The 57,671-nt window shown below is 69.8% G+C and carries 49 protein-coding genes (1 of these 49 running past the window's edge); 29 read left to right on the forward strand and 20 right to left on the reverse strand.

The annotated features are described in order from the left end of the window. Positions 1 to 910 (reverse strand): glycosyltransferase family 39 protein (locus IT306_04845; GenBank protein ID MCC7367724.1); only part of this gene is annotated, 910 nt, incomplete at its 3' end. A 64-nt stretch (positions 911 to 974) separates the two neighbouring features. Beyond that, a complete protein-coding gene (locus IT306_04850) occupies positions 975 to 1,439 on the reverse strand; it encodes a DinB family protein (protein ID MCC7367725.1) in 465 nt (154 codons plus the stop codon). A 148-nt stretch (positions 1,440 to 1,587) separates the two neighbouring features. On the opposite strand from IT306_04850, the gene IT306_04855 reads away from it, so the two are divergent. The 7 genes from IT306_04855 (at position 1,588) to IT306_04885 (ending at position 7,872) form a co-directional block, all read left to right on the forward strand. Next, positions 1,588 to 2,358 (forward strand): dienelactone hydrolase family protein, encoded by a 771-nt coding sequence (locus IT306_04855; GenBank protein MCC7367726.1) that lies wholly within the window; start codon positions 1,588 to 1,590, stop codon positions 2,356 to 2,358. Between the two features lie 197 nt (positions 2,359 to 2,555). Continuing rightward, positions 2,556 to 2,783 carry a hypothetical protein gene (locus tag IT306_04860; protein ID MCC7367727.1) on the forward strand — a complete coding sequence of 76 codons (228 nt, stop codon included), beginning with the start codon at positions 2,556 to 2,558 and terminating at the stop codon, positions 2,781 to 2,783. Positions 2,784 to 3,173: 390 nt separating this feature from the next. Continuing rightward, positions 3,174 to 4,331 carry a glucose-6-phosphate dehydrogenase assembly protein OpcA gene (locus IT306_04865; GenBank protein ID MCC7367728.1) on the forward strand — a complete coding sequence of 386 codons (1,158 nt, stop codon included), beginning with the start codon at positions 3,174 to 3,176 and terminating at the stop codon, positions 4,329 to 4,331. A gap of 3 nt (positions 4,332 to 4,334) precedes the next feature. Next, entirely contained in the window at positions 4,335 to 5,036 is a 702-nt protein-coding gene (gene rpiA, locus IT306_04870; GenBank protein ID MCC7367729.1) for a ribose-5-phosphate isomerase RpiA, read from the forward strand. An 11-nt stretch (positions 5,037 to 5,047) separates the two neighbouring features. Continuing rightward, positions 5,048 to 6,025, forward strand: a complete 978-nt coding sequence (locus tag IT306_04875) for an ROK family protein (protein MCC7367730.1) — start codon at positions 5,048 to 5,050, stop codon at positions 6,023 to 6,025. A gap of 80 nt (positions 6,026 to 6,105) precedes the next feature. Next, on the forward strand, positions 6,106 to 7,359 hold the full coding sequence (locus IT306_04880; protein ID MCC7367731.1) for a hypothetical protein: 1,254 nt from the start codon (positions 6,106 to 6,108) through the stop codon (positions 7,357 to 7,359). A gap of 12 nt (positions 7,360 to 7,371) precedes the next feature. Beyond that, positions 7,372 to 7,872 (forward strand): TIGR03618 family F420-dependent PPOX class oxidoreductase, encoded by a 501-nt coding sequence (locus IT306_04885; protein ID MCC7367732.1) that lies wholly within the window; start codon positions 7,372 to 7,374, stop codon positions 7,870 to 7,872. An 89-nt stretch (positions 7,873 to 7,961) separates the two neighbouring features. Here IT306_04885 and IT306_04890 read toward each other — a convergent pair whose 3' ends face one another. Together IT306_04890 and IT306_04895 are read right to left on the reverse strand one after the other, a co-directional pair. After that, complete coding sequence (locus IT306_04890; protein MCC7367733.1) at positions 7,962 to 8,702, reverse strand: Stp1/IreP family PP2C-type Ser/Thr phosphatase; 741 nt, start codon at positions 8,700 to 8,702, stop codon at positions 7,962 to 7,964. Between the two features lie 84 nt (positions 8,703 to 8,786). Beyond that, the gene (locus IT306_04895; protein ID MCC7367734.1) at positions 8,787 to 9,512 is read right to left on the reverse strand and encodes a YceI family protein; all 726 of its coding nucleotides are present in this window, start codon (positions 9,510 to 9,512) and stop codon (positions 8,787 to 8,789) included. 244 nt (positions 9,513 to 9,756) lie between these two features. On the opposite strand from IT306_04895, the gene IT306_04900 reads away from it, so the two are divergent. Further along, on the forward strand, positions 9,757 to 10,833 hold the full coding sequence (locus IT306_04900; GenBank protein MCC7367735.1) for a type I 3-dehydroquinate dehydratase: 1,077 nt from the start codon (positions 9,757 to 9,759) through the stop codon (positions 10,831 to 10,833). 5 nt (positions 10,834 to 10,838) lie between these two features. After that, positions 10,839 to 12,386: an ADP-ribosylglycohydrolase family protein gene (locus IT306_04905; protein ID MCC7367736.1), complete on the forward strand. Its 1,548-nt coding sequence runs from the start codon at positions 10,839 to 10,841 to the stop codon at positions 12,384 to 12,386. Positions 12,387 to 12,467: 81 nt separating this feature from the next. Here the strand turns inward: IT306_04905 and IT306_04910 are convergent, their stop codons facing one another. Together IT306_04910 and IT306_04915 are read right to left on the reverse strand one after the other, a co-directional pair. Next, positions 12,468 to 13,757 carry a Rieske 2Fe-2S domain-containing protein gene (locus IT306_04910; GenBank protein ID MCC7367737.1) on the reverse strand — a complete coding sequence of 430 codons (1,290 nt, stop codon included), beginning with the start codon at positions 13,755 to 13,757 and terminating at the stop codon, positions 12,468 to 12,470. After that, positions 13,751 to 14,005, reverse strand: coding sequence for a hypothetical protein (locus IT306_04915; GenBank protein MCC7367738.1), 255 nt, complete (start codon positions 14,003 to 14,005; stop codon positions 13,751 to 13,753). Before IT306_04915 ends, IT306_04910 begins: the two co-directional genes overlap by 7 nt. A 686-nt stretch (positions 14,006 to 14,691) precedes the next feature. Here IT306_04915 and IT306_04920 point away from each other — a divergent pair. Beyond that, on the forward strand, positions 14,692 to 16,182 hold the full coding sequence (locus IT306_04920) for a PD40 domain-containing protein (GenBank protein ID MCC7367739.1): 1,491 nt from the start codon (positions 14,692 to 14,694) through the stop codon (positions 16,180 to 16,182). Between the two features lie 165 nt (positions 16,183 to 16,347). On the opposite strand, the gene IT306_04925 is transcribed toward IT306_04920, so the two are convergent. Then, a complete protein-coding gene (locus IT306_04925; GenBank protein ID MCC7367740.1) occupies positions 16,348 to 17,145 on the reverse strand; it encodes a GreA/GreB family elongation factor in 798 nt (265 codons plus the stop codon). A gap of 225 nt (positions 17,146 to 17,370) precedes the next feature. On the opposite strand from IT306_04925, the gene rsmG reads away from it, so the two are divergent. From rsmG to IT306_04940, 3 genes are read left to right on the forward strand one after another with little or no spacing between them, the layout of a single operon-like run. After that, on the forward strand, positions 17,371 to 18,105 hold the full coding sequence (gene rsmG / locus IT306_04930) for a 16S rRNA (guanine(527)-N(7))-methyltransferase RsmG (GenBank protein MCC7367741.1): 735 nt from the start codon (positions 17,371 to 17,373) through the stop codon (positions 18,103 to 18,105). A 34-nt stretch (positions 18,106 to 18,139) separates the two neighbouring features. Next, positions 18,140 to 19,366, forward strand: coding sequence for an MFS transporter (locus IT306_04935; protein MCC7367742.1), 1,227 nt, complete (start codon positions 18,140 to 18,142; stop codon positions 19,364 to 19,366). A 60-nt stretch (positions 19,367 to 19,426) separates the two neighbouring features. After that, positions 19,427 to 20,164, forward strand: coding sequence for a methyltransferase domain-containing protein (locus IT306_04940; GenBank protein MCC7367743.1), 738 nt, complete (start codon positions 19,427 to 19,429; stop codon positions 20,162 to 20,164). 32 nt (positions 20,165 to 20,196) lie between these two features. Here IT306_04940 and IT306_04945 read toward each other — a convergent pair whose 3' ends face one another. The 4 genes from IT306_04945 to IT306_04960 all read right to left on the reverse strand — a co-directional run bounded on the left by IT306_04945 (position 20,197) and on the right by IT306_04960 (position 25,786). After that, positions 20,197 to 21,921: an iron ABC transporter permease gene (locus IT306_04945; protein ID MCC7367744.1), complete on the reverse strand. Its 1,725-nt coding sequence runs from the start codon at positions 21,919 to 21,921 to the stop codon at positions 20,197 to 20,199. Continuing rightward, a complete protein-coding gene (locus tag IT306_04950) occupies positions 21,912 to 22,985 on the reverse strand; it encodes a Fe(3+) ABC transporter substrate-binding protein (GenBank protein ID MCC7367745.1) in 1,074 nt (357 codons plus the stop codon). Before IT306_04950 ends, IT306_04945 begins: the two co-directional genes overlap by 10 nt. 252 nt (positions 22,986 to 23,237) lie before the next feature. Next, positions 23,238 to 24,419: an LLM class flavin-dependent oxidoreductase gene (locus IT306_04955; GenBank protein MCC7367746.1), complete on the reverse strand. Its 1,182-nt coding sequence runs from the start codon at positions 24,417 to 24,419 to the stop codon at positions 23,238 to 23,240. A gap of 494 nt (positions 24,420 to 24,913) precedes the next feature. Continuing rightward, entirely contained in the window at positions 24,914 to 25,786 is an 873-nt protein-coding gene (locus IT306_04960; protein MCC7367747.1) for an SDR family oxidoreductase, read from the reverse strand. 245 nt (positions 25,787 to 26,031) lie between these two features. Here IT306_04960 and IT306_04965 point away from each other — a divergent pair, with 245 nt between their 5' ends. The 4 genes from IT306_04965 to IT306_04980 all read left to right on the forward strand — a co-directional run bounded on the left by IT306_04965 (position 26,032) and on the right by IT306_04980 (position 29,662). Beyond that, positions 26,032 to 26,541, forward strand: coding sequence for a hypothetical protein (locus tag IT306_04965; GenBank protein MCC7367748.1), 510 nt, complete (start codon positions 26,032 to 26,034; stop codon positions 26,539 to 26,541). Positions 26,542 to 26,976: 435 nt separating this feature from the next. Further along, the gene (locus tag IT306_04970; protein MCC7367749.1) at positions 26,977 to 27,864 is read left to right on the forward strand and encodes a diguanylate cyclase; all 888 of its coding nucleotides are present in this window, start codon (positions 26,977 to 26,979) and stop codon (positions 27,862 to 27,864) included. 203 nt (positions 27,865 to 28,067) lie between these two features. Next, positions 28,068 to 28,856, forward strand: coding sequence for an SDR family oxidoreductase (locus IT306_04975; protein ID MCC7367750.1), 789 nt, complete (start codon positions 28,068 to 28,070; stop codon positions 28,854 to 28,856). A gap of 11 nt (positions 28,857 to 28,867) precedes the next feature. After that, positions 28,868 to 29,662, forward strand: coding sequence for an SDR family oxidoreductase (locus tag IT306_04980; GenBank protein ID MCC7367751.1), 795 nt, complete (start codon positions 28,868 to 28,870; stop codon positions 29,660 to 29,662). Positions 29,663 to 29,736: 74 nt separating this feature from the next. On the opposite strand, the gene IT306_04985 is transcribed toward IT306_04980, so the two are convergent. The 4 genes from IT306_04985 to IT306_05000 form a co-directional block, all read right to left on the reverse strand. Further along, positions 29,737 to 30,903 (reverse strand): pyridoxal phosphate-dependent aminotransferase, encoded by a 1,167-nt coding sequence (locus IT306_04985; protein MCC7367752.1) that lies wholly within the window; start codon positions 30,901 to 30,903, stop codon positions 29,737 to 29,739. 190 nt (positions 30,904 to 31,093) lie between these two features. Beyond that, positions 31,094 to 33,040 carry a response regulator gene (locus IT306_04990; protein MCC7367753.1) on the reverse strand — a complete coding sequence of 649 codons (1,947 nt, stop codon included), beginning with the start codon at positions 33,038 to 33,040 and terminating at the stop codon, positions 31,094 to 31,096. Positions 33,041 to 33,295: 255 nt separating this feature from the next. After that, a complete protein-coding gene (locus IT306_04995) occupies positions 33,296 to 37,396 on the reverse strand; it encodes a polysaccharide biosynthesis protein (GenBank protein MCC7367754.1) in 4,101 nt (1,366 codons plus the stop codon). A 531-nt stretch (positions 37,397 to 37,927) separates the two neighbouring features. Next, the gene (locus IT306_05000; protein MCC7367755.1) at positions 37,928 to 39,193 is read right to left on the reverse strand and encodes an amidohydrolase family protein; all 1,266 of its coding nucleotides are present in this window, start codon (positions 39,191 to 39,193) and stop codon (positions 37,928 to 37,930) included. A gap of 412 nt (positions 39,194 to 39,605) precedes the next feature. On the opposite strand from IT306_05000, the gene IT306_05005 reads away from it, so the two are divergent. Beyond that, positions 39,606 to 39,785, forward strand: coding sequence for a hypothetical protein (locus IT306_05005; GenBank protein MCC7367756.1), 180 nt, complete (start codon positions 39,606 to 39,608; stop codon positions 39,783 to 39,785). Further along, complete coding sequence (locus tag IT306_05010; GenBank protein MCC7367757.1) at positions 39,763 to 41,124, forward strand: MFS transporter; 1,362 nt, start codon at positions 39,763 to 39,765, stop codon at positions 41,122 to 41,124. The genes IT306_05005 and IT306_05010 overlap by 23 nt, the downstream gene beginning before the upstream one ends. A 138-nt stretch (positions 41,125 to 41,262) precedes the next feature. Here the strand turns inward: IT306_05010 and IT306_05015 are convergent, their stop codons facing one another. Continuing rightward, on the reverse strand, positions 41,263 to 42,090 hold the full coding sequence (locus tag IT306_05015; protein ID MCC7367758.1) for a PAC2 family protein: 828 nt from the start codon (positions 42,088 to 42,090) through the stop codon (positions 41,263 to 41,265). Between the two features lie 443 nt (positions 42,091 to 42,533). Between IT306_05015 and IT306_05020 the strand changes: the two genes are divergently transcribed. From IT306_05020 to IT306_05045, 6 genes are all read left to right on the forward strand, one after another. Next, the gene (locus IT306_05020) at positions 42,534 to 43,382 is read left to right on the forward strand and encodes a YceI family protein (protein ID MCC7367759.1); all 849 of its coding nucleotides are present in this window, start codon (positions 42,534 to 42,536) and stop codon (positions 43,380 to 43,382) included. A gap of 172 nt (positions 43,383 to 43,554) precedes the next feature. Beyond that, the gene (locus IT306_05025; GenBank protein MCC7367760.1) at positions 43,555 to 44,649 is read left to right on the forward strand and encodes a hypothetical protein; all 1,095 of its coding nucleotides are present in this window, start codon (positions 43,555 to 43,557) and stop codon (positions 44,647 to 44,649) included. Next, positions 44,646 to 46,085: a hypothetical protein gene (locus IT306_05030; GenBank protein ID MCC7367761.1), complete on the forward strand. Its 1,440-nt coding sequence runs from the start codon at positions 44,646 to 44,648 to the stop codon at positions 46,083 to 46,085. The genes IT306_05025 and IT306_05030 overlap by 4 nt, the downstream gene beginning before the upstream one ends. Before the next feature lie 408 nt (positions 46,086 to 46,493). Next, on the forward strand, positions 46,494 to 47,429 hold the full coding sequence (locus IT306_05035) for a sugar ABC transporter permease (protein ID MCC7367762.1): 936 nt from the start codon (positions 46,494 to 46,496) through the stop codon (positions 47,427 to 47,429). 94 nt (positions 47,430 to 47,523) lie between these two features. Continuing rightward, positions 47,524 to 48,405, forward strand: coding sequence for a carbohydrate ABC transporter permease (locus IT306_05040; GenBank protein ID MCC7367763.1), 882 nt, complete (start codon positions 47,524 to 47,526; stop codon positions 48,403 to 48,405). 118 nt (positions 48,406 to 48,523) lie between these two features. Then, positions 48,524 to 50,011 carry an ABC transporter substrate-binding protein gene (locus IT306_05045; protein ID MCC7367764.1) on the forward strand — a complete coding sequence of 496 codons (1,488 nt, stop codon included), beginning with the start codon at positions 48,524 to 48,526 and terminating at the stop codon, positions 50,009 to 50,011. Between the two features lie 83 nt (positions 50,012 to 50,094). Here IT306_05045 and IT306_05050 read toward each other — a convergent pair whose 3' ends face one another. From IT306_05050 to ggt, 4 genes are all read right to left on the reverse strand, one after another. Next, a complete protein-coding gene (locus tag IT306_05050) occupies positions 50,095 to 50,349 on the reverse strand; it encodes a hypothetical protein (protein MCC7367765.1) in 255 nt (84 codons plus the stop codon). Positions 50,350 to 50,751: 402 nt separating this feature from the next. Then, a complete protein-coding gene (locus IT306_05055) occupies positions 50,752 to 51,681 on the reverse strand; it encodes a 2-dehydropantoate 2-reductase (GenBank protein ID MCC7367766.1) in 930 nt (309 codons plus the stop codon). Between the two features lie 127 nt (positions 51,682 to 51,808). After that, positions 51,809 to 52,627: an HD-GYP domain-containing protein gene (locus IT306_05060; protein ID MCC7367767.1), complete on the reverse strand. Its 819-nt coding sequence runs from the start codon at positions 52,625 to 52,627 to the stop codon at positions 51,809 to 51,811. Positions 52,628 to 52,922: 295 nt separating this feature from the next. Then, on the reverse strand, positions 52,923 to 54,593 hold the full coding sequence (gene ggt / locus IT306_05065) for a gamma-glutamyltransferase (GenBank protein ID MCC7367768.1): 1,671 nt from the start codon (positions 54,591 to 54,593) through the stop codon (positions 52,923 to 52,925). A 323-nt stretch (positions 54,594 to 54,916) separates the two neighbouring features. Between ggt and IT306_05070 the strand changes: the two genes are divergently transcribed. The 4 genes from IT306_05070 to IT306_05085 form a co-directional block, all read left to right on the forward strand. Next, a complete protein-coding gene (locus IT306_05070; protein MCC7367769.1) occupies positions 54,917 to 55,708 on the forward strand; it encodes an ABC-2 family transporter protein in 792 nt (263 codons plus the stop codon). Positions 55,709 to 55,711: 3 nt separating this feature from the next. Continuing rightward, a complete protein-coding gene (locus tag IT306_05075; GenBank protein ID MCC7367770.1) occupies positions 55,712 to 56,515 on the forward strand; it encodes an ABC-2 family transporter protein in 804 nt (267 codons plus the stop codon). 76 nt (positions 56,516 to 56,591) lie between these two features. Further along, positions 56,592 to 57,569, forward strand: a complete 978-nt coding sequence (locus IT306_05080; protein MCC7367771.1) for an ATP-binding cassette domain-containing protein — start codon at positions 56,592 to 56,594, stop codon at positions 57,567 to 57,569. Positions 57,570 to 57,623: 54 nt separating this feature from the next. Next, on the forward strand, positions 57,624 to 57,671 hold the beginning of the coding sequence (locus IT306_05085) for a class I SAM-dependent methyltransferase (GenBank protein MCC7367772.1). 756 nt of this gene lie beyond the right edge of the window; only the first 48 of its 804 coding nucleotides appear in the window; it begins with the start codon at positions 57,624 to 57,626; its stop codon lies off the right edge, out of view.

Here is a 57,671-nt window from a genome sequence, read left to right on the forward strand (position 1 = left end):
GAATCGCGAACAGCGACAGCAGCAGCGTCGGCCAGGCGTCGGCGAACAGCGGCTGCACGTCGCGCAGCGCGAAGTCGAAGCCGTTCTTGGGCGTGTTCAGGTGAGCGTAGACGGTGTTCAGCAGGTATGCGCCGCCGCTCGCCACCTCCAGCACGCCCACGACCACGCCGACGAGCACGGCCCAGATCGCCCCGAACCGCAGCGCCGACCGCCAGCGGCCGGTCAACGCCAGCCAGATAACGGCGGCGGCCGGCAGCGCGACGGCGGTCTGCTTGGTGAAGAACGCCAGCGCGGCCACGCCCGCCGCCACGCCGACGAGCCTCGGGCTGGTCAGGAGCAGCAGCAGCGCGCCCAGTGACAGGCCGACGGCCGGCAGATCAGGCCGGGCCGAGAAGCCCCATTCGTCGAGGAACGGAAGGCCGAGGAAGAGCCCCGCGCCGGCCAGCCCGGCCAGCTTGCTGGCCCCTGCACGGCGCGCCGCGAGCCAGATCAGCCCGACACAGGCCAGGCTCGTCGCCAGCGTCAGGGACCGCGCGACGGCCGTCGTCTCCAGGACCGAGAGGCCGAGCGCCCGCCCGATGGTCCCCGCCACCAGCGGCTGGACCGGCGGATACGGCGTGATGACGTGCGGGAAGACCTGGAAGTTCTGGTAGAGCGGCAGGCCATCCCGCACCCGCACGATGGCGGCGATGGTCGCGCCCTCTGGGTGCGTCACCGGCCACGCCACCCCGACCGTCTCCGCACCGGCCTGCACGAACAACGCCGACAGCACCAGCCCGGTCAGCACCACGCACCACGCCGCCAGCCGTCCGAGCAGCCAGACCGCCCGGCTGCGGCTCGCCGCTCCTGGGCCGGACCGGTTGGCAGGCTGGCGCTCCACGGTGGCGGCGCGGTCAGTCGCGGGTGTCATGCAGGCGTTCCAGGGCATCGTCCGTCGAGCATGCCACCCTGCGTTGACGCGGACCGGCCCACACTCAGGCGAGCAGGGTCTCGAGCTGGAGGCAGTGTTCGGCCTCGTGCTCGACGAGGTGGCGCAGCGTATCCAGCAGCGTGATCAGGCCACGGGTCTCGTGGATGCCGACACGCCGCCAGTCGCGCGGGGTGAGCCGGCGGAGCGCGCGCACGACCTCGGCGCGGCGGCCCGTGTACGCTGCCAGCAACGTGGCGAAGTCAGCATCCTCGTAGGCCATGACCGCGCCCCAGCGCCGCTCGTCAAAGGCCGAGAGGCTCGGCTCCTCCCGAACCACCATGGCGATCAGGCGCGTCGACAAGATGTCGTCGGAAGCGCGGATGTGCGCCAGCACGCCGAGCGCCGACCAGTCGTCGCCGTCAGGGGGTGCGGTCAGCTCTGCCTCGGTGCGGCCAGCGACCGCGGCGGCGATCCGAGCCGGCGCATCCGCGAGCCGGGCCAGCAATCCGTCGATCTCGTCGTGTGCCACGTGCATCCCTCCCCTGCGTCCCTCCCCGATGACGGCACAAGTGTGACGTACCGAGCCGCCTGCCCGCCGCTCAGGATATGGCCCCACCGTGACCGGACCGTCTACAAGAAGCAGTGTGGAGACCGGAGCACAGTCAGAGTGGAGCAGGATGACATACGAAGGACTGCTGGCGGAGACGATTCGGCTCGAAGGGCACGGCGGCGACATCATCGACGGGTATCTGGCGCGACCACTGGGCGGCGGCCCCTATCCGAGCGTCATCGTGAACCATCATATGCCCGGCTGGGACGAAGCGACCAAGGAGATCGTCCGAAAGCTGGCGCACCACGGGTACGTGGCGATCATGCCGAACCTGCACCATCGGGTCGGCCCGGGCACGCCATCCGAGCAGTCGGCGCGCGTCCGCGAGGCCGGCGGTAACCCTGACGCCCAGTTCCTGGGCGATGCCCAGGGCGCGATCGCCTACCTGGACCGGCTGCCATACACCTCGGGCAAGATCGGCATGATCGGGTTCTGCTCGGGCGGACGGCAGGCGTTCCTGGCGGCGGCCAGGCTGCCGCGTCTGAGCGCGTCGGTTGACTGCTGGGGCGGCCGGGTCATCGCCCGGCCAGAGGAGCTGACGGAGCGCCAGCCGGTCGCTCCCATCGACTACACTCCTGAGATGACGGCGCCGCTGCTGGGCATCTTCGGCAACGACGACCAGAGCCCAACGCCCGAGCAAGTCAACCGGACGGAGGAGATCCTCAAGCAGCACGGCAAAGTCTACGAGTTCCATCGCTACGATGGGGCCGGCCACGGCTTCTTCGCGACGGACCGCCCGAACTACCGCTCCGTGCAGGCGACGGACGCCTGGACGAAGGTGTTTGCGTGGTTCAATCGGTATCTGCACGACGGTTCGGGGGGAACCACGGCGGGCTGAGCGGGAACGGTTGCCCGCACGGTGGCTGGATGATCGGGCGGCCTGCGATCGTGCGCTCCCGGCATCCTGGCCCGATCCCTGCATGGACCGCCGCAACCGGGCGGGCCTCCGGCTGTCCGGCTGAGGACCGGCACACGAGTGAGCGTGTCACCTGTCGGGCACGTGCACTCGCTGCCGCCAGGGATCGAGGTCGACGCATGCAACGTCAGCAGCCGCAACCAGAGGCCCAGAACCGAATCGTCAGCCCGCGATTCAGCCAGCAGGTCATACAGCGCATCGATGCCTGGGCCATCCTCCTGACGCTGCTGATGATTGTGCTGCTGGCCGTTCCGGGGCCGGTGCTGGCGGAGGCTCGGTGGGCGGGCGCTGGTAGCCTGGGTTCGCCCACAGACCATCCCAGGGCGCCACATGATGCGATTCTATGACAGGGCAATTGCATGTTCGCTGGTGTTCCCGAAGCATCGTGGAACGGGCGGTCGGGGACTGAAGTCCCCGCCTACAGTCATTCAGTCGCTGCGCGACGGCCGTCAGGAACGGCAGGCACTGGTGCGACTGGAGCGTCGCGCAGCGACTGCAGGATCGTAGGCGGGGCTTTCAAGCCCCGTCGAGGCGGCACGACGACATCAACATGCAATCACCCTGCCCCTCACGCGGCGCTGCGTGAGCGGAGGCGGCCGAATCGGGTATCGTGACCGGAGCGGCCTGCTCCGAGCAGTGCGCCCCGAGCATCGCGACCAGTCGCATCCCCGACCTGTTCGACCAGACGTGGCCGCGCATCATTGCGCTGGCCTGGTGGCCTCCCTGGGAGTTCGGCAATGAGTGTTGGCGCAGAGGCAGGCGGGCTCAGTCTCGCGAGCGTGCAGACCGCCGCCCACGGGCGGGCCATCGAGTCCGGCCTGCACGAGCTGTGGCGGCAAGCCGACGCCGGCGAGATCGGCGGGGCACTCGTGCGGGCGGCCAGCCTGACCCTGATGGTGCCGGTCCTGCCGGGGCAGTCCGCTGACGATCTCGTCCCCGTGGTGGACCGCGTGACGCTCGTCCACCCGTGCCGGGTCATCCTGGTGACGTTCAACGACAGCGTGGCCGAGCCGACCGCCGTCCTCAGCAGTCACTACCGCCGCCCCGGCGCCGAGGAGGCGGCCCGCTACTGGGAAGAGATCCGGATCGTGTCGCCGACGCGCGCCGTCCACCAGGCGATGAGCGCCGCATCCACCGTCGTGCTGCCGGGCCTGCCGGTCCAGACGTGGTGGCCGAGCGCCGTCACCTTCGACACCGATCTCTACAACCATGTGGCCGAGGTCAGCGACCGCGTCCTGCTCGACTCACGCCGCTTCCGCGATCCGCGAACGTCGCTGACGGCGCTCGCGAGCACCATCGACGTGGCCCACGAGTCCATCGCGTTTGGCGATCTGAGCTGGTCACGCATCAACCCGTGGCGGGTGCTGACCGCCGAGCTGTTCGACGCCCCGGCCGACCAGGGCATGCTCGACTCCATCGAGCGGGTGGTGGTCGAGTACAGCCGCGCCCCGGACGCCAACGAGAGCGTGCAAGCGTTGCTGTTCGTCGGGTGGCTGGCCAGCAGGCTCGGGTGGGAGCCGCGCGCCGCGCTCGAGGAAGTGCCGGGCGCCTGGCGCTTCTGGCTGGTGGACGGCGTGCGGCCGGTCGAGGTCCGCATCGCCCGCAACGACAAGCCGCCCGCGCCGAACGGACCGGCCGTACCAGGCTTGCGCTCGGTGACCATCGAGGCGGCCGAGGGCGACCGCCGGGCGACCTACCTCGTCGAGCGGGCCGGCGCCGGCGACGAGGCCCGGACGGTCAAGAACGACGGCACGATCCTGGAAGGCCGCGCGCACCTGCCGACCGACGACGAGGTTGACTTGTTGCAGGAAGAGCTGGGCGGCTTCACCACCGACCGGATCTTTGTCGATTCGCTGCACGTGGTGGTAGGACTCTTCGCAGAGGGGCGGCGCTAGACGATGGTGCAGGATGCAGAGGCGCTGAAGCGCGTCGCGGCCAACGAGGCCGTGCAGCTCGTGCGGGACGGTATGGTGGTGGGCCTGGGCAGCGGCTCGACGGCTGAGCTGTTCCTGGCGGCCCTGGCCGAGCGGGTGAAGGCCGGCCTCAACGTGACCGGCGTGCCGACCTCGGTGCGGGTGGCGTCGCTGGCGGAGGCGGCCGGCATCCCGATCCGGCCGCTGGAGGAGATCGGCCGGATCGACCTGACGGTGGACGGCGCAGACGAGATCCTTCTGCCCGATCTGGCCCTGATCAAGGGGCGTGGCGCGGCCCTCCTGCGCGAGAAGCTGGTGGCCGCGTCCACCGAGCGACTGTGCATCGTGGCGGACGACTCGAAGCTGGTCGGCAAGCTGGGCGAGCTGCAGCCGGTGCCGGTCGCCGTGATCCCGTTCGGCTGGTCGCAGACCGCCGAGCGCATCCGGGCGCTCGGCTGCGAGCCGGTCCCGCGGATCGCGAACGGCCGGCCGGTCGTCTCGGATGACGGGCTGTTCCTGCTCGACTGTCGCTTTCCGCCGATGGAGCGCCCGGCCGACGTGGCGGCGGCGCTCAAGGGCGTGACCGGCGTGGCGGAGCACGGCATCTTCCTGGGACTGACGGCGCAGGCCATCGTGGCGGGCGCGGACGGCATCACGGTGCTGACGCCATCGTCGGCCACGGCGTGAGCGGAGTGGCCATGACGGCGAACACGTCGGACCACCGCCCGGTCATCGGGATCGATCTCGGCGGCACCAAGATCCGCTCGGTGGTGACGCGCCACGACGGCGAGATCCTGGGCGAGGACGTCCGCATGACGGACGCCGAGGCTGGGCAGGAGGTCGTGGTCGGGCGGCTGGTGGCTTCGGCACGGGCGGCAGCGGCGGCCAGCGGCCTCCGGCCCACGGACATCGTGGCGGCCGGCGTGACGGCCCCGGGCACGGTGGACTTCGACGCCGGCGTGCTGCACCAGCCGCCGAACCTGCCGGGCTGGGACGCCGTGCCGCTGGCGCAGTTGCTGACCGGGCCGCTCGGGTGTCCCGTGTTCCTGGAGAACGACGCCAACGCGGCAGCCTACGGCGAGTGGCGGCATGGGGCCGGCACGGGCCTGCGCCACATGATCTACCTGACCGTCAGCACCGGCATCGGCGCGGGGCTGATCCTGAACGGCGGCCTGTACCGGGGCGCGGACGGCGCGGCCGGCGAGCTTGGGCACATCACCGTGGACGTAACCGGCCCGGAGCACAACTGTGGGATGGTCGGGTGCGTCGAGGTGATGGCCTCGGGCACGGCCATTGCACGGATGGCCCACGAGGCGTACACGGCCGGGCGCTCGCCGGAGCTTGCGCGGCTGGCCGCCGAGCGCGGCGAGCTGACGGCAGCCGAGGTTGACGAGGCGGCCGAGCTTGGCGATCCGGTGGCCGACGAGATCCTGGGCCGAGCGGCGACCTACCTGGGGATCGGGCTGGCGAGCTACATCAACATCTTCAATCCAGAGGCCATCGTCATCGGCGGAGGCGTCTCGAAGATCGGGGCGCGCCTGCTGGAGCCGGCCTTTGCGCTGGCGAAGCGGCGGGCGTTCCGGCTGCCGTCGCAGCGGGTCTCGCTGCGGCTGGCCGCGCTCGAAGGGCGGGCCGAAGTGCTCGGTGTGGCAGCCCTGGCGCGCGACAGCGTGTAGCGGCGGACGCCAGCAGAGCCTCAGGAAGCGCGATACCCGACCGAACGACTGGCGACTCCCCGGGAAAGCGAGGGCGCACCATGGCACGACCGGGAAAGCACCGGCCAAAGCACGCACCAGTCAAGCGGGTGGCCGCACGCCGGCCGCCGCTCGCGCCGATCTCACCCGACGATGTGGCGGCGGCCATCAACGAGCTGGAGGTCGCGACGCCAGGGGGCGGCGAGGGCCTTGCCGACGAGATCCTGGCTGTCTTCGACGACCTCACCGAGGGAGATCAGGGACGCGCGCTGGCCCTGATCGATGCGATGGGGAACATCCGTGAGGAGTCCGCCGGGTTGGTGCTCGCCGCGCTGGCGGAGATCCTCCCCGACAAGGAACAGCGCAAGGCCGCCCGGCGGGCGCTCCACAAACTGAAGAGCGCTGGCATCGAGGTGGCCCTGCCGATGCCCATCGCCGAGCCGCGTCCGGCCGTCGAGAGCGAGCCGCACCACATGGTCGAGGCGCGCGTGTCGGCCATCGACGGCGTAGGATCGCGGGTGCTCTGGCTGCTGCTGGAGCGGCCTGTCGCGCACCTGGGCATGGTGCTCTACAGCATCGCCATCAACGACACGGTGGGCGTCAAGGACATGTTCGCCGAGCCAGCCTCGCGGCGCAGCTTCGGGACAACCACGCGCCGGTTCTCCGAGTTGTCGGAGCAGACCGTCGTCGGTGTGCCGACAGAGTACGGGCTGGCCCTCCTTTCGGAGGCCCTCGCGCTGAACAAGGAGTCCAGGTTCCCGGTCCCGCTCGAGCTGCAGGTGCGGATGGGGACGCTGCCGCCACTGCCGCCGCCACCGGCGCAGGCGCTCATTCACCAGTGGATCACGCGCGGGCAGAGTCTGCTGATGCCGACGCTGCTGGAAGAGTCTGAGTACCTCCTGGAGAGCGAGCCAGAAACGGACGGCTGGTTCTTCGGCTACGACGAGTCGGAGCCGTTCGCTCTCCAGCTTGAACGGGCCAGAACCAGCTCGCTCATCACGACGCTGAACCCCAACGAGGATCCCCGCGAGCGTGTGGTGAACAATGCCATCGATACGCTGTTCACGCCGTCAATCCGCCGTGCTTACCGCCGGCGGCTGGAGGAGACAGCCTACATCTTCTGGAAGACCGACCGCGAACGCCAGGCGCGGCAGGCGGTAGCAGCGGCGTTCGCCATTCCGGACACCGGCTCACTCCACAGCCATCCGCTCATCCGCGCCATCATCCGCAAGAGCATTGTGATGGCCGTGCAGGCAGACGCAAGTGGATATGGCCCACCGCCAGACGCCAGCCGGACGGCCTACACGCCGATCTAGGAGCAGAGCGACGTGGCGTCTGAGCATCTCTTGCCGCCCGACCCCATTGCCGATCTGCTCGGGCTGCGGCTGATCGCGACGCTCGGCACCAGCAACGCCGATGGCTCGCCGCACCTGACGCCGATCTGGTTTCTGTACGAGGATGGACGCATCTACCTGCCGACTGGATCCGCCAGCCGCAAGGTCCGCAACGTCCGGGCGAGGCCGGCCGTCTCGGTGCTGATCGATCAGCGGCAGCCGGCCTGCCACCGCTGGGCGTCCGCGGCCGGGACGGCGGAGATCCTCGACGGCGAGGCTGCCGCCGCCGTCAACGCCCGCGTCCGTGAACGGTACGTCAGCGCGGCCGGCGAGGCGACCTACGGCGCGCTGGTCTCCGGCTACGACGACGTGACCATCGTGGTGACGCCGACGCGCTGGCGATCCTGGACGCCGACCGCGCTCGAACGGCTGGCCCGCGAGCATGGTGTCGATGGGGACGCGCTCGCGGGCTGGTTCACGGACTGGGACGCCTGAGCGGCGGCGCTGGTCTCTGGCTCAGGAAACGTGGGGGCACACCACGGGACGGGCGGGCTGGCCGCTGCTCGACGCGCCCCACCCGACTGCTACTCGACGCGCCCCACCACCACGGTGATATTGTCGTGGCCCCCACGCTCGTTCGCGAGGTGGATCAGCGTCCGTGCGATGTCCTCGGGCGAGATGCCATGATCCTGCCCGGCCAGCTCGCCCACCTCGCTGCGCTTGACGTGCTCGGTCAGGCCATCCGAGCAGAGCAGCAGCACGTCGCCGGGCTCTAACGCGCGCGGCCCGTAGGTCTGCACCTCAACATGCTCGTCCACGCCCAGGCAGCGTGTCAGCATGTGCCGGAACGGATGATGCTCGGCGTCCTCCTCGGTGATGAGTCCCGCCCTGACCTGCTCGGCGACGAGGCCGTGATCGTCGGTCACCTGCTCGGCGGCGCGCGCACGCACCAGATAGGCCGGGCTGTCGCCTGCGTTCGCCAGGTACGCCGTCCCGTTGAGGATGACCGCCGCGACGATGGTGGTGCCCATCCCCTGCTTCTGTGGGTCGGCCTCGGCGGCCCGCCAGATCTCGTAGTTGGCCCGCTCGATGGCCGCCTTGAGCGCCCCCGTCGGATCGTCGCCGAGGCTGGCCAGCTCGCGCGTCAACGTCTCGACAGCCATCTCGCTGGCGACCTCGCCCGCCAGGTGGCCGCCCATGCCATCCGCGACCACGAGCACGAGGCCGCCATCGTCCGGCGAGATGATGGTCCACTGGTCTTCATTGTGATCGCGCCGCCGGCCAACGTCGGTGACGCCGGCGGTCTGGACCGTGATCTGGGACATGGTCGATGACGCTCCCTCGCAGCCGGGATTATCCCGTCCGGCCTCGCAGCCGTCAACGGCATCCACGTACGGCCCCGGCGAGGATCAGGTCGCCTCGTCGAGCAGGTCCGCGATCGACGGAGCGATGACCGCCCGCACGTCAAGCTCCAGGCGCACGGCGTCTTCGATGCTCAGGACCGGGCCGGCGCGCGGCGGCTCCATGCCGAAATCGGTCAACAGGACCGTCGTCGTGGCCGTGCCGGTCACGTCGGCCTCGCCGAAGGTGGCCGTCGCCTGCCAGGTCGCCGGCCGCGTGATGCCGTGCAGCGTCAGGTCGCCCACCAGCTCGAACGCCGCCGTGCCGCTGGCCGGCAGCGGCAGCGGCAGGCCCGGCGCGGCGGTCAGCACGAACTCGGCGGTCGGGTACTGCATCGTCTGGAGGGTCGTGCGCTGGATGTAGCGGTCGCGCATGGCGCTGTCGCTCTGGAGGTTTCGCAGATCGACGGTCACGCGGGACTGCTCCGGGACAACGCTGCCTGCCACGTCGAACAGCAGCGAGCCAGTCATCTCATTGGTCCGGCCGATGGCCTCGTTGACGCCGCGCCCACTGAGGACTTCCATCGCGCGGTAGCGGGCCTCGCCGCCGGGCGCCAGATCGACCCGCGTCACCTCTGCGCGCGCGGGCGCGGCAACCACACCGGCTGACGGCGCGGCCACGGCCGGCGTCGACAGGTGGAGAATCGAGGCGACCAGCAGGCCAGCCCCCGTTACCAACAGTCCTGCGCCGAAGCCCACCCGCACGCGTCCGCCCCAGCCGAGGCGTGATGGCATCGCTGTCTCTCCTCACTCTGCGCGGGCAATCGGTGCGGCGCCGTCGGGTGGACAACCGCCCAGCCCGCCCGTTGCAGCCCAACCGTGCGACTATTGTGCATACGAAGTGGTCACGCAGCGTGGATCTTTGCCGTTGTAGATACCGTGCGGAGCATCCTCGTCGCAAGAAGTGCGCGCGTCCGGTGCAGGCGGGACACTGCCCTGCTGGACTCATGGCCGTGTCAGGGCTGACAATCATGCTGTCATGAGTCTCTCGCCGTCTGCCCACGCCATGATCGCCGTGGCGCTCAACGAGCCAACCACCGCCCACGCGCGTGCGGCGCTGCTGGCGGCCTCGGCCCTTGCCGACATCGTCGAGCTGCGCCTCGACCTGATGGACGAGCTGGATCTGCCGCGCCTGCTGGCCGAGCGTCCCTGCCCCGTCGTCGTCACGAACCGGGCCGCCCGCGAAGGCGGACGCTGGCAGGGCAGCGAAGCGGCCCGGCTCGACCTGCTGCGGCAGGCCATCGATCTCGGCGCGGAGTACGTGGACGTGGAGGCCGACGCCATCCACCAGATCCGCGAGCGCGGCCAGAGCCGGCTGATCGCGTCGAGCCACGATTTCGGCCGCATGCCAGCCGATCTGCCGGCGCTGTGGGGGCGGCTGGCCGAGACCGGCGCGGACGTGGTCAAGCTGGTCGGCATGGCCCGGGACGCCCGCGATGTCGTCTCGGTGATGCAGACGCTCGCGGCGGCCGACCGCCCGACCATCGCCATCGCCATGGGGCCATGCGGCGCGGCCTCGCGCGTGCTGGCCCTGCGCGAGCCGCACTGCCTGCTGACCTTCTGCGCGCTGGAGAGCGGCGGCGGGACAGCCCCCGGGCAGTTGGGCGTGCGCGACCTGTTGGAGACGTACCGCGCGCGAACGCTCAGCCGGCGGACGGCCGTGCTGGGGGTGCTCTCGCCCGTCCCCGACGATGCCGCGATGGCGCGCTGGAATGCTGCCCTGCACGACAGTGGACAGGACCGGGTGGCCGTGCCGCTGATCGTGCCGGACGGCGTGGAGGTAGCCGACGTGCTGACCGCCCTGCGCGGCACCGACATCCGCCTGCTGGCCATCTCGGAGCCGCTCCAGGAGGTGGTGGGACAGGCGCTGGACGCCCTGGAGCCGGCCGCTTGCAGGGCCGGCCGCGTGAACCTCATCGCGAACAGTCTGGACGGCCTCGTGGGTGGATGGATCGACGGGCCCGCCGAGGCCGGCCCACGCCTGGACGCCGCCCACGCTGCCGCAGCAACCCGCTCCGGGGCGACCGCCGGGGCAACCGCCGGGGCAACCGGATGACACGCGTGATCGGTCCACGCCTCGGCATCTTGCTCGGGAAGGCGGTCGGCGACGCCCTGGGCGCCGGCACCGAGTTCCAGACCCCGGACCAGATCACCCGGCGGCACGGCACGGTCACCGGCTACGTCCAGGGGGTCAACCAGGACTTCGCGCCCGGCGAGTTCACCGACGACACGCACATGGCGCTCTGCATCCTCGGGGCGTACTGGGATCGCGCGGTGCGCGGCGACGATCTGCTCGTGGCGACCCTCAAGCGCTTTCAGGCGTGGCGGGCGGCCCGGCCGCCGGACATCGGGAACGCCACCCAGGGGGCGCTGCTCTCATCGCGACAGCACGGGCTGAGCGGCGGCTTCTTGCAGTGGGAGCAGAGCGGCTACGCCTCGGCCGGCAACGGGGGGCTGATGCGGGCGGCGACTTCGGCGGTGGCTGGCAGCCGGGGCGAGGCGCTTCGCACCGAGGCGATCCAGCTCTCGATGCTGACGCACCCCGATCCGCGCAGCCTGGGGGCGTGCCGGGTGCTGGTGGTGGCGCTCGAAGCGATCCTCGACGGGGCAGACGTGGTCGACGCCTGGAAGCTCGGCGTGGACGAGCTGGCAAAGGCGAAGCTCGACGTGCCGATTCAGGAGCAGTTTGGCGGGCACCGGGCCGCGCTGATCCGCGAGCGGCTGCCCGAAGCCCGCAAGGCGGTGCGGGCCGCCGTCGAGCACGGGCTGACCGGCGCATGGCGCAGCCAGAGCGGCTTCGTGATCCACACGCTGGAAGCAGCCGTCGCGGCGAGCCTCGCGCCGAGCTACCTCGAAGGCATCCTGCCCATCGTGGCGCGCGGCGACGACAGCGACAGCGTGGCCGCCGTAGCCGGGGCGGTACTGGGGGCGCGCGGCCTGCTGCCGCCCGATGAGCTGATCGACGGCCTGCGCTGCAACTTCGCGTGGCCGACCTGGCCGCCCGACGAGGTCCGGGGCTGGCCGGCCCTGGCCGCCTTCGTGCCGCCGCGCCCGGACGCCGCTCCGACCTCGCCAGACGACGAGGACGCCGAGGAGGTCGAGTTTCGGCGGTTTCAGCCCTTGCTGCCGCCGTTCGAGTTCGACGAGATCGCGCCGAACGTCTACGCGGGCCGCGCGCCGCTGTTCCAGCGCGAGGTCTGGCAGCTACGGGCGGCCGGGATCACCCACATCCTCGACCTGCGCGAGGAACGCGAGTGGGCAACCGCTGGCTATCGCGGGCGGTCCGCCATCGCCGAGATCGACGCCCTGGGCCTGACGCGGCTGCACGTACCGGTCACGGATGTGACTGCCCCGATGCCGCACCACCTGGACGACGCGGTGGCGTTCATCGAGGCGGCGCTCCACGTCGGCGGGACGGTCTACCTGCACTGTCGGGCCGGCATGCAGCGGACGGCGTCCGTCGCCGGCGCGTGGTACGCCCGGCAGCAGCGCTGCTCGGTGATGGACGCCATGCGCCAGCTGCGGCAGCGCCGGCCAGCCTTCGAGCCGCTCCCGGATCAGATGCAGGCGGCCCAGCGGTGGGTGTCAGCGCACCCGTACCGGAGCTGACCCCCCACCCTCCGACTCACGCATCACCACGTTCTGACCAGGCTGACAAGCGCTGTGGCGCGGGGGCTCTCGATACACCCCCTACCGCGCGACCATCTGCTCGGACACCGACTCCAGCACCGTGTGGAAGTCCGCTTCGTCCGTGGTGGTGACCGCCGAGCGCACCCGGTAGAGGTCGCCGTGATGGGCGGGATACGGCTCGATGCCCTGCTCAAGCTCGCGGGACATCCGCAGCAGCCGACGCCGCGCCGTGATCACGGCGATATCGGTGGTGCCCAGGTGCTCGTCGGTCCGATCCACGATCCGGCCCATCCCCTCGACCATCGCGCGGTCCTGGTCGGCCACGGCGCGGATGCCGGTGAAGTTCCGCGTCTTCTGGATCACCCGGTCGATGTCGTAGTCGCGGCCCCGGTGGTGCTTCGGCCGCCAGACATCCACGACCGGGCCGTCCGGTAGCTGGAAGGCGCACGGCTCGAGGACCGGCGCATTCACCAGGCCGTTGCGGAAGTTCTGGCGCTCCTGGTCCGTCAAGGGGCGGTCGCGGTGGTAGTAGACGGAGAACGCCGACGAGTGCTCGTCGTCAATCGGCGTCCAGATTTTGTCGCCGCGCGGCCAGGACGGGTACGGCACCACGGCGTAGGTCGGCACCAGCCAGTGGGTCATCCGCCAGAGGTAGCGGCCATCTGGGCTGTCGCGCCGCCCGCCGTACACGAAGCCGTAGTCGGTCTCCTGGACGGTCAGCTTCGGGGCCGGGTCGAACTGGGTGCTGGCCGTCACCGCGCCCTTGTACGAGTACTCGTCGTCGAACCACTTGTGCAGGAACGAGATGTGGGCGGTGTCGATCTCGCCCTCCAGCCCCTGCATGTAGTTGCACTCGTGGAAGGTCCGCGCGATGATCCGGTGGCTGTCCGGCACCAGAGACCAGCCCATCTTCGGCAACTCGGGCCTGCGGTCCGGTGGCCCCATGTAGACCCAGATCATCCCGGCATGCTCCTCGACCGGGTAGCTCTCGATCGAGACGCGCTGGCGGAAGGTGCTCTCGGGCGGCTCGGTCGGCATCTCGGTGCACTGGCCGCTGGTGTCGAACTTCCAGCCGTGGTAGACACAGCGCAGGCCGCAGCCCTCGTTCCGCCCGAAGAAGAGATGCGCCCGTCGATGCGCGCAGTAGGCCCCGACAACCCCGACCGTCCCCTCGGTATCGCGGAAGGCGATCAACTCCTCGCCCATGACGCGGAGTCGGCGGGGCGGGCCGTCCGGCTCGGACAACTCGTCAAAGGTGAGCACGGGCAGCCAGAACCGCCGGAACAGCTCGCCCATCGGCGTGCCGGCGTTGGTGCTGGTCAGGCGGCGGTTCTCTTCAGCGCTCAGCATCGGTCACCTCGTAGCATGCCCAGCGGCGGGCGCGGCACGGGGACTGTCTCGCCGCGCGCCAGCCGCCCGAGGATCGCCGCTTCGCGGAGCCGGTCCAGCTCGTCGATGGCGTCCAGCGGCGAGTCGGCCTCCGCGACGCAGCCCGGCAGCTCCGGGTACTCGGCGCGCCGCACCCACGCGCCGTCCGGCCGCCGCACGGACGCGATGATCATGGTGTACGGGACACGCAGATGCTCCTCTGGGGTCACGCGGCGGCTCCACGTCTGGAAATAGGTTGCCAGAGCGTACCGCGCGCGGCGGATCTCCAGCCATCCCGACCGTTTGCTGTCGTCCCCAGCATGAGCAATCCGATTGCCCCCGTGTCTGTCTCCAGTGTGGCAGCTTTGGAGCCGCGGCCGCTGGAGTGGTTGAACATCTACGGCCGCGCCTACGTCGAGCGCATCGGCCTTGAGCGCTTGCTCTCGGTTCCCCCGACCGCCTCACCCCGGTCCGCGTCCGCCGCGCCTGCTCACCGCTCTTTCGTTACGTTGAAACGCCGGCGCGCCCTCCCCGAACGCGCGGAATCTCCCCGGGACGTCGCCACGGCCAGACCCAGACCCCCCGCATCCGCTTCCCGACTGCCCGCAGACGCCAAAACGCGCGTCCGAATGCAAGACTCAAACGCTAGGATTGTCCAATCCCCAAATCCTGAGCGCAGCGAAGGATCTCACCCGCTGACCGCCAACAGTCGCGCCAGCGGGTGAGGTCCTTCGCTGCGCTCAGGATGACAATTGGTTCTTGCATCATTTACACATGATGACGGCCTGCCACTGCCGAGAGCTGCCCGCCCGCGAACGCTCGCGTGCGAAATGGGGCGAGCGGTGAGGGGCTACTGTGACCCACGCGCGAGCAGTTTCGTGCCGCAGCCTGCCCCGAGCGGGCATCATGGCGGGCGATGGACGGGGACACGGGGCGGATCAGCCGGCGGCGCGCGCTCGTCGGGCTGCTGGCGGCAACAACTGCGACATTCGGCGCGGCCTGCGACCTGCTCTCCTCGTCGCCCGCGCCGCCGACAGCCAGTCCGTCCGCCAGCCCGTCGCCGTCCCCGAGTGGGCCAGGGGCCGGCCAGCCCGTCGCCACCAGCGTGCAGATCGTGGCCGGAGCCTCGCCGGCTGGACCGTCGGCACTCGCAGCAGCCTTCCCAGCAGCAGCCTCACCAGCAGGTGCCGCCCAGCCGGGGCTGCCGCCGATCGTGCCCGGGCGTCTGCCGTCCCCCGTGGCCTCGCCGGGTACGGTCGGCAGCCCCAGCGTCGTCGGCAGTCCTGGCCCCCCGCCCGGCTCCAGCCCCGTCCCCGGCCAGATCGTCAGCGCGGTCGCTTCGCCGCAGCCGCTCCCGATCGCACTCGGACGGCCGGGCCTGCTGGCCGTCGAGGCCGGCGGCCGCATCCTGCTGGTCGATCCTGAGAAGCAGCAGCCGACCCGTGCCCTGGTCGCCTCGCCGGACAGCAGCGAGCCCCTCTGGATGCCTGACGGCCGCTCACTGGTCTACGTCGGCGGCCTCGGCCCGGCTGCCGAGCTTCGACTGATCGGGGCAGCCGGTGGCTCACTCAGACGCCTCACCGCCAACGCCCGACCGGAGCACGGCGCGGCATGGTCGCCACGCGGTGCGCTGCTGGCCTACGCCCTCCCGTCAGCCCTCGGCGCGGATAGCCAGCCCGATCCGTCAGCCCCCGAAGAGGTCTGGCTGCTCGACGTGTCCACCGGGCAGGACCGCAAGCTGGCGGACGGCTTCGATCCGTGCTGGTCGCCCGACGGACAGTGGATCGCCTACGCCACGAACGGCCAGCGCGACGGGCGCGGCCCCCGCGACAACGCCATCCGCGTCGTCTCGGTGGACGCCACGGACGACCGGCCGCTGCTGGCCGTCTCGGATCTCCCGCCGGACCTGCTGCCAGCCTTCACGATCCCGTTCCGGCCCCAGACGCTCAGACTGCGCGCGCCGGCGTGGTCGCCGACCGGCCTGCAGCTTGTCGCCAGCGCGGACGGCCACACCAGCCTCGTCTGGACGTTCGACGTGCGCGGCCAGAACCTCCGCCCCTGGGCCGTCGCCTACGAGGGCGGCGTCGGGCGCGCCCGCTGGTCGCCGGACGGTGCCCGGCTGGCCATCGAGTCCCAACCAGCCACCGGGGTGGCGGTCGTCACGGTGGCCGAGATCGCCAGTCGCCGCGAGGCGACGATTGGCGGCCCCGAGCAGGGATTCCAGGCGCTGGGGCCAGCCTGGGCGCCTGATGCAGCCCGGCTGGCCGTCGTCGCCACGATCCTCCCGTCACGCCGTACGGAGCAGCGCCGCGCGACGCTCCACCTCTACGCTGCGGATGCCACGCCCCTCGGCGACCTGCTGACCGAGCCGGAGCTGCGCACGCCGGCCTGGGGCGCAGCGCCGTAGGGACAAGTCATCAGCTCTCAGCGGTCAGGCACCTACGCGAACGTACAAGCCCTGTCGGGGACTTCAGTCCCCGACTGCTCGTTTCACGTCGTTTTGGGAACACCAACGTACATCCAATCGCCCTGCAGGATGGCAATTGAATACTGGTGCCGGTGAACTCGTGCGCTAGCCGACCCGCTCGATCTTCTCGATGCGGTACTTGTGGACGCCGGCCGGCACCGACACCTGCACCACGTCGCCAACGATGTGATCCAGCAAGGCCCGGCCCACCGGCGACTGCGTCGAGATCTTGCCCGCGCCGCGCTCGCCAGGACCGACCAGCGTGTAGGCGAACTCCTCGTCCTCTTCCAGGTCGCGGACCACCACGCGCGTGCCGACGCCGACCCGGTCGTCGTTGGTGTCGTCGACCACGGCCGCCCGCGCCAGCGTCTCCTTGATCTCGTCGATCCGGCGCTGGATCTCGGCGCGGTGCTGCTTCGCCGCGTCGTACGGGGCGTTCTCGCGGAAGTCCTTGTCAGCCGCCGCCTTCGTCATCGCGGCGATGGCGAGTGGAAGCTCTTCCATCTCGAGCTTGTGAAGCTCGGCGTTCAGCTGCTCGTAGCCCGCCCGCGTCACGTCAATGGTCTGCACCGCCACCGGACGGCCCAGCGAGGCCCGCTCAGCAGCGCTCTTGCGCTTGATCTTGACGTAGCTTGCGAGCGCGACAGGGATCAGCTTCTTGGTGCGGGCGTCCGAGAGGAAGGTCCGCAGCGGCTCGAGCCGGCTGGTCGGATCGATGCCCGACGCGGCCATCTGCTCCTGGTACCGTTCCAGTTGCACCGCGTCGATCTCGGCGAGGCCTCGCTCGGCGCCGAACCACCGACCGAAGCCGTTCAATATCGGAACCACCGTCGGGCGCTCGGCCGGCGCGAGCCCGGTGATGTAGTTCCTGATCGCGTCGCCGACAGTTAGCTCACCAACCACCTGGAGACTCCTGGGATCGAGTTGGGGATCGCGAACGGCTGCTTGAAAATCCGCGACACCGCTCCACGAGCCGGATGTGCAGAGCGGCTCCGCCGGGACTGACAACCGAGATGCAGATGCAACTGGTCAAACCGTACCACGAAGTATACTCGCGTGACCCCGTATCCCGACTACGCGCGGGTGGTAAGGCGGTTGAATCGTTGTTCGGGCGGAGGCCTTGCGCGCATGCCACTGGAGATCGTCGCGGCCGGAGCCGCGCGGCTCGGGATTCCGCTCCCCCCCGAGCGGCTGGCCCTGCTGGCCCGCTACGTCGCGCTGCTGCTGGCACGCAACCAGCAGGTGAACCTGACCCGGATCGTCGAGCCGGACGAGGTCGAGCGCCGACATCTGCTCGACAGCCTGACCTGTGCCCTCCCCGTCCTCGACGCCCTCACTGGCGGCGCCGACTGGCGCTGCATCGACATCGGCTCGGGCGGCGGGCTGCCGGGCCTGCCGCTCGCCATCGCCTTTCCCGCCCTGCGCGTCACCCTGTTGGAGTCGGTCGGCAAGAAGGCCGCCTTCCTGCGCGAGGCCGCCGAGGCGCTCGGTCTGCAGAACGTGACGGTGGTGACGGCTCGCGCTGAGGATGCCGGCCGCGTCCCAGACCTGCGCGACGGCTTCGCGCTGGGCGTTGCGCGCGCCCTCGCGCCGCTGGACGTGGCGCTGGAGCTGTGCCTGCCGTTCGTGAAGCCCGGCGGCGTGCTGGTGCTGCCGCGCGGCTCGGACCTGGACGCGCAGCTCGCAGCCGGTCAGGACGCCGCCGAGGAGCTGGCCGCCAGCCCGCGCCCCCCGATCCTGTTGGCGGATCCCGAGCTGCCGCCCGGCCGCTCGCTGGTCGTCGCGGACAAGCGTGGCCCGACGCCGGCCCGCTTCCCGCGCCGGGCCGGGCTGGCCGCCAAACGCCGAGGACGAGGGACATGAGGGAAAAGGCCCCTCACCCCGCGCACAGGTTCAGGTGACTGCCCAAACCCGCATACGCCGCCGTGCCCCCGCTCGGCCCGGTCTCCAGGCTGGGCCGCTGGTTGTCATCGCCAGCGCAGGCGGGTCGTTTGCGACCATACTCAGCCAGAGCGCGTTCTCGCCGTTCCTGCCGACTATCGCCGACGCGCTCGGCACGACCGTCGCGCTGCTCGGGCAGGCGCCGGCTGCCAGCATGCTGCTGGCCGGCATCCTCGGGCTGGCGGCCGGGCCGCTGGCCGACCGCTACGGGCAACGCCGCGCGCTCGGCGTCGGCCTGCTGGCGCTCGCGGCCAGCGCCGTTGGCGTCGCACTTTCCCAGGACTACCTGACGTTCATGACCGTGATGCTGGTCAGCGCGGTTGGCCGTGCAACGGTCCTGCCCGTGGCGATGGCCGTTGGCGGCGGCCGCTTTGTCGGGGATGCCCAGCGGCGCGCGCTCTCGTGGATGTCCACCGGGGCTGTCGCCGCCACCATCCTCGGCGTCCCATTCCTCGCCAGCATCGGCGAGTACATCGGCTGGCGCGGCGCTTTTCTGACGCTGGCCGCCATCGCCCTCCTGGCGTTTGGGCTGGCGTGGCGAGGGCTGGGGCCTGACCTCCAGACGGCCACCGCGCCGTTCCGCATCCGCGAGCTGGTCACCCCCTACCGCCCGATCCTCCGCCATCGCCCCACCATCCTCTTTGTGCTCGCCTCGCTGATCGGGAACATCGGCCAGTGGAACATGGCCACGTACCAGGGCGCGTACTGGGTCGAGCAGCACGGCCTCAGCCTGCACCAGGTCGGGCTGGCAGCCCTGGCGCAGGGCGTGGCCGGGCTGATCGGCAGCTGGATGATGAGCACCCCGATGGGGCGGATCCGGCCCCGCCGCATCCTGCTGGTGAACCGGTTCCTGACCGGCCTGCTGATCGCGATCCCGTTCGTCTTTCCGATCCCCACGCTCGCAGCTGGTATCTGCCTGATGCTGGCAAGCTACGGCAGCGGCATGGGCACCATCGCCAGCACGCTGGCGCTGGCCGACGCCCCCACCTCCCGCGCCACCGTGATGACGCTCAATGGCGCAGCCTGGAGCGTCGGCATCGCGCTGGGCGCCGCCAGCGGCGGCCTCGCGCTGACGGTCGGCGGCTGGTGGCTGCTCGGGGTGTCTGCCTTCGGCACGCTGGGCATCGCTGCCGCCCTGCTCCTGATCTCCGACCAGCCATCCAGCAGACCCGCCATCACGTAGACCAGCCATCACGTAGACCCGCCATTGTCGCGCCGCGCTGACGCACGCCCGGGAGGGCACATGGGACTCGACGGCCCGCGCTTCTACGACGACCACGATGTCTTCACGACCTATCAGCGCCACCGCTCCCGCGACGAGTCCCCGAACGACACGCTGGAGAAGCCGGACCTGCTCGACTTGATCGGGGAGGCGGCCGGCCGCCGGGTGATCGACCTTGGCTGCGGCGACGCCCAGATCGGGCGGGAGCTGCTGGACGCGGGCGCGGCAGCGTACCTCGGCGTCGAGCCGTCGGAGAACATGCTGCGGCTGGCCCGTGAGGCGCTGGCCGGCACCTCCGGACGGGTGGTCGCAGCGACCATTGAGGACTGGGTCGCGCCCCCGGCCAGCGCCGATCTGGTCATCTCGCGGCTGGCGCTCCACTACGTCGACGACATCGGCGAGACGTTCCGGCGGGTCTTCGCGGGTCTCGCGGCGGGCGGGCGGTTCGTCTTCTCGGTCGAGCACCCGGTGATCACCAGCTGCAACCGGGCCTACGAGCACGGCGGTCAACGCCAGGAGTGGATCGTCGACGACTACCACGTCTCCGGCCGCCGGGTGACGCGCTGGCTCGGCGGGGACGTGGTCAAATACCACCGCGGCATCGCGGAGTACTTCGGGGCGCTCCAGGAAGCCGGCTTCGTGGTGGAGGCGCTGCGCGAGGCCCGCCCACAGCGCGCCAACTTCCTGCGGGAGGAGACGTATCAGCGCCGCCTGCGGATCCCGCTGATGCTGCTGCTGGCCGGGCGGAAGCCAGGCTGACGGCCGGCCAGCAAGCAGTGGCAGCGGGGCGGCTACCTGGCCGACGTTGGCCGGGACCGGCGGATCGCCAGGCTCAGCACCACGACCGGCACGATTCCCACAGCCACAATCGTCAGCGCGGCCGTCGCCGCCTCGGAGAGCCGCTCGTCGGATGCCAGCAGGTAGACCCGCACAGCCAGCGTGTCGAAGTTGAACGGGCGAACGATCAGCGTCGCCGGCAGCTCCTTCAGGGTGTCCACAAAGACCAGCAGCAGGCCCGTCAGCATGCTGCCGCGCAGCAGCGGCAGATGCACCCGCCGCAGCGTGCCGCCCTGCCCCTCGCCGAGTGAGCGCGCCACATCGTCCATCCTCGGCGTGATGCGCCCCAACCCCACGTCCACACTGTTGAACGCCAGCGCCAGGAACCGGACGACGTAGGCGAACAGCAGCGCGAAGATGGTGCCGCTCAGCAGCAGGCCCGTCGAGACGCCGAACGTCGCGCGCATCCAGGCATCCACGCCGTTGTCGAACGCGCCGAACGGCAGCAGCACCCCGACCGCGATGACCGAGCCGGGCGCCGTGTACCCGAGCGTCGAGACCCAGGCCGTCCCCTGCATCAGCGGCGTCGGCGTCAGGCGCAGCCCGTAGCCCACCACCAGAGCCAGCGTGACCGCGAGCACCCCGGCCAGCGAGGCCAGCACCAGGCTGTTGGCCGCAAGCGTCAGGAACGCGCCACCGAACCGCTGGTCCCCGTACCAGATCGCCAGCCAGAAGAGCCGCGAGGCCGGAACCAGGAAGCCCACCGCGATAGGAGCCGTACAGGCCAGGATCGCCAGGCCAGCCCGGTGGCCCGTCAGCCGATACGGCGCGAGCGGACGGACCGGTCCACGCGCCTGGCCGTAGCGCCGCCGTCCGCGCGAGAGCCGCTCCAGCCCGATCACCAGCACCACGAACAGCAACAGCCCGGCCGCCAGCTTCGCCGCCCCAACCGGCGAGCCCATCCCGAACCAGCTCAGGTAGATGCCGGTGGTGAACGTATCGACCTCGAAGTGCTTGACCGTCCCGAAGTCTGCCAGCGCCTCCATCATCACCAGCGCCAGCCCGGCGACCATGGCCGGGCGCGCCAGCGGCAGGGCCACCGTGAAGAACGCCCGCCACGGCCCGCGCCCCAGCGAGCGCGCGGCCTCCATCGCGGTGACAGACTGCTCCAGGAACGCGGTCCGGGCCAGCAGGTAGATGTACGGGTAGAGGACCGCCGTCAACACCGCGATGGCCCCACCCAGGGAACGCACCTCTGGGAACCAGTACTGACCGGCTCGCCACCCGGTCCAGCCCCGCAGCGCCGTCTGGACCGGGCCAGGGAACTGAAAGAGGTCGCCGTAGGTGTAGGCCAGCAGGTACGCCGGCATGGCCATCGGCAGGATCAGCGCCCACTCACACAGGCGGCTGCCGGGAAACCGGCAGACCGTCACCAGCCAGGCCACCCCCACCCCGACCACCAGCGCGCCCGTTCCGACGCCGGCCAGCAGCGCGACGGTGTTGAGCAGGTAGCGGGGCAGCGTCAGCCAGACGAGGTCGGCCCAGAGCCCCGCCGTGGGCAGCGTCAGGCTCCGGAGCACGGTCAGGACGGGGATGGAGACCAGCAGCGCCAGTGCCAGCCCGAAGAGTGGCAGCGGGTGGCGCGGGAACAGCCCCCCGGCCCGGCGCAGGGAGGCTGCTGGTCGTGGAGGACATCGGCGCGAGGCGCGCCCGGGAGCCGGCGCTTCGGCTACCGCCATCCGGCCCGATTCATGATCAGCAACGCAAGCTGGTTGTTGGCCCCGAACGTCTTCGCGTTCAGCGCGTCCCGGCGGAAGGCGCCCATCTCGGCCAGGACCGGGTGCACCGGCACGCCATCGACAGCCGGGAACTCGAAGCTGGCGTTTGCTAACGCCTGCTGCGCCGTGTCGCTGGTCAGATACTCCAGAAACGCGACGGCGTTCGCGCGGTTCGGGGCGTTCCTGGTGACGCCGCCGCCGCTGACGTTGACGTGCGTGCCGCGCTCGTTCGGGCCCTGGTTCGGGAAGAAGACGCTGAGCGCGTCGCCGGCCGCCTTCTGCTCCGGGTTCGAGGATGTGCGCAGCCGCGCCACGTAGTAGGTGTTCGAGATCGCCAGATCGGCCGTGCCGGCCGCAACGGCCAGCAACTGGTCCGTGTCGCCACCCTGCGGGGAGCGCGCCAGGTTCCCGGCCACGCCGCGCGCCCAGGCCTGCGTCGTGTCCAGGCCGTTCGCCTCGATCAGCGAGCCGACGAGCGACTGGTTGTACGGATGCGTCGAGCTGCGCGCCACGATCTTGCCCTTCCACCGGGGATCGGCCAGATCCTCATAGGTCGAGAGCTGCGACGGGTCTACCCGGTCCTTCGCATAGGCGATGATCCGCGCCCGCATGGCGAAACCGAACCAGTGGCCCTCCGGCTCGCGCAGGCTGTCGGGGATGCGTGCACTGAGCGTGTCAGACACCGTTGGCTGGAAGACGCCCGCCTCCTGCGCCTTCCAGAGACGCCCCGCATCCACGGTAATCAGGACGTCGGCCGGGCTGTTCGCCCCCTCGGCCTTGAGGCGCTCCAGCAGCTCATCCTCAGTTCCCCGGATCACGTTGACGGCCACGCCGGTCTGCTCCGTGAAGCCGCCGAACAGGGCGTCGTCGGTGTCGTAGTGCCGCGCCGAGTACACATTGACGGCGCCCTGGAGCGCCGGGGCTGCCTTCGTGACGGGCGAGGCCGACACCCCACCAGTCAGGCCGACGACGACGGCGGTGACGATGGCGACGAGAGACGGACCCAGTCCGCGAAGATGGGACATCATCTGAACCTCGCAGCGCGAAGTGTGGCGCGCGGTACGACGGAACCGTCTCCGACGCAGCGCTACCAGAGGCTCAGAGTATAGGTTAGCCCATGCTCAATTCTCGCCTGCGATGATGAGAACTTCGTGAAATCTCCGACGCAGGCCGGGCCGAGCCGGACGTCCTGGCGTGCAGACACAGCGACGGTGTGGGCGACCCCGTGATCCGGAGCCACCCACACCGTCGCCCAGGCTGCAACGTGCCACGGCTCGTCAGGCGACGGTCGCCGCCCCCGCCGTCGCCTTCTCCAGCGCCGGCCGCACGTCCGTCGCGAACGCCTTCATCTGCTCCTCGCAGAGGCTCTTCGACATGCCGGCGAACGGGATCTCGACCACCAGCTGCTCGATGCCGTGCGTCGTCACGACCTCCAGCAGGCTGTCGCGCACCTGCTCGGCCGTCCCCACGAAGTAGCTGCTCTGCTCGACCGACTCCTCCAGCGTGGGCATCCGGCCGAACGCGAACGGCTTGCCGTCCTCGTCCAGGTAGCCGCTCAGCGGGCGCTGCGCCCCCAGGAACCGGTTGCGCTCGTCGTGCGCCGGGCGGAACCGCTCGAACGCCTGCTCGCGGGTGTCCCCGATGTGAACCTGCACCACCACGGCCCGATCCAGCCCGTTGACCGGCCGGCCCCGGTACTGCTCCACCAGATCGCCGTACCTGTTCCACTTCGTCCCGAACACGGAGCGGTTGCCCAGCGGCAGCACCGCGACATCGCCTTCCTTCGCCACGTAGTGGTACGTCGGCTCGCTGACGATGGCCTGCCAGATGGGGATGCGCTGGGTCGGGCGCGGAACCAGGGTGACCCTGTCCCAGGGGCGGCCCGTGGCCGGGTTGCCGGTGTTCAGGAAGCCGGGCGCTGGGACGGTGAAACGGTCGCTCTGATGGCTGAACTCGTGGGAGTACCAGGCGGTCTTGATGATCGCCATCTGCTCCTCGAAGAGGCCACGGTTGGCGGCGTCCCCAGAATCCCCGTTCCGGCCGAAGGTCGCCCCGAAGATCGGCATCTCGCGCTCGACTGAGCCGCGCCCGGTCCCGAAGATGATCCGGTTGCCGGTCATGATGCTGGCGACGGCAAGGTCTTCGGCGAGGCGGATCGGGTTCCAGATCGGCGTCTGGTGGAAGAACGCCCCGAACTTGATACGCCTGGTGTGCTGCGCCAGGGCGGTGCTGACCAGCACGACGTTCGGGATGATCTGGTAGCCCTCACGCTGGAAGTGGTGCTCCGTCACCCAGAAGTTCTCGTACCCGAGGGTGTCGGCCAGCTTCGCCCAGTCGAACAGGGCAAGGTACGCCTCGGCGTACTTCTCGGGGGCGTGATGACGGTCGTACGGGTTGGGGCCGGCCATGCCGGCGTCGTCGATGAAGCAACCAGTCCAGCTATAGAAACCGATCTGCATTAGGGAACCCCACGCCTTTCTGCGGCCTGACCGGCGGCAGCGGTGGATAGCGAAACGCGCCGCGAAGATCGCGGCGCGTCATTGTCGCACGAGCACCTGGGATTCCTACCACATCTGACCCAGCCCTGTCAGCCCGGCCGCCGTGCTGGCCAGGGCGATTGCCTGTTGATGTCGTCGTGCGGCGGCGTCGGGGCTTGAAAGCCCCGCCTACCATCCTGCAGTCGCTGCGCGACGCTGTAGTCTCACCAGTCCCTGTCCGTGCCCGGTGTCCGTCGCGCAGCGACGGTGTGACGGTAGGCGGGGACTTCAGTCCCCGACCGCCCGTTCCATGATGCTTCGGGTACACCAATGCACATGCAATCGCCCTGCCGTGCTGGCCAGCCCCTGAGCGCGGAAAGTAGGTTGTCGGGCGGCCCGGCCAGCGCCATCGGTCTCGTCACCGCCACCGTCAACGCCCAGGCCTGCAGCGGCCGGCACATCATCTCGCCCTGGCCTCAGGACACCTGCTTCAGCACGATCCAGTCCCGCAGCGCATCTGGCAGCAGCGACAGCAGCTTGAACTGCCGGGCGACCGGCCCGACGACGTAGTGCGCCTTTGGCCGGGACGCCGTCAGCGCCTGCTCGATGGCCGCGACCACCTGCTCCACGGGAATGCCCCGCTGCGACCGCCGCCGGCCGATCTCCCGCATCCGCTGATACGACTCGTTGTAGAGCTCGCGCCCCTCGGTCGATGCAGACTCCCACCGCGCATCCATCGCCGAGAGGGACTTGTCCCAGATCGGCGTCTGGACCGGCCCGACCTCGATCAGCGACACCTTCATGCCCCAGGCGTGCAGCTCCAGGCGCAGCGAATCGCTCAGCGCCCGCAGGGCGAACTTTGAAGCAGCGTACGGCCCCATGAACGGGGCGGCCAGCAGCCCGGAGGACGACCCCACGTTGACGATGCGTCCGCGCGTCCGCCGCAGGAGCGGCAAGAATGCCTGGGTGACGGCGACCTGCCCGATGACGTTGATCTCCAGCTGCCGTCGAAGCTCGGAGATCGCCACCAGCTCCAGCGGCCCGCTCACCACGATGCCTGCGTTGTTGACGAGGCCGGCGGGACCCGCCTCGCCCACGGCCTCCGCGATCTGCGCTTGCGCGGCCTCGATCGAGGACGAGTCGGTCACGTCGATGGTGACCGGCGTGAGCGGCCCCAGCGCTTGCGACACCAGCCGCTCACCGTCTGCCGGCTTGCGGATGCCAGCGAACACCCAGAACCCCAGGCGGTCGAGGTGCAGCGCCGTCGCCGCGCCGATGCCGGTTGATGCCCCGGTGACGACGATGGCCGGACGACGAGACGTGCTGCTGTTGGCGGAACCGGGCGTCATCTGCTGCATCGTGCGACCTACCTCTCTGGAGATGGTGTGGTCCCAGCGTACGCGGGCGTCCCTCGAAGAAATGCCACCCAGAGAACGCCTGATCTGTTCGCTCACGAACCTCCAGCATCCGTTGCCAGAGGCCGCACGCTCGCTGCCGACTCACACCGCGACCGTCCCGAGCGCCACAAGCCGCACGTTGTCTCTCACGAGCGGATACCACCGACGCGAGACGCGCTCAGGACGGAGGCGGGAGGATGCCGGCAACCCTTGAGTTCTATATGGTGCACCAGGTCATCCGTGGCAAGCTACGGGACGACTCCGGGCATCGCACCATCGACGTGCTCAACGCGGCGACCAGCCAGGTGGTCACCCTCACCGACGCCCTCTCCGCCAGCCTGCACGTCCAGGCCCCACCAACCCGGATTCAGCAGGTCCGTGTGCGCCGCACCCAGGTCATGCTGATCGTGCCGCAGTCGGTCGAGCCGCTGCCGCCGCGCCAGTTCCGCGTCGGGTTCGTCGAGAAGAAGCCGATGGCCGTTGGCGTGGGCATCGGCCCGTTCATCGTCACCGGCACGATCCACATCAGCCCGACCGAGCCACAACCGCTCGCCGCCCTCGAACACGATCCGAGCGGCCGATTCTTCATCCCGATCACCAAAGCCACCATGACCTCGCAGTACAACCCGAACTGGTCGCTCTCGGCAGACCTGATCTTCATGAACCGTGCAGCGATCACCTGTACCTATCCGCTCGCGACAGCATAGATTGGCGCCTGCAGCATGGGCGGAGCCCCAAACTCGTGCTCATCAGCAAGGCATCCGTCACTCGGTTGCGGAAACACACGTTAGCCTCTATGGGGAGCAGCTCATCGTCGGAAGGGATATCGGCAAACAGATGATCGAGAACCCATCCGGCACAGACGGTCGAGCCGCGTCAGGACACGACGCCGTGCAGGCGTGTGCGTTCCTCGTTGACGGCGACCAACTCAGCAATCTGGCTCAGGTCACACGAGTATGACTGTCGCATTGAGAGCAGCCCCACGCGCAGAGGATGCCGGCACGCTGGTCCTTCGGTACCAACAGCGCATGCGTGCCGAGCTACTCAGAAAGGCTGAAGACGAACGAGCGGGCCTGCTGCACCTGCGGCCTGGCTCGGTGACCGGGGCTGGCGCGCCACCCGCGGTCGAAGGGGTAATCGGCATGCTGTACGCGCTCCACGACCCACGCCAGTTCATCGCGTCCGGCCTGCTGCTGGCGCTGGTCACGGGCGCCACCAGCGCGATCCTGATCTTCAGCCTGCCCGGCATCCTGCCGTACCTGGGCCTCGTGGCACTGGCGATCGTGCTGGTACACAGCGTCGCCACGCCGGTGCGAAAGACGGCGCTGATCCTGACAGCAGTCGTCGCCTCAGTGCAGGCAGTCGCCACGCTGGCGCTCGAGCCGATGTCGGCCGCCGCGGGGCTGGCCGCCGTGGCCGGCCTGATCGGGACCAGCTTCGTCGCGAGCCGCTACGGCTTCGCCTGCCGCCAGGAGGACGCCGAGCGCCGCCACACCCGGCGCGTCCTCGACGACATGCAGCCCGTCGATCACGATGCCGGCGTCCTCAAGTGGGCGCACGCGAGCCTCGTCTTCGACCGCGAGCTGTCCCGGGCGCACCGCTACGGGCACCCGCTGACGCTCCTGCGCGTCGTCGTCGAACGCTGGCAGATCGTCCGCGACGAGCTCGGGCCGGAGAAGGCGGCCGACGTGCTGGCCGAAGTCGGCCAGGTGTTGGTGAAGTCCAGCCGCGTCGTCGATATCGTCGCCTACCAGGGTGATGGCAAGTTCGACCTGCTCCTGCCAGACACCGCGGACCTCGGGGCGGTCGTCGTGGCTCGCCGCGTGAGCGCGCACGTCTCCCCTTACCCGAACGTGCATCTCCGGGTCGGCGTGGCCGCCGTGACCAAGTCGGAAGGCACGATTGACGAGCTGCTCCGGCAGGGCGAGGACGCGGCGATCATGGCGCGCAAGCTGAGCCGGCCGTTCACCGTGTATGGGGTGGACGTGCCGACGAAGGGCGCGAAGCGGCTGATGGCGGGCCGCCGCTAACCCCTGCACCCGCCATTCTGTCAAAACGGCGATTCTGTCAGAGGGGGGATCCCGCCCGTGCCCTCGGGCCGCCCGACTCCCCGCCTCCAGCATCCGCTACGATCTCCCTCCGTCAGCCCGCGCGTCGGCCAGCCCCGCTGCCGACCACGACAACGGGCAGGGCAGCCGCCACCTGATTGCTGGCTGCCCTGGAGGGAGCACGGATGGATCTGAGTCTGGCCGGCCGCGTGGCTGTCGTCACCGGGGGCGGCTCGGGAATCGGTGAGGCGGCCTGCCTCACCCTGGCCGAGGCCGGGGCAGCGGTCGCCGTCGTGGACGTGCGGCCGGAGCCTGCCCGCGCCGTGGCCGAAAAGATCACCGCGAGCGGCGGGAAGGCCATCGCGCTGACCGCCGACGTGCGCGACGAAGAGGCCGTCAGCGCGGCCATCACCCAGGCGGCCAGCACGCTCGGCGGCCTCAACATCGTGTTCGCGAACGCCGGCATCAACGGCATGCAGACGCCCATCGACGAGATGACGCTGGACGAGTGGAACGCCACCATCGGCACCAACCTGACGGGCGTCTTCCTGACCGTCAAGCACAGCGTCCCCCACCTGCGAGACGCCGGCGGCGGCTCGATCATCATCACGGCGTCCGTCAACGGCAACACGCTCTTCTCGCTCCCGGGCTACGCAGCCTACTCGACCTCGAAGGCCGGGGCGGTCGCCTTCACCAAGATGGCGGCCCTGGAGCTGGCCCGCTGGGAGATCCGCGTCAACGCGATCCTGCCGGGGGCCATCCAGACGAACATCGGGGAGCGGACCTACCGTCGCAACCTGCATCGGGTGGACTACGGCTTCACGCCGCCGGAGAAGTGGCCGCCCCTGCGCGGCGAGTCTGCCGACGCCCGCGAGGTGGCCGATCTGGTGCACTTTCTGGCCTCGGACGCCAGCCGCTACATGACCGGCGCGCAGATGCTGATCGACGCGGCCTACACGCTCTGGCGGGGCTAAAGGACAGCGCTATGGCTATGGATCTCGATCTCACCGGCCGGGTGGCCGTCGTCACCGGTGGCGGCTCGGGCATCGGCGCGGCCGCCTGCCTCAAGCTCGCGGAGGCCGGTGCGGCCGTCGCCATCCTCGATCTGCGCCCGGAGCCGGCCCAGGCCGTGGCGGCGCAGATCGCGGCGGCCGGCGGCAAGGCCCTGGCGCTCGCCGCCGACGTGCGCGACGAAGAGGCCGTCAGCGCGGCCATCACCCAGGCGGCCAGCACACTCGGCGGCCTCAACATCGTGTTCGCCAACGCCGGCATCAACGGGATGCAGACGCCCATCGACGAGATGACGCTGGACGAGTGGAACGCCACCATCGGGCCGAACCTGACCGGCGCCTTCCTGACCGTCAAGCACAGTATCCCGCACCTGCGCGACGCCGGCGGCGGCTCCATCGTCGTGACGGCGTCCGTCAATGGGAATACGGTCTTTTCGCAGCCGGGTTACGCCGCCTACTCGACCTCGAAGGCTGGGGCGGTCGCCTTCACCAAGATGGCAGCGCTGGAGCTGGCCCGCTGGGAGATCCGCGTCAACGCGATCCTGCCGGGGGCGGTCCAGACGAACATTGCGGAGCGGACCTACCGCCGCAACCTGCATCGTGTGGACTACGGGTTTCACCGGCCCGAGAAGTGGCCGCCATTGCGGGGCGCGCCGGCCGCCGCCAGCGAGATCGCCGACCTGGTCCTCTTCCTGGCCTCGGACGCCAGCCGCTACATGACCGGCGCCCAGCTCCTCTGCGACGGCGCATCGTCGCTCTGGCGCGGCTGAGGTCGAGTTATCCGTTCTCAGGTGTCAGAGGGGCGGGCGCAACCCTCTGACACCTGAGAACTGACGACTGACAGCTACGCGAGCGTCTTCGCCAGGGCCGCGATCCGGTCCAGCGCCTTCTGGATGTTCGGGATCGAGTTGGCGTAGGACAAGCGCAGGTAGCCCTCGCCATACTCCCCGAAGGCCGTCCCGCTGAGCACCGCCACGCCGGCCTCGTTCAGGATGCGGTCCGCCAGCTCCTTGCTCGGCAGGCCCAGCCCGGTGATGTTCGGGAAGACGTAGAACGCCCCGAGCGGCTTCTTGCAGGTGATGCCCGGGATCGCGTTCAGGCCGTCCACGATGTAGTCGCGCCGCTGCTCGAACTCCTTGACCATCTGGTCCACGCAGTCCTGCGGGCCAGTCAGCGCCGCGAGGCCCGCCATCTGGGTGGCAGCATTGGTGCAGGACACCGAGTTGACGGCCAGCCGGTCGATGTGCGGGATCAGCTCCTCGGGGAAGATGCCGTAGCCCAGCCGCCAGCCGGTCATCGCGTAGGTCTTCGAGAAGCCGTCCAGGATGATGGTGCGGTCCAGCAGGTCCGGCTCCGCCGCCACGCTGTAGTGCTCGCCGCTGTAGAGGATGCGGCTGTAGATCTCGTCCGACATGATGTAGCAGTCGTGGTTGCGAAGGATGTTTGCGACCGCCTCGATGTCGGTCTTGTCCAGAAAGCCGCCGGTCGGGTTGGCCGGCGAGTTGAGGATCACCAGCTTCGTCTTCGGCGTCAGGCGGGAGGCCAGATCCTCGGGCGCGAAGGTGAAGTTGCGCTCCTCGAGCAGCGGCAGCCGCACCACCTTCGCCCCGACGACCCGCGTCATCGACTCGTAGATCGGGAAGCTCGGGTCCGGGACGATGACCTCGTCACCCTCCTGGCAGAGCGCCATGATCGTCCAGAACATGATCGGCTTGCCGCCGGGCGCCACGCAGACGTTCTGACGCGAGACCGAGATGCCGCGCGTCTTCGAGATGTATTCGGCGATGGCGTCTCGGAACTGCGGAATGCCGAGGGCCGGCACGTAATGGGTGTACCCATCGCGCAGGGCCTGGATGCCAGCCTCCGTAACGTGGGCCGGCGTGTCGAAGTCCGGCTCTCCGATCTGGAGATGGACGATGTCCCGCCCTTCGGCCTCCAGCGCCCGGGCACGAGCCAGCACGTCAAACGCGCTCTCGGTGCCGATGCGAGACATACGATCTGCGAGCTTCATTCCCGAGGTTCCCCTTCCAGGTAGGCCGCGCGCCACACGCAGGCGTGCAGCCGCCGGCCCATCGATCCGGCCTGTCAGATGCGCACTGCTGCCAATTCTACGACGCGCAGGGAGCCGGCAGGCGACGAGCACGCCCAACGACCGGCACCCAACCGACGCTACAGAGGAATCTCTATGGCAAGGCCGGGGTTTACCTCAACCCCCGCTCCGGGAATCCTTCGCCCGGCGGCGAGCTGGCATCGGCCGGCTCCGGCACGAGCGCGGCGATGGCCGCCCGGAGCCGGCCCAGCGTCGTCGGCTTGGACAGCACCAGATCGACGCCCTCGGGCTGCTCGCCGGCCGCGCTCATCAGGTCGCCAAAGCCCGTCAGCATCAGCACCGGCGTCGTCGGATGCTGCCGCTTCACCAACTGCGCCAGCTCGTCGCCGCCCATCTCCGGCATGGCGCGATCCGTCATGATCAGGTCGTAGGCGGTCGTGCCCAGCATCGACGCAGCTTCGACGCCAGTTGAGGCAACATCGACGCAGTGCTGGTCGATCTCCAGGAAGCGGCGCACGGCATCGCGGACCATCGGCTCGTCGTCCACGACCAGCACCCGCAGGATGCGCGCCGCCTCCGTGCGGGAAGCCCCCTGGCGGGGGGCGTCCGTGGCCGACGCGGCGGGCACATCCTGGCCACTCGGCAGCCGGAGGCGGATCGTCGTGCCCAGGTCCACCGCCGACTCGATCTCGATGCTGCCGCCGAGCCGCTGGATGGTCCCCTGCACCAGCCCCAGCCCGAGACCGGTGCCGCGGTCGCCTTTGGTGGTGAAGAACGGTTCGAGGCACTGTCGGCGGACGTCGTCGGACATGCCGACGCCCGTGTCGGCCACCTCGACGAGGACGTGAGCATCGTCGACCCGGGCGCGGAGGGCGATCTCGCCGTCGCGCTCCAGGGCATCCACCGCGTTGAGTATGAGGTTCACCAGCGCGTCGCGCAGGTCGGCGGGGCTGCCGTTGAGCGGCGGCACGTCGTGAACCTCCACGAGGATATCGATGGTCAGTCCGCGCGCCTGCGCCTGATCTTTCCAGCGGGGCCGCGTCAGCGAGATCGCCTGCGCGATGACGTCCGGGACGTGGACCGGACCCACACTGTCGCCGTTCTGGCGTCGGCGGTAGAAGTCGCGCAGGCGTGCGACTACGCCGGCCGCGCCCTGGGCAGCGGTGTTGATGGCGCGGACGTACTCCAGCGTCACGGCGCGGTCTTCGAGGAGAGCCGGCTCCTCCAGGAGCAAGTCGCTGTAGCCGAGGATCGGGCCGAGGGCATTGTTGAAGTCGTGCGCGATACCGCTGGCAAGCTGACCCAGCGCACCGATCCGCTCCTGCTCGATGAGCTGCTGCTGGGTCGCGCGGAGCTCGGAGAGGGTCGATTCGAGGCGGAGGTTGGCATCTCGCAGCTCTTGCTCCGCGAAGACGCGGTCCGTGATGTCGATCACAGTCGCCAGGATGTGCGGCTCCCCGCCGACCTGGACGATCTGCGTCGAGATCAACCCATGACGCAGCGCCCCGCTGCTCGTCCGAAACCGAAGGTCGGCGTTGACCAACGTACCCGGATGTCTGGCCTGCTCGCGCATCGCCTCCCGCTCGACGGGGTCGATCAGGCGCAGCTCGTCGGCGGTCCGCCCGATGACCTCAGCCGCCGTGAGGCCCATCGTCGCCAGCCAGCTCTCGTTGACGGACACAAACGTCTGGTCGGACAGCCGCAGCAGGGCCATGCCGGCCGGGCTGGCTCGGAACGCCACCTGGAACCGCTCCTCAGAGGCGTGCGCCTCGGCTTCGGCACGGGCGCGCTCGGCCATCTCCTGTTCGAGATGGCGATGCGAGGCCTCCCGATCGTGCAGCGCGGAGCGCGTGGCGCCTGCGGCGGCCCCGCGCGCATCGTCCACATCGTTCAGCCTCCGCGCGCTGAGCCAGATCATGACGGTGAAGATCACCATAGTCGACGTGGCAAACAGCGCCAGCCCGACCTCGCTGACGAGCAGCGGCACGCCCAGCGCCCAGCCGGCCAGGACCGCAAGCGCGACGACGACGGTCATCGCGCAGATGGCGCGCACAGCGGCCGGCGCCCACGGGATCACCGGCCGGCCCCGGCAGCCCACGACTGCCCCATCCGGGGACCGCCGCTAGCGGGCACAGACCAGCTCGTGCCTGGTCGGATCACGCCGAGAGCCACTGCCTCCTGCCGTCACGTCAACCTTGGCCGCGCACAACAGGTCGTACGCGCGAGGAACTCGTCCGCCTGAACGTCGTGCCGTCCAGAGGCCAACACAGATGGTAGCATCCTTGATCGCGTGATTGCCGTCGCCGGTCGAATGCATGCCAACCTCTGCGGGGCAGTTCAGGGCGTCGCGGCGTCAGCGCCCGAACTGGGCGCGGCGCTCCTCGGCGGACTCACGGGCGGCCGCTGCCAGCTCCGGCTGGCCAAGCTCGTCGTACAGGTTCGCCAGCTCCAGCAGCGCCCACGGCGCGCGCGGGGCCGTCTCGGCCAGCCGTCGCAGCTCGTGGACGGCGGCCTCTGTGCCCCCGCGCGTGCGGCGTATCGCCTGAACCATCTGCTGGACCGGCTCCGGGTCGTCCGGACGCAGCTCGGCCAGCGCCACGAGCGCCACGCTGGCCCGGTCCCACTGATCGCGGCCGCGGGCCTCCTGAGACCAGCTCCGGAGCGCGCTCGCGCCCGTCGTGCCGGCCTCGCGCCAGGCCAGGGCCGCCTCGCGCCACAGCCCAAGATCCTTGCTGACGCGGCCAAGCTGATACAGCGAGTACCAGTCGCCGCCGGAGGTGCGGATGCGGGCCTCTCCCAGGTACTCCCGGCCGCGCCCGATATCGCCCCGCCCCAGGGAGACCTCTGCCAGATTTCGCCAGATGGCGGCGTCGCGGTCGTCGGCCGCCAGCGCCCGGCGCAGGAACAGGTCGGCGCGGGCGAGGATCGGCTCACGGTCCTCGCGGCGCAGGTTGTCCGTGAGGGTGGCGCGCGCCCGTTCGACAGCGCCCAGGTTCAGCAGCAGGATGCTGGAGAGCGGCGTCAGCGTGAACGTCACCAGGGCGACGAGCGCAAGCCCGGCCGCCAGCGGCGTCGAGAAGACGGGGCGGACCCAGGCCAGCACCCCCCGCTCAGGCAGCTGCTCCAGGGCCGGCCGCATCCGGCCCGGCGGCGTCTGGCGGCGGTCCACCCGGCTGGCCGCGACCAGCAGCCCCAGCGCGACCATCAGCAGCACGTTGCCGACGCTCGTCAGCAGCACGACTTCCGTCAGCCCTTCGAACAACTGCACCAGGGCCGCGCCGCCCGCCGAGAGCGCCACACTCCAGGCCAGCGGCGTCCGGGCGTTGGCGACGGCCCGCCGCGCGATGAACAACAGGGCCATCGTCAGGCTCACCAGCCCGAGCGCTCCGAGGAGGCCCTGTTCGAGGTACGCCTGGATGTAGGCGTTGTGGGCGTGGCTGAAGTTCGGGCCGATGGTCAGCATGGACGCTTCGTACACGTCGCGGACGGCCCGCTGCCCCAGCCCGACGCCCGTAAAGGCGAAGTCGTGGAGGATCGCGGCGGCGTTCTGCCAGAAGCGAATCTTCACGGAAAGCGGCAGGGCGTCCGGCGCGCCCAGGCCACCGAGCTGCCGCTCGACCAGCAGCCACAGCCCGACCAGCACGAACGGCGTCGCCAGCAGCGGCCAGCCGTAGCGCAGCCCGAGCAGCACGACGATCAGGGCCAGCACGCTCACCAGCGAGCTGCGGCTGCCGCTGACGATCACGACGCCCAGAAACAGCAGCACCAGCGCGAAGCAGGCGAGGCGGGTCTTGCGGCGGGCGGCGGCGAGCGCCGGGCCGATGGCCAGCGCCAGCCCGAAGGTCGCCAGCGCGCCCACGCCCGAGGCGCGGAACCGGAACCGCTGGAGCGCCTCTGACGCGCCAAGCACCAGTTGACGCAGCCCATCCGTCGCGGCGATCAGCCCATCCAGCGGGCCGCCCGGCGCGCCCCAGGGCAGATAGGGCGCGGTCACGAACAGCATCAGCACGCTGCCCGCCGCCGCCACACCCAGCGTCAGCGCCAGCGCACCGCGCAGCCGCCGCTGGGTGGTCGCATGGTGCACGATCAGCCAGTACAGCGCGATGCTCGCCACCAGGCCGTTCAGGCGAATGCTGCCCTGGAGCGGGCTGGAGGTGATGAGCATTCCGAGCACGCCGCCGGCCGCGAACAGCCCGATGGGGACGCTGAACGGCGTCGGCGCCAGGAGCTGACCGGTTCGCACCAGCCTGAGCAGCCAGGGCCCGACCACCAGCAGGGCCGGCCAGGACGTGCCGGCCGGGCTCATCAGCAGGAGCACCACGACCGGCAGGATGTACCACGGCTCCAGCGCCAGCGCGCGGTCTGCCGCATCTGCCAGCCCGTGGCGGGCACGCTCGACCATGACCTGGATCGGGGCGCGGGCGTCTGGCAGCGCCACCGTGCCCGGCGTCAGCGTCATCGTCGCGGCGGTGGGGCCAGCCCGCGGGACGGCGTTCCACCCCAGCGACGCGCCTGTGCCGAGTGCGTGTGCCCCGGCGGCCGGCGCCGGCAGCGTGGGCAACTGCGGTGGCGCCGCGCCGTCCCGCGCGATCTGCCAGAGCACCCGGCGGACCTCGGTGCGGTCGCCGTTGGCGCCGGCAGCCGCCAGATCGTCCACGGCCTGGGCCAGCTCGCCCTGGGAGAGCGTCCGCCGGATCCCGAGCACCCGCATCACCTGGGGGTGCGGCGTCGGCTGGGTGTACTCCTCGGCGCTGTGGAGCACCTCGCGGAGCTTCTCGCCGGGGCGGGGGCCGGTGATGACGATGGGGATGTCGATGTCCGGGCGCAGGCCACGCAGGCGGATCAGCCGACGGGCCAGGTCGAGGATGTTGATCTCCTCGCCCATGTCCAGCAGGAAGACGTCGTTGCCGGTGGTGAAGTTGGCCGCCTGGACGATCAGGCTGGCCGCCTCCGAGATCGTCATGAAGTAGCGGGACATGGTCGGATCGGTGATGGTGACCGGGCCGCCAAGGTCGATCTGCTTGGTGAACGTCGGGACCACGCTGCCCCGGCTCCCGAGGACGTTTCCGAAGCGGACGGCGGTGTAGAGCGTATTCGGCGCGCGCATCGAGGTGCCGATCAGCTCGCAGACCCGCTTGCTGGCCCCCATCACGCTGCTCGGCTCGACGGCCTTGTCGCTGGAGACCAGCACGAATCGCTCGGCCCCGAACTCGCCGGCCAGCCGCATCATCAGGCGCGTCCCGCCGACGTTCACGCGGACCGCTTCCTCAGGGTACTCCTCCATCAGCGGGACGTGCTTGTAAGCAGCGGTGTGGAAGACGAGGTGCGGGCGCTCGCCGGCGAAGAGGGCGCGCAGCCGGCGCTCGTGGGTGACGTCTCCGACGACGGGCACCAGCGTGGTGTCGTCGGAGCGGAAGCCCTGCAGCTCGACGGAGAGATCGTGGATGCCGCTCTCGTTGGCGTCGAGCATCACGAGCCGGGCCGGGCGGAGATCGGCAAGCTGACGGCACAGCTCGCTGCCGATGGAGCCGCTGGCCCCTGTCACCAGGACGGTCTTCCCGCGCACGAGGTGGCGGCACTGGTCGCGGTCGATCTGGACCGAGTGCCGCCCGAGCAGGTCTTCGAAAGTCAGATCGCCGAACAGCGAGTCGCCAAGCGGCGCGCCCGTGTTGGCGCGGACGGGCGCGCCTTCGATGGGCGCGAGGGTGCTCGGCAGGGCCTTGATCTGGGCCGAGGTCTCCTGGCAGATCGCCACGATGTCGCGCAGCGCGCTGCCGGTGATGGTGTGGATCGCCAGCACGATTAGATCGACGTTCTCGCGCTCGACGACGGCGGGAATCTGCTCCTTGCCGCCGAACACCTTGCGACTGTGGATCAGCATTCCGTGCTTGCGGGCGTCGTCGTCCACGAAGCCGACGACGTGGTAGCGCTCGGCCAGCGCGCCGTTCTGCAACTGCCAGCCGAGGTGCTGCCCGGCCTCGCCGGCCCCGACGATCAGCACGCGCGTGACGTTCTGGTTTGGCGGGGCCATGATCCGCCGCCAGGTGCGGCGGATGCCGGCCATCGGCTTGGTGCGGTAGCGCACGGCGGTCATCGCGCAGATGGCGAAGAACGCGCCGAGGAACACGACTGAGAGGGGCATCGGGCGGAAGCCCGGCCACGCGAGATCCAGCGCCAGCACGGCGACCGTCGCCACGCCGACCGACACGCTGAGCGGCACGAGATCCTGCGAGGTTGCGAAGCGCCACCAGCGCCGGTAGATGCCGAACGCCTCGTTGCAGGCGACGACGATCAGGCTGGCCAGGGCGGCAAACTCGAGGGCCGGCTCGTACTCGAGGGTCGTCGTGACGCCCCGCACGACCAGCGCGATGGCAAACGACAACCAGACCAGCGGGAGGTCGATCACCACCCACGGGAAGAAACGCCGGGCAATCGTCGCGAGTCGCGTCGTCAAAGGCCCTGGCACGCCGCTCCCTGAGAGACCGTATGAAAACCGCTCGCGGACGGCGTCAGAAGAGGATGGTGCGAGTCCAGGCCGGCCGCCGGGTCCAGCGAGCCTGGCATGGGGATCCGGTGGAACGTCCGTGTACTCGTCGCTGCGAGCGTGGGCCATATTTTATGACCACACCTCTCAACGGAACAACGAGCGGAGGGGTCGAGGCAGGGCGATTGCATGTTGATGTCGTCGTGCGGCGGCGTCGGGGCTTGAAAGCCCCGCCTACGATCCTGCAGTCGCTGCGCGACGCGCCAGTCTCGCCTGTTGCTGCTGTTCCCTGCGTCCGTCGCGCAGCGACGGAATGACTGTAGGCGGGGACTTCAGTCCCCGACCGCCCGTTCCATGATCCTTCGGGTACACCAATGAACATGCAATCGCCCTGGGGGTCGAGGGTCGTAGATCGTGGGTGGTAGATCGCGGGTCGTGGGGAAGGGAAAGCCCCCCACGCCCCACGATCCATGATCCTCGACCCACGATCTACCACCCTCGCTACGAGAGCAGCCGTCCGTTCTCGGCCACCAGCCGGCCGGCCCGGTAGACGGCACGCGCCCGACCGAGCGTGTGGATGTCGGTGCTCGGGTCGCCGTCCACGACCAGCAGATCGGCCTCGCGGCCGGCCTGAACCGAGCCGGTGTCCGCGTCGATGCCGAGCACCTGGGCCGAGCGGCCCGTGGCCGAGTGGATGGCGGCGACCGGGCTCAGGCCCAGTTGATCCACGTACAACGAGATCTCGTGCGGCAGCTCGTCAAGCTGATTGTTACGGGTGCCAGCGTCCGTGCCGGCCACCAGCGTGACGCCCAGCGCCAGCATCCGGCGGAAGACCTCGACCAGCTCCAGGCGGATCTTGACCGCCGCTCGCTGGACCGGGGTCAGCCGCTCGGCCGGCACGTCCATGATGCTCTGGATCGGCGTCATGGTCGGATCAAAGGCCACGTTGTTCTGGGCCATCAGCACGGCAGTGGACTCGTCGAACGCCACCCCCTCGCCGCGGGCCAGCCAGTTGCAGTGCTCGACGGTATCGACCTTCGCCTCGGCGGCCACGCGGATGCCGTCGGCGCTCAGCGCGTGCGCGGCAAGCGTCTTGTCGGCGCGGCGGGCCTCCTCGACGGCCGCCGCCACGTGGGCCACGGTGTACTGCGCCAGCTTGGGGTTGGTGCCGGGCGTCATCCGGCCGCCGGTCGCCATGATCTTGAGGCAGTCCACGCCGGCCTTGAGCTGCTTGCGCGCGACCCGCCGCACGTCGTCCTCGGAGTCGGCCTCCATGCCCAGGAAGTGGCAGTGGCCGCCGGTGATGGTGATCGGGGCGCCGGCCGTCATGATGCGCGGGCCAACGGCGATGCCCCGGTTGATGCCGTCGCGCAGCTTCCGCACGACGCCGTTGCGGTCGCCCAGGTCGCGGACGGTGGTGACGCCGGCCGCCAGCGCCACCCGGGCGTTGCGGACGGCGTGCAGCATCAGCGTCACGTCGTCCTCGACGTAGAGATCGGCCAGCGGATCCGGCCCGGCGCTGAACACGAGATGCACGTGGCCGTCGATCAGCCCCGGCACGACCGCCTGCCCCGAGTGGTCGACGACCGTGGCGTCGGACGGCGTGTCGCCGCCTGGCAACACGTCGAGGATCCGCCCCTCGCGAATGACGATCTGGACCCCGCGCCGGGCCGGCCCGCCCGTCCCATCGACGAGCGTGCCGGCCTTGATGATTGTCAGGTCGGACGTGCCGGCCCCAGCCTGAGCCGACGACGACGCATCAGCCATCGCGTTCCCCTCCGAGCGACGCGCGCTGCGCGGTGTGCGGCCACAGCGCACGGATCGGCACAGGGTACACCGGACGGCTGCGGATGCGCCGGGACGGGCCCCTCACCTCAGGGCGATTGCCTGTTCGTTGGTGTTCCCAGAACATCGTAAGATGCGCAGTCGCCCTGCGTCGCGGCCTCCTGGCGGCCGGCGTGTCTCGGCCCGGCCGCGTCATCTGAGGATGGCTGACGCCGCCAATGGGGCGCAATTTCGAGCGCAACGCAGGAACGATCGCTCCCTGCCTGGGGGGGCGCAACGCCTGCATGGTGACGAGATGGGCCGGATTCCGAGACATTTCTGCAAGACCCATCCTCCTTGCGCGCCGCATCTCCGTTTAGTACCGTAGCCACGAGATCGGTACAGCAGGTGGGACATGCAGGCGATGCTCTCCGAGCAGACCTCACTCCTGGATCAGATCACCCAGGCGTTCGCCGCCGGCGAAGAGGATCGCGGATACGATCTGATCGCTGAGGCTATCGAGCGCTTCGAGATGCCGTCAGAGATTGTCGCGGGCGCGCTGTGCGCCGGCTTTGAGGCATGGCGGCCCTCGTAGGCGGGCAGCACTGACAACCGACGAGGTCACCCAGACGCCCAGAACGTCCCCCGAGCGCGGCGCGCCCGGGGACAACGGCGTTGGCGCTGGCGCCATCCCTGAGCCGGCCAGCGAGCCCGCCCCGGCCAGCACGCCCGCCGTCAGCCCGGACCGTGCCAACTGGCGCATGCTGGCCCTGGCATGGCTCGTCTACTCCGGCTTCGGCATCGTCTCGTCCTCGCTGCCGGCGCTGATCACGCCGATCCGCTCCGACCTGCGCCTGAGCTACTCCGAGGTCGGCGTGCTGCTCGGAGCGTGGCAACTGGTATACATCGGCGTCTCGTATCCCGCTGGCATGTTCGTGGACCGTGTCGGCACCCACCGGGCGCTGGCGCTGGGCGCGGCGCTGGTGGCGCTCTCCGGCCTGATGCGGGCGTTCGCCGCCGACTTCACGACGATGTTCCTCTCGGTGGCGATCTTCGGCGTCGGCGGCCCGATCATCTCTATCGGCGTCCCGAAGGTGATCGCATCGTGGTTCAGCGGCCGGCCCCGCGTCACGGCGTCCGGCATCTACATCACCGGCTCTACAACGGGCAGCGTGCTGACGCTGGCGTCCACCAACAGCCTGGTGCTGCCGGCCCTCGGCTCCTGGCAGGTGACGTGCGCCGTCTACGGGAGCATCGTGGCGGGGATCGCGGCGACATGGTGGCTACTGGCGCGCGACCCACCCAGGCCGGCCGCGCGGTCCGGCGGCGAGCCTGCCGCCAGCTTCCGCGAGGCCTGCATGCGGGTGCTCACGACCCGAGCGGTCTGGCTGGTGGTGATCGTCGGGTTTACCGGGTTCATGATCAACCACGGCTTGCGAAGCTGGCTGCCGCAGATCCTGGAGTTCAAGGGCATGAGCCCGGCCGACGCCGGCTACCTCGCGGCGGTGCCGGGCGTCTCCAGCATCGCCGGCAGCATCACGACCGCCCGGCTGGCCGCGAAGTTCGGGCGGAAGCCGGTGGTGGCGACCTGCCTGATCACGGTCGGCGCGTCGCTGCTGGCGGTGAACGCGCTCTCCGGCCCGCCGCTGATCGTGGCGCTGGCGGTGCAGGGCTTCTTCGCGGGGGGCGTCGCCCCGATCCTGCTCACCATCCTGATGGACATGCGCGAGGTCGGCGCGGGCGCGATGGGCGCGGCGGCCGGCATCTACTTCGCGGTGGGCGAGGTGGGCGGCTTCTCAGGGCCGTCGGTGATGGGCGTGCTGAAGGACATGACGGGCGGGTTCACGGCCGGGCTGCTGCTGCTGGCGGCGATCACGGTGGTCATGCTGATCCCGACGGCGCTGCTGAAAGACCCGCGCGCAACGAAGGCGTAGGGCGGGTTTCGGGTTTCGGGTTTCGGGTTTCGGGTTTCGGGTTTCGGGTTTCGGGTTTCGGGTTTCGGGTTTCGGGTTTCGGGTGAGCGTATCGCCCATCCCCTGAAACCCGAAACCGGACACCCAGCACCCCGCCGCTCAGTCCTCGTCTTCGTCGCCGCGCAGCCGCTGGAGGTACTGCTCCAGATCGTCCAGGATCTCCTCGGCGTCCGACATCTCGGAGAAGTCGAAGTCGGTGTCGCTGGCCAGCCGCCGCACGAACCGCTGGAGGTCCGGCCGCCCCTCCAGCTCGCCGTCGATGCGCCGTTCGAGATCGCGCCCGGCCACGTCCAGCTCGGTCAGGTGGAGATCGACGCGCAGCACCTTCTCGACGATCCCGAGCAGCGCCGCCGAGAGCTTCGGGTTCGAGAGATCCCGCAGGTAGACCGGGCTGGCCGCCCAGACGGACGCCGCCGCGATGTCGCGCTGGACTGCCTCCTCCTGGAGCACGGTCAGGAAGCCGGTCGGCCCCTCGTACTTGCCGTCGCGCAGGCCGAGCGCCGAGAGCGCCCGGCGCAGCTCCGGGCTGGTGCCGCGCCCGGTCAGGGTGACGGCGCCAGCGTGCGAGGTCGGGGCGAGGTACGCGCCGAGGGTGACGATCGTCTCGCAGCCAAGCTCCTGGGCGAGGTCGATCAAGGCGTTCGAGCAGGTGCGCCAGCGCAGGTCTGGCTCGGGGCCGAGCACCAGGACGATGTCACGCGGGGCCTGGGGGACCGGCAGGGCGTAGCAGGCGAACGTCGGCCAGATCAGCCGCCGCTGACCGCCCCGCGTGATCTTGTTGCGGGGGCGGTTGTTGGTCTGGACGTAGGCGCGGCTGGCGTCGAGCTCGGCGAACCGGCGCGGCGCCCATTTCATGATCAAGTACTCGAGCGCGCCACTGGCGGCCTGACCGGCGTCCGGCCAGCCGGAGAGGGCGACGAGCAGCACGGGCGACCGCAATGTCGGTTGCGAAAGCACCTTGAGCATGTCGGATTGTAGCGGTAGGGGCACGTCTCGGGCGTGTTGGGGACGGTCGCCGGTCGGCCAGTGGCGGTGACCGTGCCGCGCAACGGCCTCCCACCGGCTCGGCGAGGACGGCGTTCCGGCGGCCGGCCGGCCAACCGCACATGGAGCGTTCGCGAAAACTGTTCGCTTGCCAACAGTTGCCCGTGAACGAGCAGCCATGACAGCGCCGACACGTTACGAAAAGTGCTGAGTACGCATCCGAACACCCCTGGTGTCGCCGGCTCGACCGCGCGGGCGGGGCCGGCGAGCGTACGCTGGGTCAGGACACCGGCTCGACAGGCAGACGACGGTCGCCCCCTCTCTGGATCGCCGGCGCCGCGCCCCCGAGTCGAAACGGCCACCGATCACCAACCAAGGAGTCGTCAATGCGAGGGTTTCTCTCGTCGTTCGGTCAGGGGCGCGCGCGGACCGCGTCGGCTGGCACTGACCACACCGTCCCCAGCCGTGGTCCGGTCAGCGGTCGGGCCGGGCGCGCCGTTCTGGCGACAGCCATTGCCGCCAGCCTGCTGCTGCCGTTCGCCGCCTCCGGCCCGACCGTGGCCGCCGCCGCGACCGGCCCCGGCCTCGCCGAGAGCACGGCCCGTCCGGCCCAGCTTGCCGAGGGGATGACCCGGCTCGCGCTGATCCCAGGCGAGAACGAGGCCCGCTACATCATGACCATCACCACCCTCGGCCAGCCGCCGAAGCAGGCTGCCTGCACCACGCGGGCCGTCACTGGCGAGATCGTGCTGGCAGCGGATGGCTCGGTGGTGCAGGAGCTGTCGAAGATCTCGCTTGACCAGCGCACGCTCAAGTGCGCCGCGCCCCTGCGGGACGCACAGGCCCAGAACCTGCTGCAGACCAAGGACTTCCCGATGGCCGAGTTCATCATTCAGAGCGCGCCGGGCCTGCCCGCGCCGCTGCCGACCGGCGACACGGCGTTCCAGCTCATCGGTAACCAGAGCGTGAAGGGGCAGGTCCGCCCGACAGCCTACGACACCGTCGCCAACCTGACGCCCGAGGGGATGATTGGGACGGCCCGCACCACCCTCAAGATGTCGCAGTTCGGCATCACCCCGCCGAGCATCGGGCCACTCCTCCAGGTCTCGGACGACATGATCGCCGAGGTGGACCTGAAGACGACCATCGCCAGCGCGGTGGCCGGCGCGCCGGCCGCCGACCCGTCCGCCGCCGATCCGTCCGCCGCCGATCCGTCGGCCGCGCCCGCGCCGTAAGCGACGATCTCCGCCGGGACGGCCTCACCCCCGGGCCGGGGGGTGAGGTTCCCCGGGCGCACCCCTGTCGTCAACCCGGTTCTCCCACCACCACACCCCGCCACGGATCCCAGGCACGTCTCTTGTCCCCGCGGCGCTGCATGGAGCACATGCGCGAGAGCGAGGAGCTGACATGCTTGAGCTGATCTGCCAACACGCCTACACCTGGGACGGCGTTCCTGCCGACCGATCTCCCTACCGCAACCACGGGACGGCCTTCAACACGGGCGGCGCGTTTGACGGGGCCGAGCCTGGCAGCGGGATCATCACGTTCCCCCAGGTCACCAGCCGAGTCAGGATCCCGACCGGGCCGACGACCGCGCCTGAGTGGCTGTCGCTGGTGGCGCTGAAGATCGAGGTCGTCGCCCGCATCGATGCGCTGAGTGCACGACGGGCGGTGCTCGTCGCAGGCGACGGTTCCTTCACATTCGGGTTGCTGGAAGGCGCCCTCTGGGCGGAGTTCGAGAACGGCAGCGGCTACAACAACTTCGTCCAGAGCGCGTACGCCTACGCTCCGGACCACCAGTTTCACGCCGTCCCGCTCGGCCGATGGGTCAAGCTCAGCCTGCTGCATGACGGCTTCGCCCGGATGCGGCTGTTCATCGACGATGTGCTCGTGGGTGACACGGTCATCCAGGGCGGCGTGCCACCCGTCAAGAGTGGTGGCGTCAGCATCGGCAATGACGTCTACCTGGACCGGTACCCCTTCCCCGGGCAGCTCGACGACCTCACGATCTGGCGCCTCGATCCTCACCAGATGAAGCGTGAGTTTCTCCGTCGTCCGTACAACCCCAGGACCGCTGAGTGCTGGCGCGAGTTCGCCGAGCGCGTCGCTGCCTGGATGAAGAGCCATCCCGAGCAGGTGACAGCCATCCTCCGGGCGTACCAGGAAGTGAGCCGTCCGGCGATCCGCACAGCCTACCTCCTGCCGGACCACGAACAGGCGAGACTCCGCGCCATTCTGGCGGAGTTCGGAGCGCTCTGGTTTGCTGGGCGGATCACCGGCAGCGAGATGCGGGATGTGCTCCAGCGGCTTATCGCGGCGCTGCGGGCGGCCGGCATCGATCCGAGGGGCGGCACGAGCGGCCAGCGCATGATCGAGCTTGCGGCGCGATCGGGGTTCACGGGGGACGATCTGCTGCGGTGCGACAGGCAGATCGCGGCATTCCTTCGTCACCTGAAGCACGCCGTGGAGACAGAGGGCAGGACCCCGGAGGTGGCGTCGTGAGCATCAATCCAGAGGCCGTCACGCTTGCCAAGCGCTTCGAGCCGATTCTCCTCTTACACGCCGACGAGCGGTACTTCCCGATTGACCCGAAGTTTTACCTCGAACGGTGCGCGCTCTGGCGCAGCGCGCCCGGGTCAGACAAGAAGGCGGACTGGGGCGAGGCCCCGCGCACCGTCTTCCCGCGCCGGCCGCAGATCGCCAAAGGCAAGATCGCGGGCCTGAAGGACGAAGCGTCGGGCGGCACGGTATGGATCGGCGAGCCGTCGAATCTGGTGATTCGAGAGGCGGAGCAAGACCGCCCGCCGTCAGAGGATCGCTTCATGGAACTGGACGGCTGGGAGCCGTCCGTGCCGTCGCCGAACGAGGTCACGGCGACCAGCAACAACCGCCACCCGTCGCTCAGCGACCCCGAGCGGTACGCCACCGCGCTTCAGGGCGCGAAGCCGTGGTACTACGTCGAGTACTTCAACAATCAGCAGCTGCTGAGAGAGTTTGGGCAGCGTACCCCGAACGGCCTCGACCTCTTCAGGGTCATCACGAACGCGCGGCTGAGCGCGCCGAAGCTGCTGGTGTTCCACTTCTTCTACGCCCTCCACGAAGAGCCCCTGCGTGGCTGCGAAGAGGCGGGCGAGGGTCAGACCTTTGCGACCTTCGCCGGCGAGTGGACGTCCGTCGCCGTGCTGCTCAATTCGGCCAATGAGCCACTGTACATCGGCCTGACCTCGCGCAATGTGGGCGACCCGACGAGCGTCCCGACCGAGGAACACCGCCTGGGAATGATCGTGCGGCCCTGGAAGGACGTGGAGCGCATCGGAGAGCATCCGAAGATCTATGTCTCGCGCGGCACCCACGGGAACTATCTGACCACCGGCCTGCACGACGCGCAGCCGTTCACGCCCGGCGACATCGACATCAGCCAGGGCACCTGCGCGCAGATCGAGGCCCTGGACGACGTCATCGCCGGTGGAGAGGCGGAGACTATCGAAGGGGAGAGTGGGTCGCCGGGAATCATCGTTCTGAAGATCCTCGGCTCGATGGTCGTGCTCCCGGCCACGCCCTGGTTGATCGGTGAGGACATGTGGGGCACGTTCGCCACCGAGATCCCGGCCATTGAGCCGAACCGGAAGCCGCGGGATGAGACGGGCGGGCCGCTCTTCGGCCTGATCCTCAAGCCAGACGGGGTCTTCGTGCCCGAGCAGGCGTCGGCACAGCGGACGGTGGCCTGGCCGACGGCGATGCCGGCCGAGGGGGTACGTCCACGCTATGACTTCGTGGTGGACCGTGAGACGCAGGCCTGGTGGCCGCCGCTCGGCGCCAACCCTGGCTACGTCGGGCGGTGGGGGCCGCGCGTCACCAACGACCCGAAGCGACGCCGCTCGGGGATGCGCTGCCCGACGTTCTCGCTGATGTTCCTCCAGGCCCTCGCCACGATCTGACGGCGTGCCTGTGCGGCCGGCGGTAGGCGGGGCATCTGGCCCTGCTATTCGGCCGGGCCGCCTGCTGCCCCGGCTGTACACTCGGCTGTACTGACCCCACCCCTTGACACTGGTCAGAGGCTTGCCTTTCAGTTAACGGTGCGATAACCTCGTATTTACAGACCGAGCGACCGGACGCCTGCTCCGTTAACCCTCGGCCCGTATCATCGCCACTCGGACGCGGCGTTGCGTTGCAAGTGGCCGAGCCAGGAGCGGCTTCCCGACCTCACCCTTCGAGGCGGCTGCTGCTGTGGCTCAGACACTCGGGGGTCGCGTGAACTATCACCTGCTGCGTCCAACTTGCTCACGTCTGCGCGGCGAGCGGCGCTGTGCTGGCGTTCGGCGTCTTGTCTACGGGGGGCCGCAAGCATGGCCCAGGCGCTAGGCCGCTCGTCGGCCGCCGCGACGCCCGGCCCGTCCCGCGTGCAGCGCGAGTGGCGAGACTGGCTGCTGTTCATCCTGCTGGCCGGCCCCAACTTGCTGATGTTCGCGATCTTCAACTACCGCCCGCTGATCTACAACGCCTGGCTCAGCTTCCACGAGTGGGACTTCCTCGCGCCCGTCAAGATCTACGTCGGCTTCGAGAATTACGTGGATGTGCTGACCGATCCGCACTTCCACCGCGTGGTGCGGAACACGCTGGTGCTGATGGGCGGCGGCGTTTGCTTCACGCTGATCTTCGGGCTGGCGCTGGCGCTGCTGCTGAACCAGCGGCTGGCCGGGCGAGACGCCGCCCGCAGCGTCCTGTTCGCGCCGTACATGCTCTCGGGCGCGGCCATCGCCGTGGTCTGGGTCTACATCTTCGACCCGACCTACGGCCTGCTGCGGACGCTCCTCTCGCCGTTCAACCTGGTGCCGCCGAACTGGCTTCGTGACTCGGCCTGGGCGATGCCGGCCGTCATCATCGTCTACACCTGGAAGCACCTCGGCTACACCATGGTGATCTTCCTGGCCGGCCTCCAGGCGATCCCCCGCGAGCTGTACGAGGCGGCCACGACCGATGGCGCGAACGCCTGGGAGCGCTTCCGCCACGTCACCATCCCCGGCCTCGCGCCGATCACCTTCTTCCTGCTGATCACCGGCATCCTGGCGAGCTTCCAGACGTTCGACTTGATCCACGTGCTGACGCGCGGCGGACCGGTCGACGCGACCTCCAACCTGCTCTACTACCTGTACGAGCAGGGGTTCATCGGGTTCCACGCCGGGCAGGCCGGTGTGGCCGCCGTCTTCCAGTTCCTCTTCCTCTTCGTCGTCACGCTGATTCAGATCCGCTACGTCGAGCGACGGGTGACCTACTCCGCATGAGCCAGCAAGTCGCATCCGCCCAGGACACCTCTCGCCGGGACGCTTCTCGCACTGGCATGTGGTTTGCCACTCCTGGCGCGCAGGGGGTGGCCTGATGGCTGCTGCACGCCAGGTCGGTGGGCAGGCGACGTCGGCCGCCAGCCGTGCTCGTCTCGCCAGCACGCCGTTGCGTCTCGCCGGCTACGCGGCAATGCTCGTCGCGGTGGCGGTGATCGGGCTGCCGCTCGGCTGGCTGCTCTCGGCCACCTTCAAAGAGACCAGCGAGATCTACCTGATCCCGGCCACGCTGATCCCGCGTAGCCCCACGCTCGCGAATTATCCGCTGGCCTGGAACGCCGCCCCGTTCGGCCTCTACTACATCAACACCACCTTCGTGACCGTCGTCAGCGTCTTCGGCAAGCTGACGATGGGCGCCACGACCGCCTACGCCCTGGTGATGCTGCGCTTCCCGGGCAAGAACCTGATCTTCGCGCTGATCCTTGGCGCGTTGATGATCCCACCGCAGGTGGTAGTGGTCCCCAACTACATCCTGTTCGCGGACTGGGGCTTGATCAACACCTACACGGCCCTGATCCTGCCGCACGTCCCCACGGCGGTCGGGGCGTTCCTGCTGCGGCAGGCGTTCCTGGCCCTGCCCCGCGAGATCCTCGATGCCGCGAAGGTGGACGGGGCCGGGCACCTGCGAACCCTCTGGGCGATCATGCTGCCGCTCTCGATGCCGGTCCTGGTGACGTTCGGGCTGCTGGCCACGCAGGATGTCTGGAACGATTTCCTCTGGCCGCTCATCATCACCAACACCGACAACATGCGGACGCTGCCCATCGGTATCTCGCGCATGCTCGACCAGGAGGGGAACACGCAGTGGGGCGTCGTGATGGCCGGCGCGCTCTACGTGATCCTGCCGCTGCTGGTGGTCTTTCTGTGGGCGCAACGCCACATCGTCGAGGGGATCGCAGCCGGAGCCGTCAAGGGATAGACCGCGCGGCCCGGTGGCCCGGGCACGGCTCCGGGGCGTCCGCGAGCGCGGCGTGCCCGCGGGAGCCGTCCGCGCCTGGGAGTCTCGTCCGAACCGCTCTCTGGGAGGAGAACACAGCATGCACAGCCTGACACGTCGAAGGTTGCTCGGTGGTCTGGTGGGTACGGCTGGCCTGGCGCTGTTGAGCGCCTGCTCGTCGTCGCAGCCGGCGGCCAAGCCGGCCGAGAGCAAGCCGGCCGAGACGAAGCCCGCCGAGTCCAAGCCGGCCGAGAGCAAGCCGGCCGCGCCGGCGGCCCAGCCCGCCGCGACGGCCGCCCCGGCCAAACCGGCCGAGGCTGCGAAGCCGGCCGAAGCCGCCAAGCCGGCCGCGCAGGCCCCGGCCGCCGGCGCGGCCGGCGGACTCAAGATCACGCTCTGGTCGTCGTTCACCGCCAATAACGGCGATCAGATGCAGGCGATGGTGGACCGCTTCAACCAGAGCCAGAAGGATATCGTCGTCGAGAACCAGTTCCAGGGCAGCTACGAGGAGACCGGCCAGAAGCTGACGGCCGCGCTCCAGGCTCGGCAGGCCCCGGACATCTCGATCCTCTCGGACGTCTGGTGGTTCAAGTTCTACCTGAACAAGGCGATCATCCCGCTGGATGATCTGATGAAGGCGAACAACGTCGACAAGAACGACTACATCGAGGCGTTCGCCAACGAAGGCACCCGCAAGGGTCAGCTCTACTGGCTGCCGTACGCCCGCAGCACGCCGCTCTTCTACTACAACAAGGACGCCTGGAAGGAAGCCGGCCTGCCGGAGCGCGGCCCCGAGAGCTGGATGGAGCTCAAGGAGTGGGCGCCGAAGCTTCTCAAAAAGGACGGCGCGAACGTCTCGCGGTACGCCATCGCGCACTCGGGTGCGGGCGGCTACATCGAGTGGTCGTTCCAGAGCAACGTCTGGGGCTGGGGCGGGGCCTACTCCGACCCGGACTTCACCATCAAGATCGCCGAGAAGCCGGCCATCGACGCCGGCGAGTTCCTGCGCCAGACGGTCGTCGATGGCTGGGCCAGCACGCCGTCCAGCCCTGACAACGACTTCCGGGGCGGCGTCGCAGCCTCGCTGATCGGCTCGACGGGTGGCCTGGCCGGCCACGAGGCGAACGCGAAGTTCCCCATCGGCACGGCGTTCCTGCCGAAGGGGCCAGTCGGGTTTGGCTGCCCGACGGGCGGCGCGGGCCTCGGCATCCTGGCGGCCTCCCCGAAGGAGAAGCAGGAAGCGGCCTTCAAGTTCGCCCAGTTCGCCACCTCGCCCGAGCAGACGGCGATCTGGGCGCAGGCGACGGGCTACATGCCGGTCCGCAAGTCGGCCATCGAGGGCGCGGCGATGAAGGAGTTCTACTCCAAGAAGCCGAACTTCGAGACGGCCGGCAAGCAGCTGGCGCTGGTCCGCCCGCAGGACGTGGCGCGCGTCTTCGTGCCCAACGGCCAGCAGATCCTGGTGAAGGGTCTGGACCGGATCACCATCAACAAGGAGCCGGCCGAGACGGTGATGAAGGACATCGCGGCGAGCCTCCAGAAGGAAGCGGACGCGGTCGTGCGGCAGGTCAAGGCCATCGAAGGCTGACGGCGAGTTATCGGACTTCAGTTCTCAGACAGGAGGCCCCGGAGCACGCTCCGGGGCCGCTTGTGTGTGACCATCTGACGAGCCTAGCGGCCGGCTGCCTGCTTCACGTCGTCGTCGTCGGACACCTCGATGCCGTGCGACGTCGCGGCCTTCAGGATGGCCTGCGCCGCGTGCTTCTTCGCCTGGGCGTTCTCGAAGTGGGTCTGCCCGAAGCGCTGTAAGGCGTTCCTGACGTGCGACTCGTCGTGAATCGGCAGATGCCGCTCACCGCCCGTGTCGACGTACGCGAACTGCGAGTCCTTGAGCTTGTCCCGCTGCGCCATGCTGAGCTCTGCCATGCAGGCCTCCTTCAGCGTGCTGCCACCAGCAGGCGCAAGCGCCGTGCCCGCGCGAGCACATCAGCACACTGGACATGACGGATTCATCAGCCCGACCACGGCGAGGAACACGCCCCACTCGTCATCCCGACCGCGGCGAGGAACGAGCGGAGTGGATCTTTCTCGAACAGACCGTATCGAGTGCCGGGGAAGATCCCTCGACTTCGTTCGCAGGCTCACGCCGCTCGGGATGACGGGATGGGAAATCGCAAGGCTTGCCCTGCGCTCGCCGAATGGATCACTCCGCTCGGGATGACGGGGAACGGCAGCCCGGAACCCGCTCGGGATGCCCCGTCGACATCGGCGTGGTCGCGCGCTCGCTCGCGCGGCGGGCGTGCAGCGGGCGCGGCCGCGGCATCCCCCTCAGGCCTGTGCGCGGCTGTTCAGCAGCGCCAGCACCCCGTAGGCTGCCTCGAACGACGGGATGCTGAGGCCGTGCTTCGCGCCGCGACGCACGACCTCGCCCTGCACCGCCTCGACCTCCATCGGGACGCCGCGCTCCAGGTCCGCCGCCATCGAGGTGCGGTGCGCCGGGCCGAGCCGGTCCGGCTGCCCGAGCATCTGGGTCACCGTCGCGTCGTCGATGTCCAGCCCCTCGGCCCGCCCGACAGCCGCCGCCTCCGTGACCAGGCTGGCGTACAGGCCGCGCGTGCCAGGATGCTCTCGCCAGTCCGCCGTCCCGACGCGCGTCAGGCAGCCGACGGACGCCAGGGACGCCATCGCCAGCACCTTGATCCAGAGCGTCCGCTGGATATCCTCCACCAGTCGGACCGTCAGGCCGGTCGGCTGGAGGACGGCCACGGCAGCTTCGGCGGCCGGCCGCGAGGCCGGGTCCAGCGCGCCTAGCTCCAGCACCTCGGACTCGACGGGCAGCACATGATCGATCTTGCCAGGGGCGACGCGCGTACCGCCGCCCGTCAACGCCGCACCGAGCACCGCCCGTGCCCCGTACGCTTCGGCTAGCTGCTCGACGTTCCCGACGCCGTTCTGGAGCGTCAGGATGCGCGTCTCGGGGCCGACCAGCGGACGCATCGAGGGGATCGCCTCGGCGTTGTGGTAGGTCTTGACGCAGTAGAGCACGAGGTCAACCTCGCCGACCGAGGCCGGGTCGCTGGTGGCCGGCAGCTTCGCACGCAGCTCACCGCGCGCGCGGCTGGTGATGTGCACGCCGTCACGGGCGAGCGCCTTGACGTGCTCGCCACGGTCGATCAGCGTGATCTGGTGGTTCTGACCGGCGAGCAGGACGCCGAGGTACGCGCCGACGCCCCCCGCGCCAACGATGGCGATACGCATGGAACCTCCCGGAACAGGCGAGCGCGCAGCGAGCCTGCAGAAGCGTTCCAAGGAGTATGGCGGTCGGCAGGCCTGCCGTGCAGGCGGACACGACACCGCGCGCGTCAGCCGTGGCTCGGTTCGCGCCTCAGCCGTGGGTCCGCAGCGCGTACAGCTCGTCGGCCAGCTCGTCCATCACGGCGATCACCTCGGGGTCGAACTGCGTCCCGCTGTTCTTGTGCAGCTCGGCCATCGCCTCGTCGAGCGAGAGCGCCTGGCGGTAGTGGCGGTCGGCGGTCATCGCGTCGAAGGCGTCGGCGGCCGAGAAGATGCGCGCCCCGAGCGGGATCGCCGCGCCGCGCAGCCCGTGCGGGTAGCCCTGGCCGTCGAACCGCTCGTGATGGTGCAGCACGATGGGCAGGGAGTTGGTCAGAAACCCGATCCCGTACAGGATCTCGTGGCCGAGGCACGGATGCTCGCGCATGATGGCCCACTCCTCGTCGGTGAGGGGGCCGTTCTTGCGAAGGATCGCGTCGGGGACGGCGATCTTGCCGACGTCGTGGAGGAGCGCGCCGTACTCCAGCACCTGGAGATCCTGCGGCTTCGGCCCGATGATCCGCTGGCCCAGGAGGCGGCTGTACTCGGCCACACGGACACAGTGACCGCCGGTCATGCCGTCGCGCCGGTCGACGGCCCGCCCGAGCGCTTCGAGGGTCTGGCGATAGGTGGCGCGGAGCAGGCTGTTGAGCGCGCCAAGGTCGGTCGCGTAGGCGAGCAGCTGCTCGTGGGAGCGCTCCAGCTCCTCGACCTTTCGGGCCAGCTCGGCCTCGGCGGCGTTGCGCTGGGCATACAACTGCTGCAGCTCGTCGGCGTACGCCTGGGCCTGGGCGTAGACGCGCTCCAGCTCGTTAGGATGCTGCCGGCGCTCCTGCGCGAGAGCACCATCCTGGAGAACGTCCTCAGTCATCGCGGCCCTCATCGTAGCGCTCCTGAGTTTTGCAAACAACCTCGCCGGCATCCTGCCCGCGCGTACGGTGCGGTTGCTGCGCTGTCAGAGACCGACCCGTGCACGGTTGTCATCCCTGCCGCGTATGAGCAACGTAAGCGCGCGCCAACGCGGGACGGGTCCGGGCGTCATCTTCCGCACATCGCGGAGAAAACGGGCGGGCAGGGTACGCCCGCCGCGGAGATCGCCCTTGCAGCGCGGAGGCTTGTCCCCCCCCCCACGCGCTGCAACGCGTCCGTCAACCTGAGCGAGGCGTCTAGAACGCTACGCTGACGCCATCCCGGCGCGGGTCCGCGCCGCCGGTCAGCACGCCGGAGTCTGGGTCGATGGCGACGCCGTGGCCGCCGCCGACCTTCCAGGTCCAGCCTTCCAGCTCGTTGATGTCGTGGCCGCGAGATCGCAGCCCGGCCAGCGTGTCCGCCGAGATCCGCGATTCGGCATCCACCAGGGTGCGCTCGAAGGCCCGCACGCGCGGCGCCTCAATGCTGGCCTGGATGTTCATCCCGAAGTCCAGCTTGTTGATCAGCATCTGGAGCGTCGTCTGCAGGATGCCGTAGGAGCCGGGCGTCCCGATTCCCAGGATGGGCCGCCCGTTCTCCGAGACGATGCATGGAGACATCGCGCTCTCACGCGGCTTGCCGGGCGCCATGTAGTTCGGGCTGGCCGGGTCCAGGTCCGTCCAGTAGAGGAAGTTGTTGAGCACCAGCCCGGTGTCGCCGGCCACGAAGCCGCTCCCGAAGGCGGCCCCGAGACTCTGGGTAATCGCCACAATGTTGCCCCAGCGGTCGGCGACCTCGAAGTGGGTGGTGTGATCGCGGGCGTAGCGGGCAGGGTCGCCCGGCGCGACCTCACCCTGCTTGACGGGCAGGTAGCGCTCGCCCTCGCTGGGCTGGGCCTGCTCGCGGTCGATCAACGCGCGGCGCGCGGCGCTGTACTCGGGCGAGATCAACGCCTGGATGACCGGGTTCGGCTCGCGGCTCCAGCGGGTGCGGTCGGCGCTGGCGAGTTTGATCGTCTCCAGCAGGAGATGCAGGTACTCCGTGGAGTTGTGACCGATCTCCGGCAGGTCGAACGCCTCCAGAATCTTGAGGCACTCCAGGTACTGCAGCCCGAGCGACGGTGGCGGCAACGTCTGGATCGTCCGGCCCCGGTAGGTGATCGAGAGCGGCTCCACCCACTTGGGCGCGAAGGCGGCGAAGTCGGCCTCGGTCAGCCAGCCACCGGCCGCCTGGGTGGCCGTCGCGATCCGCTTCGCCAGCGCGCCCCGGTAGAACGTCTCCGCGCCGCCCTCGACCACCTCGCGGTAGGTTCGCGCCAGGTTCGGGCGCGGGACCACCTCGCCGTTGACGGGCGGGCGGCCCTGCGGCAGATACTCCCCGCGTGACGACTCGAACCGGCCCAGCGCCTTCTCGCACTCGGACAGTTGCTTCGCGGCGAACGGGGTGATCGGCCAGCCGCCCTCGGCCAACCCGATGGCCGGCTTGAAGACGGCGGCGCGGTCCATCGTGCCGAAGCGCTCCAGCGCCGCCAGCCACCCGCCGAGCGTCCCCGGGACCGTCGAGGAGCGGACGTCGCGGCTGATCGCCTCGATGCTGCTGAAGACGGTCGGATCGGACGCGGCCGGCGGCAGCCCGATGTAGTCGAGCCCGTAGACCTGGCCGGTCGTGCCCTCGTGGAACAGCATGAAGCCGCCGCCACCGCCCAGGCCGGACATGAACGGCTCGACGACCCCGAGCGCCGCCCCGACGGCCACGGCGGCGTCGATGGCGTTGCCGCCCTCCATCAGGATGCGGAGGCCGGCCGTGGCGGCCAGCCCGTGCGCCGTGCTGACGACGCCGTTCATCCCCACCGACGGCGGACGATACGCGCCGTTCTGCGGTCCGCCGAGCGCCTCCGCTGCCGTGCTGCGCTGTGCCGATACGACCATCCTGCCTGCTCCTCGTGCCGGTCTTCGTGCTGCGCACACGGTAAGCACGCAGCGGCATCCACGGCAAGCCGTCTGCTACAGTCTGGAGCTGTCAGATCTGACTCCCGACCCCCCGTGATGCTGGGGGATCGGGTTCTTTGGCGTGCTCTGCGAGCGCGAGGGCGTACTCTCCGAGCATCCTGGCGTGCCCTGGCCCCGTTTTTCGGCGCAGGGCTGTTTTCGCGTCCCCGCAAATCGACGCAGTCCAGGTCCACGACGACGGTGCTGAGCAAGACCGGCCACGTGACAAGCAGACCGGCCTCCGGCCGGCGGAAGGAGCACACGTGCGGCTCTACTGGGAGTTGGCGCGCTGCGGCTATCGGCGAACGGCGATCTACCGCACGGCGGCGATCTCGGGTGCGATCACCAACACGTTCTTCGGGTTCCTGCGGGCCTACATGTTCATCGCGCTGTACGAGGCGCGCGGGGAGGTTGGCGGCTACACCCTGGCAGACACCCTCGCGTTCACCTTCATCACCCAGGGGATGGCCGCGCTGATCGGGCTGTGGGGCTGGTGGCCCATCGCGGAGTCGGTCCAGGACGGGAGCGTCGCCAGCGATCTCTCACGCCCCTACGACTATCAATTTGCCTGGATGGCCCAGGACTACGGCCGGGCGCTCTACCAGTTCGTGGCGCGGTCGGCGCCGCCGTTCGTGGTCGGCATGGTCGCGTTCGGGATCACGCTGCCGGGCGATCCGCTGATCTGGCTGGCGCTGGTCCCGACGGTCATCCTCTCGGTCGGGGTCTCGTATGGCTGGCGCTTCTGCCTGAATCTCTCGACGTTCTGGTGGACGGACCATCGGGGGACGGCTGGCATCGCGATGATGATCGGGATGCTGTTCTCGGGCTTCCTGGTGCCCATCGCAATGTGGCCGGATGGCTTGCGGGAGATCGGCTACCTCTCGCCGTTCGCGGCGATGGTGGCCATCCCCATCGACGTGTTCCTGGGCAAGCTGTCCGGGACGGACGTGCTGGCGGCGCTGGCGCTGCAAGCATTTTGGCTGGTGGCGCTGCTGGCACTCGGGCGGCTGGTGCTGTCGGCGGCGCTGCACAAGCTCGTGGTGCAGGGGGGCTGAGGGATGCGCGCCAACCTCGACCTTTACCTCGCGTTGGTCCGCGCCCAGGTCAATGCTCAGCTCCAGTACCGCACCTCGTTCCTGCTGATGGCCGCCAGCCAATTCGTCGTGACCTTCACCGACTTCCTGATGGTGCTGCTGCTCTTCACGCAGTTCCCGAGCATCGCCGGCTGGACGCTCCCCGAGGTGGCGTTTCTGTACGGGCTGGGCGGGATCGCCTTCGGGGTGTCCGACCTGGTGTGCGGCGGCTTCGACGGCCTCAGCAAGATGATCCGCCTCGGCACGTTCGACCGTGTGCTGACCCGCCCGGTCGGGACGTTCGCACAGGTGCTGGCGAGCGACGTGCAGATCCGCCGCCTCGGGCGGATCGCTCAGGGCGTGACGGTGTTCGCGCTGGCCGTGAGCTGGCTCGACGTGACCTGGAGCCTCGACAAGCTGGCCGTGCTGGCCCTCTCGCTGGCCGGCGGCGCGGTCATCTTTACATCGATCTGGGTCATCGGCGCGGCCATCACCTTCTGGACCGTCCAGACCTCCGAGGTGACCAACGTCTTCACCTACGGCGGCGAGGCGCTCGTGTCGTACCCGATGCCGATCTACGCCGAGGGCATCCGCTGGTTCTTCACCTACGTCGTGCCGCTGATCTTCGTGAGCTACCTGCCAGCACTCTACATTCTCGAACGCCCGGACCCGCTGGGCCTGCCGCCGTTCCTCCAGCTCTGCTCGCCGGTCGTCGCCGTGCTCTTCCTGCTGGTGGCGCGCCTGTGCTGGGCGTTCGGCGTGCGCCACTACCAGGGCACAGGATCGTGAGCGATGGGTTTCGGGTTCTGGGTCTTCGGTTTCACGGCGCGCGGATGCTTGCATTCGCCCCGGGAAGGGACATCGCATGATCGAGGCTGATGATCTTCGCAAGACGTTCCGGGTCCACCGGCGGCGGCAGGACGGCCTGCTGCGGATGATCCGCCGCGAAGCTGTGGACGTGGCCGCCGTGGCCGGCGTCTCGTTCACCGTGGCGCCCGGGGAGATGGTCGGGTACGTCGGGCCGAACGGCGCCGGCAAGTCCACCACCATCAAGATGCTGACCGGCATTCTTCAGCCCAGCGGCGGGCATGTCCGCGTGGCCGGCCTCGATCCGGCCAGCCAGCGGCTGGAGGTCGCGAAGCGCATCGGCGTGGTGTTCGGGCAGCGCTCGCAGCTCTGGTGGGATCTGCCGCTGGTCGAGTCGTTCGAGCTGCTGCGCCACATCTACCGGGTGCCAGCCGAGGCGTACCGCCAGCGGCTCGGCTACCTGGCCGAGCTGCTGGAGCTGGGCAGCTTCATGCAGACGCCAGTCCGCCAGCTCTCGCTGGGCCAGCGGATGCGCGGCGACCTCACGGCGGCCCTGCTGCACGCCCCGCCCGTCCTCTTCCTGGACGAGCCGTCCATCGGGCTGGACGTGGTGGCGAAGGCGCGTATCCGCGAGCTGCTGGCGCAGATCAACCGCGACCAGGGTGTGACGATGCTGCTGACCACCCACGACATGGCCGACATCGAGCGGCTGTGCAGCCGCATGCTGATCATCGATCGCGGGCGGGTGATCTACGACGGCAGCCTGGACACGATCCGCGCGCAGTACGGCGACGAGCGGACCGTGGTGGTCGATCTGGAGGAAGCCGCCCCGCCCCTGACCATCCCCGGGGCCACGGTCAGCCGCACGGACGGACCGCGCCAGTGGCTCCGCTTCCGCCGCAGCGAGACGACGGCCGCCCAGATCATCGCGGAGGTGGCGGCTGCCGCCCGGCTCCGCGACCTGACCATTGAGGAGCCGGCCATCGAGGACATCGTGCGCGAGGTCTACGAGCACGGCATCGGCGCTTCAGCCTGACGGCCCTGCGTGATACCCCCCGAGCGATGTACCTGAGCGACTGGAGGAGGCGAGATGACCACCCCCACGCCGGACCACCGTCGCCTGTTCGGCGGCGATCCC

The organism is Chloroflexota bacterium (assembly GCA_020850535.1).
In the GTDB taxonomy this organism is placed as follows: Bacteria; Chloroflexota; UBA6077; order UBA6077; family JACCZL01; genus JADZEM01.

Excerpts from the sequence above, each read along its gene's own strand:
- IT306_04865 (MCC7367728.1), top strand. The coding sequence starts at position 3,174 with ATGAGTGTTGGCGCAGAGGCAGGCGGGCTCAGTCTCGCGAGCGTGCAG.
- IT306_04880 (MCC7367731.1), top strand. The coding sequence starts at position 6,106 with ATGGCACGACCGGGAAAGCACCGGCCAAAGCACGCACCAGTCAAGCGG.
- IT306_04965 (MCC7367748.1), top strand. The coding sequence starts at position 26,032 with ATGCCGGCAACCCTTGAGTTCTATATGGTGCACCAGGTCATCCGTGGC.
- IT306_05025 (MCC7367760.1), top strand. The coding sequence starts at position 43,555 with ATGCTTGAGCTGATCTGCCAACACGCCTACACCTGGGACGGCGTTCCT.
- IT306_04985 (MCC7367752.1), bottom strand. The coding sequence starts at position 30,903 with ATGAAGCTCGCAGATCGTATGTCTCGCATCGGCACCGAGAGCGCGTTT.
- IT306_04955 (MCC7367746.1), bottom strand. The coding sequence starts at position 24,419 with ATGCAGATCGGTTTCTATAGCTGGACTGGTTGCTTCATCGACGACGCC.
- IT306_05005 (MCC7367756.1), top strand. The coding sequence starts at position 39,606 with ATGCAGGCGATGCTCTCCGAGCAGACCTCACTCCTGGATCAGATCACC.
- IT306_04940 (MCC7367743.1), top strand. The coding sequence starts at position 19,427 with ATGGGACTCGACGGCCCGCGCTTCTACGACGACCACGATGTCTTCACG.
- IT306_04945 (MCC7367744.1), bottom strand. The coding sequence starts at position 21,921 with ATGGCGGTAGCCGAAGCGCCGGCTCCCGGGCGCGCCTCGCGCCGATGT.
- IT306_05045 (MCC7367764.1), top strand. The coding sequence starts at position 48,524 with ATGCACAGCCTGACACGTCGAAGGTTGCTCGGTGGTCTGGTGGGTACG.
- IT306_05055 (MCC7367766.1), bottom strand. The coding sequence starts at position 51,681 with ATGCGTATCGCCATCGTTGGCGCGGGGGGCGTCGGCGCGTACCTCGGC.
- IT306_05035 (MCC7367762.1), top strand. The coding sequence starts at position 46,494 with ATGGCCCAGGCGCTAGGCCGCTCGTCGGCCGCCGCGACGCCCGGCCCG.
- IT306_05060 (MCC7367767.1), bottom strand. The coding sequence starts at position 52,627 with ATGACTGAGGACGTTCTCCAGGATGGTGCTCTCGCGCAGGAGCGCCGG.
- IT306_04855 (MCC7367726.1), top strand. The coding sequence starts at position 1,588 with ATGACATACGAAGGACTGCTGGCGGAGACGATTCGGCTCGAAGGGCAC.
- rpiA (MCC7367729.1), top strand. The coding sequence starts at position 4,335 with ATGGTGCAGGATGCAGAGGCGCTGAAGCGCGTCGCGGCCAACGAGGCC.
- IT306_05080 (MCC7367771.1), top strand. The coding sequence starts at position 56,592 with ATGATCGAGGCTGATGATCTTCGCAAGACGTTCCGGGTCCACCGGCGG.
- IT306_05050 (MCC7367765.1), bottom strand. The coding sequence starts at position 50,349 with ATGGCAGAGCTCAGCATGGCGCAGCGGGACAAGCTCAAGGACTCGCAG.
- IT306_04960 (MCC7367747.1), bottom strand. The coding sequence starts at position 25,786 with ATGACGCCCGGTTCCGCCAACAGCAGCACGTCTCGTCGTCCGGCCATC.
- IT306_04970 (MCC7367749.1), top strand. The coding sequence starts at position 26,977 with ATGCTGTACGCGCTCCACGACCCACGCCAGTTCATCGCGTCCGGCCTG.
- IT306_04900 (MCC7367735.1), top strand. The coding sequence starts at position 9,757 with ATGAGTCTCTCGCCGTCTGCCCACGCCATGATCGCCGTGGCGCTCAAC.
- IT306_04875 (MCC7367730.1), top strand. The coding sequence starts at position 5,048 with ATGACGGCGAACACGTCGGACCACCGCCCGGTCATCGGGATCGATCTC.
- IT306_04860 (MCC7367727.1), top strand. The coding sequence starts at position 2,556 with ATGCAACGTCAGCAGCCGCAACCAGAGGCCCAGAACCGAATCGTCAGC.
- IT306_05000 (MCC7367755.1), bottom strand. The coding sequence starts at position 39,193 with ATGGCTGATGCGTCGTCGTCGGCTCAGGCTGGGGCCGGCACGTCCGAC.
- IT306_04895 (MCC7367734.1), bottom strand. The coding sequence starts at position 9,512 with ATGCCATCACGCCTCGGCTGGGGCGGACGCGTGCGGGTGGGCTTCGGC.
- IT306_05020 (MCC7367759.1), top strand. The coding sequence starts at position 42,534 with ATGCGAGGGTTTCTCTCGTCGTTCGGTCAGGGGCGCGCGCGGACCGCG.
- IT306_04890 (MCC7367733.1), bottom strand. The coding sequence starts at position 8,702 with ATGTCCCAGATCACGGTCCAGACCGCCGGCGTCACCGACGTTGGCCGG.
- ggt (MCC7367768.1), bottom strand. The coding sequence starts at position 54,593 with ATGGTCGTATCGGCACAGCGCAGCACGGCAGCGGAGGCGCTCGGCGGA.
- IT306_05040 (MCC7367763.1), top strand. The coding sequence starts at position 47,524 with ATGGCTGCTGCACGCCAGGTCGGTGGGCAGGCGACGTCGGCCGCCAGC.
- IT306_04975 (MCC7367750.1), top strand. The coding sequence starts at position 28,068 with ATGGATCTGAGTCTGGCCGGCCGCGTGGCTGTCGTCACCGGGGGCGGC.
- IT306_05075 (MCC7367770.1), top strand. The coding sequence starts at position 55,712 with ATGCGCGCCAACCTCGACCTTTACCTCGCGTTGGTCCGCGCCCAGGTC.
- rsmG (MCC7367741.1), top strand. The coding sequence starts at position 17,371 with ATGCCACTGGAGATCGTCGCGGCCGGAGCCGCGCGGCTCGGGATTCCG.
- IT306_04910 (MCC7367737.1), bottom strand. The coding sequence starts at position 13,757 with ATGCTGAGCGCTGAAGAGAACCGCCGCCTGACCAGCACCAACGCCGGC.
- IT306_04980 (MCC7367751.1), top strand. The coding sequence starts at position 28,868 with ATGGCTATGGATCTCGATCTCACCGGCCGGGTGGCCGTCGTCACCGGT.
- IT306_04920 (MCC7367739.1), top strand. The coding sequence starts at position 14,692 with ATGGACGGGGACACGGGGCGGATCAGCCGGCGGCGCGCGCTCGTCGGG.
- IT306_04950 (MCC7367745.1), bottom strand. The coding sequence starts at position 22,985 with ATGTCCCATCTTCGCGGACTGGGTCCGTCTCTCGTCGCCATCGTCACC.